The following is a 56,269-nucleotide window of genomic DNA, read 5'->3' on the forward strand; positions in this document are numbered from 1 at the left end:
CACTGCCGGGACCTGAGCAAGTACGGGCACGACGGTGAGCAGTTCCGGAACACTCCCGACTACGTGGCGTTCCAGAAGGAAATGCGGACCGTGGCCGAGGAGATCGCGTCGCTCATCGACTGCGCGCCGGAGTGGCAGGCCGGCTGGCCGGTCGACCGTCCGGAGGCCTACCGGAAGATTCCCCAGAGCCGTCTGCCGAGGTTGTGATGAACAAACTCGACGGCAAGGTCGTGACGTTCTACTCGTACAAGGGCGGGGTGGGCCGCAGCTTTCTGCTCTCCAACACCGCCACGCTGCTCGCCCAGTGGGGATACAAGGTCCTCTGCATCGACTGGGATCTGGAGGCCCCCGGCCTTCACTACTACTTCCGCCCGCATATGGAGAGCCCGGAAACCGGCCTGGTGGAGATGGTGCTGGGCGCTCGCGACGGGCAGCAGGTGGACCCACTGGGGCACATCACGCCGGTGACCTTTCCCGACGGCTCCCGACTCGATCTCATCGCCGCGGGCGGGGTCGGGGCCGACTACATCCCCAACGTGCAGGGCATCGACTGGGACGCGCTGTACGAGGACCAGGACTTCGGCAACGTGCTGGAGGACTGGCGGCGGCGCTGGATCGAGTCGTACGACGTCATCTTCGTTGACAGCAGGACCGGGATCTCGGACTCGGGCGGTATCTGCACGGCTCAGCTGCCGCACATCCTGGCGTACGCCTTCACCGCGAACCAGCAGAACGTGGACGGCGTACTGGAGGTGGTCACCAGGGCGGCGAAGGCACGCAACGGGCTGCCGTACGACCGCTCCCGTCTCCTCACGCTCCCTCTGCTCTGCCGGTTCGACATGAGCGAGGAGTACGAGCGGGCGGCGGACTGGCGCCGAAAGCTCCAGCCCGCGCTCAAGTCCAGCTACAACGCCTGGGTTCCGGAGGGGGCGGCGGTCGAGCGGGTGCTGGATCACTGCACTGTTCCGTACTCGGCGTACTGGTCCTTCGGTGAGGAACTCCCGGTCCTGACAGAGGACTTCAGGAACCCTCAGCTCATCAGCTACAGCCTCGCTTCGGTCGCGGGGTTGATCGCTCGGAACCTGTCGGATGTGCGGCTGTTCACCGAGAGCCGGGACTCGTATGTGGATGCCGCGATCAGGACGGGCCGGCGAGGGGGCGACTACGCGTACGACTTCTTCATCAGCAGTGCGTCGAACTCGGACGATGACGCCAGGAAGCTGGCCGCTCTGCTGGCGGCCGAGGGGTTCACGAGCCACCCGCACTTCCCGCAGGACGACCTGCGCCCGGCCATCGACTCCTGTCGGCACTTCATCCTGCTCGCCCGGGACACGGTGAACTCACAGCAGCGCGTCGATGTGAACTACTTCCTGCGGCAGACTCTCGACGAACAGACCGACCGCACCCTGTTCCCCGTGATCACACCCCGGCACGTGCTGCGCGATCTGCCGTCCATCGCCCAGTCGATCCCGCCCTATGTGCTGTCCGAGGACGCGCTGCCGAGTGTCGCGAGGGCGATCAGTGGTCGGATTCGGGGCGAGAACGCATTGAGCGCGCCTCCGGAGAGCGGTTACGTCGCCGCCGACGACCACCTGTTCATCTCGTACGCCGGTGCGGACCGGGCGTGGGCGGAGTGGGTGGCCTGGCAATTGCACAGCGCCGGGTACACGGTCGAGTTGGACGTGTGGGACTGGCGTGCGGGCGACGACTTCGTGCAGCGCATGGACCGGGCCCTGGAGCGGGGGCGGCTTGTGGCGCTGTTCTCAAAGGCGTACTTCGAGCCCGGCCGGTACACGACGGAGGAGGCCTCCGTGGTGCTGGCCGCCCGGGGCAGGCTTGTCCCGGTGCGCCTCGACGATGCCGACGCGCCGGAGATTCTGGGTGGCCTCCTGGCACCGAGCCTGGCCGGGCTGGACGAGGAGGAGGCGCGGGCCACGTTGCTGCGGGCGGTGTCCGGTCCGCTCGGCACCCCGGACACCTCGCCCGGCTTCCCTGGGCGCACCGGGTCGGGGCCCCGGCTGCCGGGGAGCCTGCCGCAGGTGTGGAATCTGCCTCCACGCAGGGCCAACTTCGTCGGCCGGGAAGACCTGTTGATGGAGATGCGCACCCGGCTGACGGAATCGCGAACGGCACCGGTGCTGGCCCTCAGCGGCCGGATCGGGGTGGGCAAGACCCAGCTGGCCATGGAGTACGCGCAACGGTTCAGCGGGGAGTACGAGCTGGTGTGGTGGGTGCGGGCCGACCTGCCGATTCCCGATCAGTTGGCCCAGCTCGCCTTGAGCATCGACGGTGTCCGCGCGGGTCCTGTGGAAGAGCTGGTGCGGACACTCCGCCAATACCTGCGAACCCATTCGCGCTGGCTGCTCGTCTTCGACAACGCCCAAGACCCCGCTGAACTCACCCAGCATCTGCCAAGCGGCGAGGGACATGTACTGATCGCCTCCCGCAACCCGCTCTGGCACCAGGTCGCCTCGTCGATCGAGGTCGACGTCCTGAAGCGCGACGAGGCGGTCGAGCTGCTGCGCTCCCGCAGCCCGCAGCTGACCGAGGAGGACGCGAGTCGGCTGGCCACCGCCCTCGACGGACTGCCGCTCGCGCTGGCGCAGGCCGGGGAGTCCCTGTACCACTTCACTGCGGACCGGTACCTGCGACAGCTGGAGGAGCACGCCTTCGCGGCGGTCTGCGATGGCACCCCGTTCGACTATCCGGGATCTCTGGCCGACCAGCTCGACGTCGGCATGACCCGACTGCGCGAACAGGACCCGATGGCGGTCGACCTGTTGCAGGCGTGCACTCTGCTGGCGCCGGAGCCCTTCCCCCTGCACGCCTGTGACCCCGACAAAGCCGAAGCCGAGGGCGATGACAGGGGTAGCGTGCTGGTGCGGGCGCTGGTCAACCCCCGTAGCTTTCGGCGAGCCCTGACGGCATTGGAACGGCTCGGGTTGGCCCGGGCAGCCGGCGGCAGCATCCAGGTGGACCGCCTCACCCAGGCCGTCCTACGTGATCAGCTGAACACCGAGAGCCACGCGCTGGCCGCGCGCCAAGCCAGCGCCCTGCTGGCCGCCGCCTACCCTGGCCAGGCCGCCGACCCGACGACTTGGCCGCGCTGGCCCGCCCTGCTGCCCCACCTCCTCGCCATCAGCCCCGCCGACCTCACCACATCGCTCGCCCGGTTCGCGGCGTGCGAGGCCTGCTGGTACCTGCTGGACCGCGGGGACGCCCCCACTGCGCGGGCCCGGCTGGAGGATCTGTACCGGGACTGGGAGCGGCGGTTGGGTGCCGAGGTCGAGGACACCATGTGGGCAGCGGCCTATCTGGCGCGGGCGTACGCCGATACGGGCAAGTCCGCGGCGGCCCGTGGGATGGAGGACAACATTCTGCGCTGGAAGGAGTCGCGGCTGGGCACTGGTCACCCCCGCACCCTCCGCACCGCCAGCAACCTTTCTCTGCGAATGGCGGACACGGGTGGCACAGGACAGGCTCACGATCTGGCTGTGAAGACCCTCGACGAGCAGCGCGCCCTACTGGACGAGGACTATCCCGACACCCTGGTCACCGTCGGCAACCTCGCCATCCTGAAGGCCGGACTGGACCGGCTCGAAGAGGCCTTCACCCTGACCCAGGAAACCCTGGCCGACCAGCGCCGCGTGCTCGGCGAGAACCACCCCCACACCCTGATCACCGCAGGCAACCTCGCCATCCACCTCATCGCACGGGGTGAGCCGGAACGGGCCCATGAGCTCGCCGTCGACACCTTCGCCCGCCAACGCAACGTGCTCGGCAACACCCACCCGGACACCCTGCACACCGCGGCCACCGTCAACGGCACCCCCCGAGCCCCCCGCCCGATCCAACAACCGAACACCCCGTACCAGCCCCCACAACAGGAGTAATCGGCAGATCTGAGCCAGATCCGCCAATCCCTCCCTCTTCCTCCGCCGCCCTACTTCAACCCGATCTCCGCGCAGTCCGCCGCATACTCCCCCGTACAGATCTCCTTCACCGTGTACACCCCATCCCGGATCACCGTGTCCTTGATGTTGAACTTCGTGAGCGCCACCACCGGCACCAGCATCGACGGGATGTCCTGGGCCGTCGGGCTGTCGACGGTGTCCGTGGCGAGGGAGTCGAACTCGATGGAGCGGCCCTGGACCTTGGCGACGGCCATCTCCGCGGCGCCGTTGGCCTCCTCCAGGAAGGACTTGTAGACGGTCATGTACTGCTCACCGGAGACGATCCGCTGGACGGCCGCGAGGTCGGCGTCCTGACCGGTGACCGGTGGGATCTTGGTGGCGCCGGCGGCTTTCAGCGCGTCGATGACCGCGCCCGCCATGCCGTCGTTCGCCGAGTAGACCGCGGAGATGTTGTTCAGCCCGATCGCCTGGATGGCCTTGTTCATGTTGGCCTTGGCGATCTCGGGCTTCCACTCCTCGGTGTCGTAGGACTTGGCGATGACCACGTGGTTGTCGAGCACGCTGAGCGCGCCCTCCTTGAAACGGGCCGTGTTGGGGTCGGCGGGTGAGCCGTTCATCATGACGATCTTGCTGGACGCGGCGTTGTCGCCGAGCGCCTCCAGGATGGAGCGGCCCTGCACCTCGCCGACGAGTTCGTTGTCGTGGGATATGTACGCGTCGATCGGGCCCTGGGCGAGGCGGTCGTAGGCGATGACGGGGATGCCCGCGTCCTTCGCCTTCTGGACGTCCGGCGCGATGGCCTTGGCGTCGACGGCGTCCACCAGGACGACGTCCACCTTGGCCGCGATCATCTGCTCGAACTGCCGGCTCTGCTTGTCCGCGCTCGCCAGGGCGTTGGCGTAGCGGACCGTGCCCTTGCCGTGGGTGAGGTCGGCGACCCGCGCCTTGATGAGGGGGTAGTCGAACTTCTCGAAGCGCTTGGTCTCCTTGTCGGGCAGGAGCAGACCCACCGTGATGTCGTCGCCCTTCTTCGGACTCGCGGAGCTCTCGCTTCCGCTGACGGCGTCGACGACACCGCAGGAGGTGATCAGCAGCGTCGAGGCGACGGCGAGGAGGGCGGTTCGGTGGGGGGCGGTACGAACGTTCACTGACGTGCCTTCCGAGCTGTGGAGCGGCAGAGCGCTTCGAGCGTCTCGCGCCGAAACCGCTCACAGGAGACCCGTACCGAATCTCCCCCACCCACCACGCCTTGTTTCACATTTGACCAGTCGGTGGCCAGGGGCCCTGCCACACGCCTCGCGCCTCGGCCGTTCGGCCGATCCCGGCGCCGGACCGGCGCGCATACGGTGATCCCCATGAAGTCCGCTTCCCCCCGGGGCTGCGCCCGCGGTGCCGTCGTGGGCGCGCTGATCGCGCTGTGCCTCGTCGACGTGCTGAGCGCGCAGGACTCGGGGTACAGCGCCTGGCGCCCGGTGGCCGTCCTCGCGGTCGGCCTGACCGCGCTGCTGTGGCCGGCCGCGCGGCGCCCCGGCTGGCTCACCCCGCAGCTGCGCACCGCCGTACCCGCCCTGGTCTCCCTCCTGTACACGGCGTCGGCGCTCGTTTCCGACCGGGCCGCCCCGTTCGGTCCGGGCGAGGTCGCCGTCCTGCTGTCCCTGCTGTTCGTCGCGGTACGGCACTGCCCGCCGCGCTGGGCCGTGGTGTGCGGTCTGCTGGACCTGGCCGCCGTCCTCACCCAGCCCGCCCGCGACTTCCGGCAGCTGAGCAACGGCGAGGGGCCTGCCTATGTCCTGGTCAGCCTGGTGCTGGCCGGTCTCGTCGCCTCCCTCGCGGCCTATCTGCGCTCCCTGGACTACCGCCGTACCGTCGCCGTCGCCGACACCCGCCGCGAGGAACGCCTCGCCATCGCCGCCGACCTGCACGACTTCGTGGCGCATCACGTGACCGGCATCCTCGTCCAGACCCAGATGGCCCGCATGATGGCCACCACCCAGCCCGAGGACCTCGACCCGGTCCTCGCGGGCATCGAGGGCGCCGCGACCGAGGCGCTGGCGTCCATGCGCCGCACGGTCGGAGTGCTGCGAGACTCGGACGGGGCCGAGGCCGACCGGCGCCCGGTGGGCGACCTCGCGGGCATCGAGGAGCTGACGGAACGCTTCGCGAGCCCGGTCCAGAAGGTCGCCCTGGACCGCGCGGGCGTCCCGGACGACCTGCCGCACGAGGTGCAGGCGGCGGCCTTCCGGGTCGTACAGGAGGCGCTGACGAACGTACGGCGGCACGCGGCCGACGCGACCGAGGTCACCGTACGGCTGGCCCTCGACGGCGACCGTCTGACCGTGTCCGTAACCGACGACGGGCGGGGCGGCACCCAGCTCCCGGACGCGGCGCACGGCGGCGGCTTCGGGCTGGTCGGGCTGAAGGAGCGGGTGACCGCGCTGGGCGGCGAGCTGACGGCCGGACCGCGCGCGGGGTCCGGCTGGGAGATCAGGGCCGCGTTCCCGCTGCCGGCCGGATGACCGAGGCGGCGGGGCCGGGCGCGGGTGTCCGTGCGTGCCCGCGAGAGGCACCGAGCGACACCCGCGCCCGCGACGAACCGTTCGGTTACGGCGCGTTGATCAGGTCGTGCGGCGGTACCTGGACCGTGCGCTTGCCCGGTTCACCGCTCAGGATCACCTTGCGCAGCGCGACGTTGTTGTTCAGGTTCGTCTCCTGGAGGCGCTTCTCCGGGTTGGCGATGACCTGGATGTAGTACGTGCCGTTCGGCAGGTCCGTGATGTCGAAGGACTGGCCGGGGCGGTACTGGGTGTAGGTGTCGCCGGAGCCGACGTCGAGGACCTCACGCACCGAGATGGAGTTCTGCTGACCGCACGCGGTCGACAGGTCGGTGTTGTACGGCTTCCAGTTGGCGTTCTTCACCGTGTAGTCCACGGCGTCGGTGTTGGCGAGGCAGAACGCCTCCTTGCCGCTGCGCACCTCCCTCGTCTGGTCCGCGCTCAGCAGCCGGTAGCTGGCGAAGTCGGTGAAGTGCCAGTGCTCGTGGCCGATGCGCGGGTCCCACTCCATGGTGCCGGTGGGCGTGTAGCCGACCTGCTTGCCGTTCGCGTCGTAGAAGTACTGGTAGGCGTCCATCAGATCGGCGCCCGGCTTGCGGAAGCCGTCGACGACCAGGGGCGCGGGACCGGCGTTCCAGACGTTGGCGCTGAAGGCCAGGTAGTCCTTGCCGGGTACGTCGCCGTCCTCGCCGTCGGTGATGGCGATGTCCCACGCCGGGAGGGAACGCAGGTCCGGCTTGGGCACGTTGGCCGGGACCCCGGCCCGTCCGGTGGGCCGCTTGCTGTTGGGCCGCAGCGCGGCCGCGATGCGCGAGCCGTCGGTGTGGCCGGCGCCGTCGCCCAGGTGGTGGGCGAGGCCACGGTCCTCCAGGGCGTGGGAGAGGGCTCCCGGGGTGGGCTCGTCGGCACCGCGCGGGCCGTAGTGGTGGCCCGCCCCCTGGGCCGAACCGTGCGCCGCGCCGTGGGCCGAGCCGTGCGCCCCGCTCCGGTGGGCGGTCAGGCCCTGGCCGCCGCCACCGCCGTCGCTGATCTGCCGGACGGTCACCTTGATCGTCGGCGAGTCGTTCGGGATCCCGAAGAGGTCCCGGTACTTCTTCGCGACGGACACCTTCGCGGTGTACTCACCCGCCGGCAGGTCCACGGGCTTGTCGTAGTCGACGGTGCTGGAGTTGGACGCCCAGCCCTTCTCGACACCCCACACCGACCCGAGGGTGAACGGGTTGGTGGGGCAGCTCTCCGGATAGTGCGAGGTGGCGGGCGCGTCCGGGCGCAGCCGGCCCGAGGCGTTGTTGGGGCAGAAGCTCCCCTTGCTCTGGGCGACCTCCTGTCCGTTGGCGTCCTTGACGGACACCTCCAGGAAGCCGGGCAGCCCGGAGAAGTCCTTCACGAGCCCGGCGGGAAGCGCCTTGGTGGTCGTTCTGCCGTCGTGGCGGAAGACCTGCTTGGCGACGACGGGGTCCTTGTACGACTTGCGCGTCACCTTGAACTCCAGGGGCGCGTTGTCGACGGTGACGTACGTGCCGAGGTCCAGGTAGACCCCGGGTTCCCCCTCCCACCGGTCGAGCGTCACGGAGTTCGACGCGGCGATGAGCTTGAGCTTCGGCTTGCCGGGTGTGGCGGCCTGCGCGGCTCCGGCGCCGGGTGCGGCTCCGGCGCCGGTGACGACGACGGTGAGCGCGGCGCCGGCGGCGAGCGCGGGGCGCTTCCAGCGGCCTCTGTTGCGGTGTTGCTGACTGGTCATCGGTTCCTCGTCTGCGAGTGCCCTGGTCAGGGGCATCGGACTGGACAACCCACGGGCGGCCGGCGATGGGGACGCACCCCCGCGCGGCCCCATGTGCACACCGGCCCGCCTGTGAGCAACCTGTGAGACCTGTAAAAAGGGTGTCCAGGTTGCCTGTTGAGAAGGAAATCAATCGATCGGGCGGCGCCCGCCCGTGGACCTCACGCCCCGGTTACTTTTCCCTCAACCTCTGGTTGCGCGGGGGTGAGCAGGCGACGATGGGCTCATGACTCTCGCCGAGCGCGCCTTCGAGCGCCTGCAAGCCTGGCCCGACCTCCGCGCGGGGCACCCCAGCTGCGGTACCGGGCAGGCCCTGCGCTCCTCCCACGGCGAGATCGTGCACTTCCACTCCGACCGGGACGTGGACCTGCATCTGACCGGGCACGCGATCGAGCGGTTCGCGAGGGACCTCCAGGGGTCCACCGCCATCCACCTCGTCCCCGGCTCCCGCTGGGTCACCGTCCACCTGGACTGCGACACCGACGTCGACCTGCTGCTGAGCCTGGTCAGCATGGCGCTCAAGGCGTACCAGGGACAGGCGGGCGAGTCGGCGGCCGTGTGCAACTTCCGCCGGGTGACGGTCGTACCGCGGGACGTCCCCCTCGCGGGGCGCGGTCACTGCGCCGGTTCCCGCCAAGCGCGGTAGTGGTCCAGGACCGTCTCCTCGATCGGGCGGTAGGTGAGGCCCAGTTCGTCGACGCTGCGGCTGTTGTCGACCTCGAAGCGGATGCCGAGGTGCTTGCGGATGTAGTCCTGGGTGAGGCCGAACGCCGGGCCGAGGACACGGACCGGCCAGTGCGGCAGCCGGGTCCGGGGCAGCCGGAGATCCCTGGGGTACTCGGCGCGCAGGATGCGGGACATGTCGTGGAAGGACGTCATGGTGGGCGCCGCGAGGATGTAGCGGCCGTGCGCGTCCGGGTTCTCGGCGGCGGCGATGTGCGCGTCGGCGACGTCCCGCACGTCGACCGTGGTGAAGCTGAAGTCCGGGGCGCCGTAGAAGAAGTAGCCCTTGAAGAGCTCCTCCAGGAGGAAGAGGCTGCCGGACTCCGAGGCCGGGGTGAGCGAAGGGCCCAGGATCAGGCCGGGGTTGACCGCCACCATGCTCCAGCGGTCCTGCGCCTTCGCCGCGTCCCAGGCCGCCTGCTCGGCGACCGTCTTGGCGTAGTGGTACGGGTTGTTCTCCACCGTGCTGGTGGTGTTGACGTACTCCTCGGTGAGGATCCCGTCCTTCATCTCCCGTACGTCGGCGTAGTCGCCGAAGATCGCCCCGACGGTCGAGGTGAAGACGAGCCGGCGGACGGCCGGGGTGCGCTCGATGGTGCCGAGCACATTGCGGGTCCCGTGCAGCGCGGGCTCCACGACGTCCCGCCGGCCGTCCTTGATCCTCTCCGGTACGAGGAACGGGGAGGCGACGTGGAAGACGGTCCCGCAGCCCTCGGCGGCCTCGTCGAAGGAGCCCTCGGTGAGCAGGTCGGCCTCGAACAGGTCGAGCCTGTCCGGGAATTCGGCCTGCATCGCCCGTAGCGGCCTGGTCTTCGGCGAGTCGGCGGTGCTGCGGACCGTCGCATGGACCCGATGGCCGCGTTCCAGGAGCCGTTTCACCAGATGGCTGCCCACGAAGCCGCTGCCGCCGGTCACCAGGACCGGGGTCCTCTCCACGTCGTCCACCCGCGCTCCTCGAACAGAACAGGTCAGAGCCCGTAGCGGCTCTTCAGATGACGCCAGAAGTCACGCGCCATCCATTGGTCGAACTCGGTTATCTGCGCGGCCGATCCGGCCTTCATGAGGAAACAGCACTGGCCGGTCGGCGTCCAGTCGTAGAAGTCGTCGAGCCCGAAGGTGTGGCCGACTTCGTGGAGATAGATATGGATGTTCTCCTGACCGAGGGCCCCGGTGAAGTACTCCTGGCCGACCCGCTGGCCCCAGTCCCCGCCCGCGCCGCCCTGGAAGCCCTTGGTGAGCCACAGAGACTGGTCGTAGTGGCGGGCGACGCCGCCGGGGCACCTGGAGTAGTTGCCGTCCTGGTGGAAGAAGCGGCCGCAGTCGGGCGCGCACTGCGGGGCGCCGCCGCCGTCCAGGTTGTTGACGTAGATGTCGACCGAGTTGTCGCTCCACTGGAGCGTAGAGCGGTTCTTCACCGCCCAGCCGACGATGTTGACGGGCACATGGGTGTACGGCCAGGCGTTGGTGCCCGTGCCGTTGTCGACCATGGCCGCCATCCATTTGCCGAACTGCTTCTTCAGCTGGGCGTGGATCTGGTCGCGCAGGGCGGTGCTGACGGGGGCGTCGGACTCCCAGCGGACGCAGTAGTTGATGCTCCCCCGGTTGGCCATGACCTGGTCCCAGCCGTAGTTGCGGAAGCCGTAGAGGTTCGGATAGGTCGACTCGACGTGGTTCCAGACCTCGTTCAGCGGTTGGACGAGGTGGGAGGGCGGGCTCCAGTTGTCGGCCGACCGGGCGGGTGCCGCCGTGGTGAAGGCCGCCGCCAGCAGGGCGGTGAGGAGGGTGAGGAGACGCGCGATGCGGGTGCGCATGGAGGTGAACTCCCTTCGTGGGGTTGGGACTTCACCTCCAGGTCGCCGCCGGGCGCCGGGCGGGTTGCCGACGCGTTGTTCACACCCTGTGGATTCTGTCCACAAGGATGTCGATGACCAACGGCGTGCGCGGTCCGAAGCTCAGCAGCACGCCGTCCTCCAGGGTCACGACACGGCGGTCCGCGCCCGCCGGGGTCTCGCGGATGCCCGGGATGTCGACGAGGCCGTCGATGCCGCCGACAGACTCCAGACCCTTGTCCATCATCAGGATCACGTCCGGCTCGGCGGCGATGAGGGCCTCGCTGGTGAGGGGGGTGAAGGGCTTGTCCAGGCCCATCTCCACGCCCGCGTCGACCGCGCCCGCGGCCTCGATCAGCGAGTCGGCGCCGGAGCCCTTGCCGCCCATCAGATAGACGGCCGCGCTGCCGCGCATGTAGAGGAAGGCGACCTTGGGCTTGCTGCCCCGGGGGACCGCTGCCTTGGCCGCCGAAAGGTCCTTGGCGATACGGGAGTTGAGGGCCTTGCCCGCCTCCGGGACGCCCAGCGCCTGGGCGACGCGGGTCGTGCGGGTCGAGACGTCGGACAGTTTCGTCGCCGGGTCCAGGACCACGACCGGGACGCCCGCGTCGCGGATCTGCTCGACGGCCTCGCTCGGGCCGGTGTCGGTGTCGGCGAGCACGACCGTCGGGCGCAGCGACAGCACGCTCTCGGCGCTCACGTCGTGCGCCTTGGTGACCTGGGGGAGCTTCTCGGCCTCCGCGAAGGTGGCGGTGATGTCCCGGCCGACGACCTTGTCGCCGAGGCCGAGCGTGAAGACGGTCTCCGCGATGCCGCCGTTGAGGGGCAGGATGCGCGACGCGTCCCGCACTCTGACCTTGCGCCCGTCGGAGGAGTCGACCGTCACCGGCAGCTTCGGTGTGGGCGCCTCGCCCGCCAGCGGTACGAGGGTGTTCTTCGCCAGCTGCTTCTCGGCGGCCGCCGCCCGTGCGCTCGCGGAGAGCGGTGTGGTCTCGGTGGACGCCGTGTCCGAGCCGCCGCCCGCACAGCCTCCCGTCAGCAGCGCGAGGGCCAGGGCCCACGGCGCCAGTCCGATCCGTCTTCCTGACCTACGCATCGCCGAAGTTCCTCCGAGTCTCCCGGGCCCCACACAGTTGAGAATAGATTAGGTTAGGTTTACCTTATTACCTCATGGTGGGGGTGCCGCCTTGCTGTCCTCAAGTGCCCTACGCGGCCGAGGAGTTGTCCGGTTCGCCGGGGTTGCCGCCTCGGCCGGACTGGTGTTGACCGTGGTTTCACCAGCCGTCGCGGCCGATACGGCGACCGGTCCCGAGGGGCAGAAACTCACCGTCTCCAAGAGCTCGGGCCTGGCCGCGGCGGGCGAGACGGTCACCGTCTCCGGCACCGGCTACAACACGGAGAAGGGCATCTACGTCGCCTTCTGCGTGGACAACGGGGCGGGCAGGACCCCGACCCCCTGTGTCGGCGGCGTCGACATGTCCGGCGAGTCCGGGGCCTCCGTGTGGGTCTCCTCCGACCCGCCCTCCTACGGCGAGGGTCTCGCCGAGCCGTACAAGGGCAGCGGGCACGACGGCTCCTTCTCCGTGCGGCTCAAGGTGCGCGCCAAGGACGCCAACACCGACTGCACCAAGCCGGGCGTCACCTGCGCGGTCATCACGCGCAACGACCACACCCGGGGCGGGGACCAGAGCCAGACGGTGCGCATCCCGGTGACGTTCGGCGGGGCCGGTTCGTCCACCGCCACGTCGACGCCGGGCGCGACCGCCTCGACGGCCACGACGACGGGCGGCTCCGGCGCCACCGGCGGTTCCGGCACCACGGGTTCGCAGAGCACCGGTGACGGCCCCCTCGCCTCCACCGGCTCCACCGCGCTGACCGCGGGCCTCACCGCGGCCGGCCTGGTCGCCGCCGGCACCGGCACCTGGCTGTGGGCGCGCAGGCGCCGGTCGGCCACGCGCGCCGGCTGACTCCAACCCCACTTCCCCCAGGGAGACTCGAAGATGGCGAACAGACCCGGCGCCGCCGCCGTCACGGGCGGCGCGCTGCTCGCGCTGCTGTGTCCGGGCGCCGCGGTGGCGCAGGACGCGGACGCGTATCCGCGCGAGGTGTCCGGCGGTTACGCGGCCCTGACCCTCGCGGACCAGGACGTCTCGCTCGACGTCGCCGCGCCCGCCGTACGAGGATCGGGGGACCGTGCCTGGTTCCCGGCGGCCGGTGGTGGCGCGGACCCCGAGGCGGGGGACGCGGACGTGGAGCTGGGCGGTACCGCCCTGCTGACCTCCGCCGCCGGAGAACGACTGCCCCTGAGCGGGCTGCGGCTGCGTCTCGACGGCGACGGCGGCACCCTGCTCGCCCGCACGGCCGTGGCCGGACAGGCACGCGAACTCGACCTGGCCGAGGTGACGTCCGGCGCCGAACCCGTCGTACGGACAAGTGGGGTGACCTGGAGAGGACTTCGGGCGTCGCTCACCGCGGACGGTGCGGCGCTGCTGTCCGAGTGGAGCGGGACGCGGTACGCGGCCGGGGACGCGTTCGGGGTGCTGGACGTGACGGTGGGCACGGGGAGCGAGGACGTCCGGGAGACGCCGGAGCCGACGCCCACGCCGCCGCGTACGCCCACGGAGACGGAACAGGCCGGGCCCGAACCGGCCCCTCCCGGCGCCTCGGTCGCCCACTCCGCCCTGGCCCCGGGTTCCCGGCAGCAGGTCTCCGGTGCGGGATTCGCCCCCGGCGAGGTCGTCCTGGTCGCGATCGACGGGGACACCCGTTACCAGGCCACGGCGGACGAACAGGGCCGTGTCTCCCGGACGTTCCCGGTGTACGACAACGCCGTCGAGGGCGAGCACGTGGTGCGGCTGCACTCGGCCGACGGCTCAACTCCTGCCGCCTTCAAGGCCGTTGAAGTCACCTTTGCCGTCCATTGACAATCCCGAGAGGTTGAACTTAGGTAAGCCTTACCTAAGTTCAACCTCTTCAGAAAGGTGCCTCTCCCCATGAGAGCCAACCTCGCCGCCCGTGCCGGTCTCGCCGTCGCCGCCGCCTCCGCCCTCACCCTGGGCCTGGCGACCTCCGCGTCCGCCGCCACGTCGACGCGCACGATCGTCGACGGCACCACCACGTACAACCTGTCGGTGACCGCGCCGGGCACCGCCTCCGCGGCCGGCCAGGTCGTCAACGTCACCGGCTCCGGCTTCAACACCGGCCAGGGCATCTACGTCGGTCTGTGTGTGGTCGACGGAGCGGCCGGAGTGAACAAGCCGACTCCGTGCCTGGGCGGCCAGGACCAGACCGGCGCGACCGGCGCCTCGCACTGGGTCAACAACACCTTCGGCGGCATGTTCGCCAACAGCTCCAGGTTCGGCACCGGCGGCACCTTCAACGTGAACATCTACGTCAACCCCGACCTCGGCGACGGCAACGTCTGCGGCGAGACCGTCGACTGCGCGATCGTCACCCGCGCCGACCACTTCGACACCAACGACCGCAAGTACGACGTCCACGTCCCGGTCACCTTCCAGTAGCCCTCCCGGCAGCCCGGGCCCTCACCCACCCGGGGGCCCGGCCCCGGGCCGCCCGAAGTGCCGGGCGCGCGCACCCGACGAAGGAGTGAGGAACTCCCATGCCTCTCAGACGCCCGGCGGCGCTGCTCGGCACCGCCGCGCTCGTGACCGCCTCCGTGGCCCTCGGCCCGGCCGCGCAGGCCGCCGACACCCCGAGGACCGGTATCGGCGCGGGCGGCCAGAAGCTGTCCGTCTCCGCCACCGCGAACCTGGACCCCGACGGCGAGACGCTCCGCGTCACCGGCGAGGGTTACGACGCGACCAAGGCGATCTACGTCGCCCTGTGCCGGGACAACGGCGACGGCAAGGTCCCGAGCCCCTGCATCGGCGGCGCCGACGAGAACGGCCAGGGCAGTTCCTCGCACTGGATCGTCCCCGAGGGCGACGAGTACGCGGGCGACCTCGCCCTCAACTGGGGCGCGGGCGGCACCTTCGACGTCGAGATCAAGGCGCAGGCCAAGGATGCGAGCGTCGACTGCCTGCGGTACGCCTGCTCGGTCGTCACCCGCGTCGACCACCGCAACCCCGGCGACCGCTCCCAGGACGTACGGGTGCCCGTCACCTGGGAGGGGCAGGACACCGGTGGCGACGACGGCGACGGCGTGGAGGTGCCGCCCGGCACGATCAGCTATGTCCGGTCGGCCGTGTTCGAGAACGTCGGCCGCCCCCTGGACCTGCTGCTGCACCCCGACTCCGGGAAGCTGTACGTCGGTTCGGACAACGTCGTCGACACCGCCGACGTCAACGAGCAGGGCCTGTACGTCCTCGATCCCGCGGACGGCAAGGTCCTCGGCCACATCGCCCAGGCCCCCGGTCTCAATGGCGTGATGGCCGGGCGTACCGTCCGCCGGATCATCGGCCCGCTCGCCGGTGACGGCGTCGCGTTCCACTACCCGCTGCGCGGCATCGGCCTCGCCAAGGACGGCGACACGGCCGCACAGGGCCACTGGTACAACGGCACCGCCTTCAGCGGCGTCGGCCAGGACGCCGACACCTCCTCCGTGCTGATCGCCGCGGGCCCCGAGCTGCGCCGCGTCGACCTCGCCACCGGCACCGTGAGGAACACGGTCACCCTCGAGGGCGGAAGCGCGCTCGGGGTGGACGCCGCCCGGGGCGTGGCCTGGTCCATCGGCACCGCCGAGGACAAGCGGGTGCTGCGCCGGGTGGACACCGCCGGCTTCCAGGTCACCGCCACGACCGAACTGCCCGCCGACAACTCCGTCTACTTCGTCGAGACGGACCCGGCGACCGGCAACGTCTGGGTGGGCGGCGGCACTTCGGTGCTCGTGCTCGACAAGGACGGCAAGCCGCTGACCACCCTGACCGGTGCGGACCGGCCCACGGCGGCCGCTTTCGACAAGGCCACCGGGCGGGCCTTCGTGCTGCGCGAGGACCTCTCCGACGAGACCGGGGACGACGACGGCTCCCTGGAGATCCTGGACAGCGCGACCTTCCGGCAGGCGGCCGCCCCGGTCACCCTGGCGGGCAGCGAGTCGACCGTCTACGCGGGCCTCGCCGTCACGCCCGGCGCCACGTCCGTGTACGTCACCAAGGGCACGGCGAACCAGGTCGTCAAGCTCGACCTGCGGATGTCCCCCAAGGTCACCCAGTCCCCCACCGACCGGACCGTGTCCCCCGGCGCCGAGGTCGCCCTCGTCGCCGCCGCCGAGGGCACCCCGGAGCCCACGGTGGCCTGGAGCGTCAGCCCCGACGGCGGCCAGACCTGGTCGAGGATCGAGGGGGCGACGAAGAACGCGTACACCTTCACCGCGAAGGCCGCGCAGGACGGCTACGAGTACCGCGCCGAGTTCACCAACCCGGTGGGTACGACCCGCACTTCGTCGATCACCCTGACGGTCGAGGAGGCGGACGACGGTGAGCAGCCGCCCGCGGACGACGACGAGCCCTCCGGCTCCAGGACCGGCACCGGCGCCGAGGGCCAGAAGCTGACCGTCACCCCGGTCAACAACCTCGCCACCGAGAACCAGACCCTGAAGATCACCGGTTCCGGCTACGACGAGGACAAGGGCGTCTACGTCGCCCTGTGCGTCGACAACGGCGACGGCGAACTGCCCACCCCGTGCGTCGGCGGCGTCGACATGACCGGCGCGTCCCACTCCTCGGCGTGGATCTCCTCCAACCCGCCGGACTACGGCGAGGACCTGGCGACCCCGTACGAGGACGGCGGCTCCTTCGAGGTCGAGCTCACCGTGGACGCCAAGGACGAGTTCACCGACTGCTTCGAGGCGAAGTGCGTCCTGGCCACCCGCGCCGACCACACCCTCTCCGGCGACCGCTCCCAGGACGTGAAGGTCCCGGTCAGCTTCGTCGGCCAGGACCCGGTCGACACGGACCCGGGCACGGACGACGGCACGGACACCCCGGACGACCCGGACTCCGGCTCCGACGGCTCCGGCGGCTCCGGTTCGGGCGGCACCACCGGCGGCTCGGCCGGAGGCACCGTAGCCACCGGCTCCACCGGTGGCAGCCTCGCCTCCACCGGCGTGACCGTCCTGTCCGTCGCCGTCCTCGCGGCCGCCCTGACGGGCGCCGGCTGGGTGGCGTACCGACGCGGCCGCAGCGTCAACTGACGCCCGGCGCGAGGACGTTCGCCCCCTCCGGCGCGGCCGGAGGGGGCGGACTCATGCCCGGGGTGGTGTCACAGGGACACGGCGACGGCGTTGTACGTCGTCTCCGGTGTCGGCGGGGTCGTGAAGCGGGCGTTGACCAGGTACAGCCGGTCCCCGAAGCGGGCGGCGGTGGTCGGCACGTCGAAGCGGGGGTCGGTGATCGTGGCGCTCAGGGTCGCGGTGGTGGCCCCGGCGTCCAGGTCCCAGACGCTCACCTTGTTGAGGCGGTTCTGGACGACGTACAGCGTGCGACCGATCCGCCACAGACCGTCGCCGTTGACGACGTCCGCCTGGCCGACCAGCGTGATCTTCGTGGCGGCCCCGGTCCTCGGGCTGACGTGGTAGAGCTCGCCGGGGGTGGACTTGACGACGATCAGGCCGCGGCCGTCGGGGGTGCCCACGATGCCGTTGGCGTTGTTGACGTCGGGGAGCTGCACCCAGTCGCCGGTGAGCGGGAGGGTGCGGACGGCGCCGCCGCGGCCGCGGGGGACGCTGTAGAGCTGGGCGGCGCGGGAGTCGGTGAACCAGGCGCGGTCCCCGAGCAGGGTGACGTCGTTGATGAAGTGGCCGGTGGCCTCGCTCAGTTGGAAGGAGCGGACGACCTCGCCGGTGCGCGAGTCGTGGACGCGGGCGACGCCGGTGTTGCCCGCGACGTACAGCAGGCCGTCGCGGTCGATCTTCAGGCCGACGGCTATCTGGCCGGTGGCTCCGGCGTAGAGGATCGTGCCCTCGCCGGTGCGCAGGTCGACGCGGTAGATGCCGCCGTTGGCGCGGGAGCCGAAGTACGCGTACGGCTTCGAGCCGATCGCGATGCCCTCGGGCAGCCAGCCGTTCGGCAGCGGGAACTCGGCGGGCCAGGTGGCGGCCTGCGCGGTGGCGGGGGCGGCCGTCACCGCCAGTGCGGCCAGTGCCGCGGCGCCGCCGAGGACGGCTCTGCGGCTCGGGTTCTGGACCATGGTGGGGACCTCCGTGAATCCAACTCCGTTTACTGTTCCTTTAGTTGGCAACGGCACGGCCTAAAGCCGAGTTCCCGGAAATCACCACGACAGCACATGGACAGGTTCCCCGAATTCGGGACTGCCCTTTTGAGGCATTTCGGTGATACTTGCAATATGAGTACGGCAGCGTTTGTAGTAGCGGCCGCGGGGAGCGATGTGCTCAACGTGATCGCCGCTTTCGTCGGTGGCGCGGTCATCGCCGGTGCACTGATCTGGGCCGTACAGTTCGGCATGCGCGTGCAGGACCGGGAACTCCTGCGGCCGCGCCCGGACGAGCAGCCCCACCTTCCCAGCACCGGCGCGATCCGCGAGGTCAGAGAGATGCGGGAGCCGAACGTGGTCCCGCTCGCGGAGCGGGAGCGGCTCATGCCGTATCAGCTCAATCACAGCAGTAAACGGGGCAAGGACCAGCGGCGAAAGCGCTGGCTGCCCGGGTCCAGCGGATCCTTCGGCAGCGGCGGTCTGGGACACGTGTGACGGTGTGAGGCCGGGGCTGCCCCGCCGACCAGGGGCAGCCCCTCTTCACCGTGCCGTCCGAAGGGCGCTCGGCATCGGGCGCCCCGCCATGACAGCGTGCGGTTTCGCTGCCGGGCACCTGAGCGAGGCCCGGCCGCCGGCGCCCCGGTCCGCGAACGCGGGGACACCGGTGTTACGGCGTCTTGGGCCGGGCGGTGTCGGGGGCCGTCGCCAGGGCCCAGATCACGAAGAAGTCGACGCCGGCCAAGATCACGGACCAGACGGGGGCGTACGGCAGGAACAGGAAGTGCAGGACCATGCTCATCGACGCCAGGAAGATGCCGGTCATCCGGGCCCACCAGGCGCCCTTGAGGACGCCGTAGCCCACGGCCAGGAGGACGACGCCGAGGACGAGCATGATGACGCCCCAGCCGGTGAGGCTGATCTTGTAGACGTAGTCGCCGACCCGGTTGTAGACATCGTCCGTGGCGAGCGCGGAGATGCCCTGGAGGATCGCCATCACCCCGTTCACCAGCATCAGGACACCGGCGAAGACGACCCCTCCGCTCGCGAACCCGCTGCCCGCCGGCATGTCGGCCGGGGTGGGCGCGGTCCGCTGATGGTCCTTGTCCCATACGGGCGGGGTCGCGGAGGACGGGGCCGCCGAGGGCTGGTTCGCGGAGGGCGGGGTCGCGTGCGGTTGCTGAGTCATGGTTCGACGATCCGCCCGGGCCCCGGCCGCCACCACGGGGGCAGGGCCGTACGGGTGACGGCCCGGGTGCGGCCGCGGGCGGACCGATCTTCACTGGAGGGACCCCCGCAGCACCCTGGAGGCGATATGAACGGCTACCGCCGGGCCCTGGCGGCGACCGTCGCGGCCGCGGCACTCACCGGGCTCGCCGGACTCACCGGCTGCTCCGACGACGACACCCCCGCGTCGGTGGCGAGCAGGGCCGCCTCCCTCGCGTCCCAGGGCGCGGACGCGTTCGCGTCGGCGACGGCACAGGTCGGCGAGAAGTTCGACGACATCAAGGGCGGTGTCGACGTCAAGGGCGACGTGCGGCTCGGCCAGGTCACGGCCTCCGGCGGGCGCTCCGAGGTCTGGGTGACCGCGACGAACACCGGTGGCTCGCAGCGGTCCTTCCTGGTGCAGGTGAACTTCACCGACGCCGGCGGCAACGTCCTCGACGCGGTCGCGGTGACCGTCTCCGACGTCGCGGCGGGCGGATCCGGCAAGGCGACGGCCCGCAGCAACCGCGAACTGTCCGGTGCGGTGAAGGCGGAGGTGGACAGGGCGGTCCGCTACTGACGCCGCCGCCGGCTCCCGCGCCGGCGTCTCACGCCATCCAGAAGAAGACCGCCGTCATCCGCTTCTCCTCCAGGGTGGTGCCGCAGTACCCGGTCGCGCTGTGCACCAGGTTGGCGCTGTAGAGCAGCAGCCGGTTGTACCGGTGCGGCACGCGTACGTCCTCCTCGAAGGCGTCCGGTGCCACGAACCGGGTGCCGAGCGCGTCGACGAGGTTGTTGTGCGGGGCCTGGACGACGTTGCCGCCGAGGCGGCCGCCGGGCAGGGACTGGCGGTAGAAGCTGGTCCCGCAGTCCTTGGGGACACCGGGGTTGAGATAGAGCACGGCCGCGTACCGGCACAGGGTGCGCGAGTCGGTGTGCGGGCGGGGCGTGCTCTCGCCCTCGCCGACGACCTGGACGCAGTTGTGGTTGAGGGTGCCGCCGCCGGGGGTGCGCTGGACCCACAGCTCCTTGGCGCCGGTGGCCTGCCGCACCAGCCGCTCGACCCGGGCCAGTTCGTCCGGCGCGAGTCCCGGCATGGCCCGCAGCCCCGGCCAGGCCTCCGGCTTGTGCGGATGTCCCTCGACCCAGTCGTCCTTGGCCAGACACCGCTCCCGTACGGCGTCCGCGTCGGGCAGGACGTCGTCCAGGACCCAGTAGTCACGGCCCTTGGTGGGCTTGCGGTAGGGGAGCACGGGAAGGGTGGCAGGGGGGTGTGGGGGCATGCGCCGAATCTAGGGCCGGGCCTTCTTTCGACTCTCCCGCGAAGTGGTCAACCCCATCTCAAGCATCGGTAATTCACCAGTAACGCCCGCTGCCTAAAGTCATTCACATCGGCCCTGTTCCGACACATTGGCCACGAGCAGGGCCGAGTCATGCCCCTCGGGACGGGAGCCGCCGTATCCCTCCTGTGGGGGGTAGGGATACACGCCGGGAGCCCCGTGAGACCGATGAGGTCAAAAACCGCGGGGCCTCCGGTCGTTCGTGCGCGCGCTTCACATGTCCGTACATTTTATTTGTCCGGTCATATTCCGGTCAAAACAGGAAACCGGGCTAGAGTGCGGCCCTCATGAGCAGCAGAAACGCAGAAACGGCGGACGGTGCCGTGCGCCGTCCGGCGCCGCCCGTTCTGCGGCTGTATCTGCTCGGCGGCTTCCGCGCGCAACGGACGCACGGGGCCCCCGTCGCCGACCGCTGGCCGCGCCCCAGCTCCCGTCGCCTCGTCGAACTGCTGGCCGTCTCCCCGGGCCGGGTCCGGCACCGCGAGGAGATCATCGAGATGTGCTGGCCCGACACGGCCGGCACCCCCGCCGCCCTCGGCAGCCTCCGCGTCGCCCTGCACGCCGCCCGCCGCGCCCTGGAACCGGAGCTCACGGCCCGCACCCCCTCCTCGTACCTGGTCGGCGAGGGCGCACTGCTCCGGCTGGCGCCCGACACGGTGTGGATCGACGCCGACGAGGCCGAGACCCTCGCCGAACGCGCCCTGCGCACCGGGACCACCGCCGCCCTGGCCACGGCCCTGGAGGCCTTCACCGGCGAGCTGCTCCCCGAGCACCGCTACACCCCGTGGGTGGAGGCCCGCCGCGAGCGGCTCGACGCGCTGCGCGACTCCGTACGGCTCACCCTCGCCGAGGCGTACCTGGCCGACGGCGAGACGGAACGCGCCGCGGCCACCGCCCGCCGGATCCTCGCCGACAGCGCCGCCGAGGAGCGCGCCCACCGGGTCCTGATCGGCGCCTACCTCCGCGAGGGCATGCGGCGCCGCGCCCTGGCCCAGTACCACCAGTGCCGGCGCGCGCTGGACGCCGAGTGGGGCATCCGGCCCGGGCCCGAGACGGAGGCGCTGCACCGCGCGGCCCTGGCCACCTCCGAGACGGTCCTACGACGTCCCGCTCCCGCCGCCCCGACACCGCCGCCGGCCGTCGTCGACACCCTCGCCGCCTCGCCGTTCGTCGGCCGGCGGACCGAACTGGAACACCTTCTCGACCCCGCCCGCCCCGCGCTGTCCGTGGTCGGCGGCGAGGCCGGCATCGGCAAGACCCGGCTGGCCGCGGAGACGGCACGGCGGGCCGCGGCGGACGGGGCCGCCGTCCTGTGGGGCGCGGGCCACGACACAGCCGAGCAGGCGCCGTACGGCCTGTTCGTGGAGGCCCTGGAGGGCTGGCTGACCGAGCGCCCGGCGGCCGAGCGGGCCCGGGTGGGCGCGGAGCACCCCGAGCTGGCGGCGCTGCTGCCGTCGCTGGGCCAGATCGGCCCGGCGCCCGGGCACGGCGGCGGCCCCGAGTACGAACGCGAGCGGATCTTCGCCGCCGTCTCCGCGCTGCTCGCCTCGGCGGCGGCGCCCGGCGGTGTGCTGGTGGTGCTGGACGACGTCCACACGGCCGACACGGCGTCGCTGCACCTGCTGAGCCGTCTGGCCCGCCGCACCCAGGGGCCCGCGAAGGTGCGCTTCCTGGCCACCTACCGCCCCGAGGACCTTCCCGAGCCGGACCCGCGCCGCACCCTCCTCGACACCCTCGTCCGCCAGGGGGCGGCCCACCGCATCCGCCTCCCCCGGCTGGACCGCGCGGACTGCCTGAGGCTGGCGGCGGACGCGATGAGCGGCGGAGGGCCGTCGGCCCTGGAACGCGTCTGGGAACTCTCCCTGGGACACCCCCTGTTCGCCCTGGAACTGGCCAAGGCCACATCCGGCATGTCGGCGTACGAGGCCCTGCCCCCTCCGGAAGGCATCCGCCTCCTGGTCACCGACCGTCTCTCCCGCCTGAGCCCGGCCGCCCGCCGGGTGGTCGAGGTGGTGGCGGTGGCGTGCGGCGGGGCCGCGGCGCTGTCGGAGGTGGAGGAGATCGCGGGCTCCGAAGCCCTCGTCGACGGCATCGACGCCGCGCTCGCCGCCGCCGTACTGGAGGAACGGACCGTCCCCGCGGACGGGCGGACCGTGGCCGGACTGGGGTTCCGGCATCCGCTCATCCGGCTGGTGTGCCGGGAACTCCTCTCGACCGCCCGGCGCCGCCAACTGCACACCGCGTACGCCGAGTTGCTGCTACGACAACGCCCCTCGGCCGTGGACGCCGTCGCCGCGCATCTCACCGGGGCCGACGATCCGCGCGCCGCCGACCATCTGCACATGGCGGCACGCCGGGCCGCCGCCGTCGGCGCCGACGACACCGCCGACCACTACTACGGCGCCCTGACCGCCCGCCTCGACGCGGTGACCGCCGAGGCCGCCCGCATCCGCCTCGACCACGCCGCGGTGCTGCGCCGCATGGCCCGCCACGAGGACGCGGCGCGGGTACTGCGGGAGGCACTGACGGATCTGCGCAGGCACGGGAGCGCGGAGGAACAGGTGCGGGTGGCCGCGGAGTTGGCGGAGACGCTGGCCAAGACGGGGTCGGCGGCGGAGGGGTTCCGTCTGCTGGACGCGTACCGCCCGAGCGAGGGGATGCCGTCGGAGTCGGTCGCGGCGCACTGGATGGCCCGGGGAGTCCTGTGCTTTGTGACGGGCGACTACGAGGGCTCGTTGGGGGCAGCACGCACAGCGGAACAAAGCGCAGGTGAGCGTGACGTCCTCAGGGGCGCGGGGCTGCATCGATTTGCGGCTCCGCCGCGGGGCGCGACCAGCCACAACGCACCCGCACACGCCCTCCTCGCCCGGGCCCTCGCCCAACAATCCACCGCCCTCGCCCTCACCGGCCGCCTGCCGCAGGCACAGGCCACCGCAGACGCCGCCCTCCTCCACGCCGAGGCACACGGCGACCCCCGACTGCTGGCAAGGGTCCTGTCGATCCTGCGCGAGCACGCGAGACGCTCGGGCCGGCTACGCGAAGCCGCCGCGCTCGGCACCCGCGCCCTCGACCTCGCCGACCGCTGCGGAGACCCGGAGGCCGCCGCATTCGAACGCGCCAACCTCGCCGAAGTACACCTCCTGCTCGGCGAGTTCGAGAAGGCCACGGAACTCGCCGCCGTCGCGGTGGACGAGGCCCAGGCGCACTCCGGCTGGTGCCTGCCGTACGCCCTCACCGCCCTCGCCCGCGTCCAGCTGCGCGGCGGCCCCCGCCCCGCCCTGCCCGACCCCCGGGAACTGCTGACCCGCGCGGCCCACTGTGTGGTCCGCCGCCCCGACCACCAGGCCGAGTACGAAGTACGCACCGCACAGGCCGAGTTGGCGCTCCGCGACGTCCGTCCCGACCGTGCCCTCGCCCTGCTGGCCACCGTGTCCGGCACCGGCGTCCCCGTCATCGCCGCCTGGGCCCACCTCACGGCCGGCGACCCCGCGCGCGCCGTCCGGCTCGCCGCGGAGGAGGCGGTGCGGGCCGCCTCGTCGGGCGAGGCGGTCACCGAGTGCGAGGCCCGCACCGCGCAGGCGACGGCGCTGGCGGTGCTGGGCCGCACGGACGAGGCCGGGCAGTGCGCGGCCCGGGCGCGCGAACTGGCCACGGCGCTGCCCTACCCGACGGTGCTGCGCAGGGTGTCCCACGCGAACCCGTCGTGACCCGTCACCGCGAGGCGGGCCCCACGGTGACGTTCTTCTGCTCGCTCAGCGCGCTGACTCCGTTGAGGGAGGCGGTCGCCTGGAGCCGTCCCGGACCGGCGGGCAGCGCCACAGCGGGCCGGCAGGACCACGTTCCGCCGGTGCCGGCCGTCGCGGTGCACACCTCGGTCCCCGGCTCCGGTCCCTGCCCGGTCACCCCCTCGTCCTGCGCGTCCTCGTGCCGCACGGTCACCTGCGCCCCCGGATACGCGGTCCCGGCCATCTCCGGCCGCGCGGTGAGCGGTACCCCGGACTCGGGGCTGGTCAGCGTCGGTTCGGGCAGGCCCACGGTCACCACGCAGGTGCCGTGGTCCTTGCGGGTGCCGTGCGCGTCCGTGAGCCGCATCACGCAGCCGGTCAGGCGGGTGCCGGGCACCGCGTCGGCCGGGACGGCGAGGACGAAGGGGAAGGTCTGCGCCTGCCAGGCGCCGCCGTTCGCGGTGCCCGTGTAGGTGTACGTGGCGCTGTCGCCGTCGGTGTCGACCGCGCCGCGGTAGCCGTGGGTGTCGAGGGGGGTGCCGGTGACCTCGGTGCCCTCGGGGGCGGTGAGTGTCAGGCGTGACCCGGCGCCGAGGGCGGGGCCGGTGTATCCGGCGGCCTCCACGATGCCCTCGCGGCCGGGCACGATGGTGACGGTGGCCCAGAGGTCGCGGCCGCCGTGCGCGTGGGCGGGCGTCCAGGCCGATGTGATCAGGGTGAGTGCGGTGATACCCAGGGCGGCTGTCTTCCGGCTCATTCCTCGATTCTGACGGGGCGTCGGGGCCGGGGCCCGCGCTGCGCGTCCGTACGGGTTGCCTGTCCACCGGAGGGTGCGGGTTCGTTCGGGTGACCGGCGAAGTGACGTACGCATCATGAACACCGGTGGCTCCCCGTGCGTACTACAGGTCCGAACAACCCCCGATCGGACAGGAGCCACGGTGCGCTTTTCGCGGAATGCCACGGGCACGCTCTTCGTGGGCGGTGCGCTCAGCCTGACCCTGGTCGCGCTCGCCTACCCCGCGATGCTCGGCTTCGACAAGGTGTCCACCGCACAGGACCGCGTGATCGCCCAGACCCAGTGGGGCCCGCTGACCGAGCAGGACCGCGACTTCGTGGTCAAGGTGCGGGCGGCCGGTCTGTGGGAGTACCCCCTGGGCAAGATCGGCATGGAGAAGGGGACGACCAAGGAGGTCAAGGTCGCGGGCGAGCATCTTGTCGACGGTCACGCCGCGCTGGACACCACCTGCCGCAAGATCGCCCCGATGCTCAACATCACCCTGCCGAACGTGGCGAGCCCGCAGCAGGTGGCGTTCGTGAACCAGATCAACTCCAGCACCGGCCGGGAGTTCGACTCGAACTTCGCCAACATCCTGCGCATCACCCACGGCTCGATCTTCAACACGGTGGCGAAGATCCGCTCCACCACCAAGAACTCGCTGGTGCGGGCGCTCGCGGACCAGGCCAACGACACGGTCCTGGACCACATCACGGTCATGGAGAAGACCGGCTTCGTCAACTTCGACCAGGCCCTCTTCCAGCAGACCACCCCGCCGAAGCTGCCCAACTCCGACCTGACCCCGCCGCCCCCGCAGCCCGGCGAGCCGATGGTCGTCCTCACCCCGCCGGCGACCGCGACCTCCACCCCGGTCGCGCTCCCCGGCGAGGCCGCGGGCGCCACCCCGGCCGCGGGCGCCAGCCCGAGCCCGACCATCGGCTGATCGGTCTAGGCCAGCCAGACCGTGGTGTCCGGTCCCAGCAGCCCGTCCTCCAGCGGGCCGCTGGCGATCAGGACCTCGCCCGGCGGCAGCTCCACCGCCGCCGGGGACAGGTTGGCGACACACCGCCACCCGTCGTGGCGTACGAAGTCCAGCACTCCGTCGGCAGCCCCGTCCGCCCAGGTCAGCGTCTCCCCCTCCAGCAGCTTGCGGCGCAGCTTCAGGGCCGTGCGGTACAGCTCCAGGGTCGAGCCCTCGATGCCGTCCTGGGCCTCGACGGCGTACTGGGCGAAGCTCTCCGGCTGCGGCAGCCAGGCCCCGCCCGCGCCGAAGCCGTACGAGGGCCCGGTCCGCGTCCACGGCAGCGGCACCCGGCAGCCGTCGCGGCCCTTGCGCACCCGTCCCGTCTGCTCCCAGATCGGGTCCTGGAGCACCTCCACGGGCAGGTCGGCGACCTCGGGCAGCCCGAGTTCCTCGCCCTGGTAGACGTACGAGCATCCGGGCAGCGCCAGCATGAGGAGCGTGGCGGCGCGAGCGCGGCGCAGCCCCTTGGCGGCATCGACCTCCGGGGCGTGGCCGCCGGAGAGCAGCCAGGCGTTCTCGTCCGTTCCCGGCGGGAGCATCAGGCGGGAGGTGTGGCGTACGACGTCGTGGTTGGAGAGCACCCAGGTGGCCGACGCCCCGGCCTCGCGGGCGCCGGCGAGGGAGTCGGCGATGACCTCGCGGAGTTCCGCCGCGTCCCAGCCCGCGAGCAGATAGGCGAAGTTGAAGGCCTGGCCGAGTTCCTCGGGGCGGGCGTACTGCGCGCGGCGGGCCGCGCTCGGGACCCAGGCCTCGGCGACCGCCATGCGGGGCGGGCGGTAGGAGTCGAAGACCTTGCGCCAGTCGCGGTAGATCTCGTGGACCTCGTCGCGGTCGAAGAAGGGGTGGGCGCCGGGCGCGAACTCGGTCAGCGCCTGCTCGCCGCTGAGTTCGGGCGCCCCGAGGTCGCGCAGCGGCTCGGCGAGGTCCTTGGCGAGGGCGTGGGCCACGTCGACGCGGAAGCCGTCGACGCCCCGGTCGGACCAGAACCGCAGGGTGGTGCGGAAGTCGGCGCGGACCTCGTCGTGGTCCCAGTTGAAGTCGGGCTGCTCGGGCGTGAACAGGTGCAGGTACCACTGCCCGTCCGGCACCCGCTGCCACGCGCTGCCGCCGAACACGGACTGCCAGTCGGTGGGCGGCAGTTCCCCGTGCGCACCCCGTCCGTCCCGGAAGACGTACCGCTCGCGGGCGGCGAGCCGGGCCCGGCGGCCAGGGCCTCCTGGAACCACACGTGCCGGTGGGAGCTGTGGTTGGGGACGAGGTCGACGATGACCTTCAGACCGAGCCGGTGGGCCTCGGCGATCATGGAGTCGAAGTCGTCGAGGGTGCCCAGGCGTGGGTCGACGTCCCGGTAGTCGGCGACGTCGTAGCCGCCGTCGGCCAGCTCGGACGGGTAGAAGGGGCTCAGCCACAGGGCGTCGACGCCCAGGCCGCTCAGATGCGTGAGCCGCTCGGTGACGCCTCTGATGTCACCGAGCCCGTCGCCGTCGGCGTCGCCGAAGCTTCGGGGGTAGACCTGGTAGACGACGGCCTGCCGCCACCAGTTCGGGTCCCTGGACGAGAGGTCGGGGGTCACACGATCTCCTGGGTGCTCTGTGCGTACGGCAAAGACGAACAAAGGGGAATCTGTCCACAGCTGTGGAGGGGCGAACCTCCCCACTTTGCGGAGCACTCTGTTCCTCGTGTGGCGGAATTGTGATGGCCGGTGAACAGACCTTGCATTCCCGCAGGTTGACACTGTTCGGCGGCGAGATCCACGATGTGCGCAGCTGTGGCGCATGTGACCAATGAGCCCAGTGTTGCCGAGTGCTTTTCTGTGCCCTCGGCGTTTTCGGATCACTCCACCCTGATGGGATACGCATGTCCATAGCGAGACGTGTCACCGTGCGGCGCCTGCTGGGGACGGGCGCCGCGACGCTCGCCCTCTGCGCCTCTGGCGCATCCGCCGCCTGGGCCACCGGGCCCGGCGGCGACGGCTGGAACCACGGCGGTACCTACAAGCCCGGCACGGGCGCGGGTACGGAGACCGGGACCGACCGCTGCCAGTTCTCCCTCGACGGGGTCAGCTTCTTCGACTCCGTCAAGGTCGACGACCAGAACCTGAAGCCGACCGAGGACGGCAAGGTCCACATCAAGGTGCGCGCCGCCCAGGACGCGGCGACCTGCACGGCCTCGCTGGCCTCCTACATCGCCCACGGTCCGACCTTCGCGACCTCCGGCGAGCAGATCTTCGTCGACTTCGACACGGTGACCGTCAAGCCGGGTCAGACCGACTCCCTCGACATCGCGGTGCCGGACGCCGGCTGCTACGCGCAGATCGACCTGTACCGGGGTGCCACGAAGTTCGACGGCGACCTCGACGCCAACGACGGCTTCACCCACGGTGAGCTGCCCAAGGGTCCGGACCGTCCGGTCATCAAGGACAAGCTGATCGCGGCCTGGAACGGCGGCACGAAGGACTGCTCGACGACGCAGACCACGCCTCCGGCGACCCCGCCCGCCGAGTCGACGCCCCCGGCGTCCGAGTCCACCCCGCCGGCCTCCGAGTCGACCCCGCCGGCGTCCGAGTCCACGCCTCCGGCCTCCGAGACCCCGTCGACGGACTCCCCGACCCCGTCCGCCTCGGAGTCCACCACGGCCCCCGCCGCCACCCCGAACGGCGGCGGCGACGACCTCGCCGAGACCGGCGGCTCCAGCGCGACCGGCCCGATCGCCATCGGCGCGGCCGTCCTCCTGGCCGGCGGCGCGGGCATCGTCCTGGCGACCCGCCGTCGCAAGGCGACGCGCGCGTAGTTCGTACGACGCGTGGAACGCCGGGTGACCCGAGTACTCGGTCACCCGGCGTTCTGCTGCGGGTTCCTCTCCAGCGCTCCCCCGCCGATGGCCTCACAACGGGCGCGGGCATCACGCCGACGCCGGGGACGAAAAAGTCTTCGCCGCCTCCCCCCACCCCCTGTTACGGTCCCCCCATGAAGCGCGCCAACCCGTCTCTGACGACGACGCCGGACCACGTCCCGGCGCGCTGACCCACGAACTGACGCGAACCCCGGGGCGAGTGCCCCGGGGTTCTTCGCTGTCCGGCGGCTCTCGCCCTCTCACCGAGAGGAAACCGCCGTGTCCGACCACCGCCGCCTCGGCCGAGAGCTCGACCTGTTCGACACCGACCCGCTGATGGGCGCGGGACTGCCGTACTGGCTCCCGGACGGGGCCGTCGTACGGCACACCCTGGAGGAGTACGTCCGGGAGGCCGAGCGGGCCGCCGGATACCGGCATGTGTACTCGCCCGTGCTCGGCAAACGGGAGCTGTACGAGATCTCCGGGCACTGGGACCACTACAGCGAGGACATGTTCCCGCCCATGGAGCTGGGCAGCGAGCAGGTCGTGCTGCGGCCCAGCCTCTGTCCCCACCACGCCCTCATCTACCGCTCCCGCTCGCACAGTTACCGCGAACTCCCGCTGCGCATGGCTGAGTTGGGCGGCATGTACCGCTCCGAGCTGTCCGGTGTGCTCGGCGGGCTGACCCGGGTCCGGGCCATCCAGCTCAACGACGCCCATATCTTCTGCACCCTGGAGCAGGCCGTGGACGAGGCCCGCGCCGCCCTCGACCTGATCCGCCGCGCCTACGCCGACCTCGGCATCCGGGCCGCCCGCTACCGGCTGTCGCTGCCCGGGGAGGGCGACAAGTACGTGGCGGATCCGGAACTGTGGCAGCGCGCCACCGCCCTGCTGGAACAGGTCCTCGACGGCGTCGAGTACGAGGCGGTGAAGGGCGAGGCGGCCTTCTACGGCCCGAAGATCGACGTACAGATCACCGACCGCGCGGGCCGTGAGTCCACCCTGTCCACCGTGCAGATCGACTTCCACCAGCCCGAACGCTTCGACCTGCACTACATCGGCGCCGACGGTGCCAAGCACCGGCCGGTCATGGTGCACCGCAGCGTCATCGGCAGTGTGGAACGAGCGGTCGCGCATCTCATCGAGGAGCACGACGGGGCGTTCCCGGCGTGGCTGGCACCGGTGCAGCTGGTCGTGCTGCCGGTCTCCGAGGAGCAGTACGAACAGGCGGAGAAGGTGGTCCGCCGCGCCCTCGGCCTCGGTCTGCGCGCCGAACTCGCCGGCCCCGACCACGGCACCCTCGGCGCCCGCATCCGCGAGGCCCGTCTCGTGCCGTACGTCGCGGTGATCGGCGCCCGCGAGGCCCACGCCGACCTGACCGCCGTACGACTGCGCGACGGACGCAAACCGGGAGCCGTACCGGCGGAGGAACTGCTGCACCGCGTCCGTTCGGTCGTGGAGGCCCGCGGGGCCGAACTGTGGGCGGCTGCGTAAGGTCGGTCCCGACGGAAGGAGTCCCTTGTGACCGCCCAGCCCATTCCCGTGATCATCGACTGCGACACCGGTGTCGACGACGCCCTGGCCCTGCTGTTCGCCGTACGTCATCCGGGCCTCGACGTACGGGCGATCACCTGCGTGGCCGGGAACACCGACGTCGACGGTGTCGTACGCAACACCCTGACCGTCCTGGAGCAGTCAGGGGCCGGTGACATTCCCGTCGCGCGGGGCGCCGAGCGGCCGTTGGTCGAGCCGGCCCGGTCGGCGAAGCATGTGCACGGGCAGGACGGGATGGGCGACCTCGGGCTGCCCGCGCCGACCCGGCGGGCGGTGGACGTGGACGCGGTGACGCTGCTGCGGCGGGAGATCCTCGCGTCGCCGCGGCCGGTGACGCTGATTCCCACGGCACCGCTGACGAACATCGCGCTGCTGCTGCGGACGCATCCCGAGGTGGTGCGGAACATCGAGCGGATCGTGTTCATGGGCGGCGCGGTGACCACGGGGAACGCGACGCCGGTCGCCGAGTTCAACGTGTGGCACGACCCGGAGGCGGCGGCGGTGCTGCTGACCGCGGGGGTGCCGATCACCATGTACGGGCTCGATGTGTTCAAGCGGGTGCTGGTGCCGGCGGCGGATGTGCAGCGGTTGCGGTCGAGTTCGGAGCCGCGGCTGCGGATGGCGGGGGAACTGCTGGCCCACCGCGATCCGGCGACGTCCGGGGATCCCACGCCCACGGGCGGGCTGGGAGACGCGGGGGCGGTGTGTGCGGTGGTGGATCCGGGCGGGCTGACCACCGAGTCGCTGCCGGTCGAGGTGAGCCTTGCGCCGGGAGCGACTCGGGGGCAGACGATCGTGGACCGTCGGCCGCGGCCCGGGGAGGCCGAGATCCACGAGGGTGAGCGGGAACTGGCCCTGGTGGATGTGGGGTTGGACGTGGATGTGGAGCGGTACGTGAAGTTGTGGCTGGCGACCGTCGAGGGCGTGTGAGCGCGACCTGGACCGAGGCGCCGGTCCCCCGAACGGACCGCCGCGCTGGTGGCCCCCCACCCGCGGTGCTCCCGTGGACACATGAGCCGCCCTCTCCTCGCCCTCCCGCTGGCCGCCCTCCTCGCCACGACCGCCTGCTCCGCCATCGCCACGGACAAGGCGCTCCCCGCCAAGAAGGCCCCCGCCTCCCCCACCACGGCCTCGGCCGCCCCCACCACCGCGCCCCCGTCCCCCGCCACTGCGCCCGCCCTCACCCCGGCCCAGGCCCAGGCCGCCCTGATCACCGACGCCGACCTCGGTGAGCCCTGGACCATGACCGAGGGCGCCGCGACCTGGCGGGACGGGCTCCTGAAGGCCACCGCGAACGCACCCGACTGCCAGCGGCTGCTGGACACCCTCTACACCGAGGAGTTCTTCGGCGCGGACGCCCAGGTGCGGGCGAGGACGGGCCTGGACGACACCTGGAACGACGCCCAGCTGCACCACCAGGTCGTCGCCGACCGGCCCGCGGACGTGGACCGGACGCTGGCCTGGCTGAAGACCCTGCCCAAGAAGTGCGGGCGGTTCACGGCCGCCACCGTCACCGGCACCGTCCAGAACGCCGAGGTCACCGAGGCGCCGCTGCCGGAGATCGGGGATGCCCGCCAGGCCCTGCGGCTCACCCTGAGCGGCGCGAGCACGGACGGCGAGGAGACCACGCTCACCCTTGACCTCGCCGCCGTCCGCGTCGGCGACGACACCATCGTCCTCACCAACGGCGGCCTCGGCGACGTGTACGCCGAGATCACCCAGGGGGTCGCGGAACTGGGCGCCAAGCGTCTGACGGACGTACGGAGACAGGCCCGCGCGGAGGTCTAGCACCCGCGGGTGCGCTCAGTCGACGTCGAACCTCATGCGGTGCGCGGCCACGTCGCGCGCCACCTCGAGGACGGTGTGGTCGCCCGCGAAGGCGTGGGCGCGCAGCCGGGCCAGGGCCTCGTCCGCGCCGATGCCGAGCTGCGCCATGATCATGCCGATGGCCTGGTAGACCTCGTCGTGGTCGGTGGCCAGACCGCTCAACCAGGGTTCGTCGCCTCCGGGTCCGTCGTCCTCGCCGTGGGGCAGCGCCATGAGGGCGACGGTCATCACGCCGGCCACCAGTTGCGCGGTGCGCAGTTCGCGGTCGCTGAGCTCTCCGGGGGTGTCGCGGTAGAGGTCGAGGGTGCCCACGCACACGGTGTCGTTGCCCAGCGGCACGGAGTACACCGCCCGCACCCCGGCGGCCGTCGCCTGCTGGGCGAACACCGGCCAGCGGCCCGCGTCCCGGCCGTCGGTGAGGTCCGCGGCGAGCACGGGGGCGCCGAGCCGGGCGGCATGGAGACAGGGCCCGTCGCCCAGGGTGGCCTGGATCTCCCCGACATGGGCCGCCTGTTCACTGCTCGCGCTCAGCTGGACGGGCATGCCGTCCGCGCGCAGCGACACGCTCGCGCCGGTCACCGGCAGCAGCTCGACCGCCACCACGCACAGCCGGTGCGGCATCTCCCGGGGTTCCGCACCCCGGACCCCCTCGGCGATCACGTCGGTGACGCGCACCCGGTCCCGCTCGCGCTGCGCGTCGCGCCCGGACCGCCCGGGGTCACCGCCTGAGGCACCCGGCAGACCGGGTTCGTCACCGGGGCCGCCGTAACGGTCGTCCCTGGGCCGCACGGCCACCGCCTCCTTCGAAAGGGGCGCACCCCGACTACCCGTCGCCCGCGGGGCGAAACGCGCCGCGCGGCCTCGGCGCACGGGGAGGAGCGGGCGGCCGGCCGGTGACGTTCACGACGATGTCGCGGGCCAGGTCGCGCAGCTTCACGTTGCGGTTCTGCGAGGCCCGGCTGAGGATCTCGAAGGCCCGCTCGGCGGAGCAGCGCTGCTGGGCCATGAGGATGCCGAGGGCCTGGTCGATGTCGGCGCGCGAGGCGATGGCGTGCTGGAGGTCGAGGCCGAACTGCCGATGCCGGGCGATCTTCAGGGCGACGCCCAGCGCGCCGGAGGCGTGCTCCGCGAAGAGGGCGGCCTCCTCGCGTACCGGGCGGGTGAAGCTGCGCGGCTCGGTGGAGTAGAGGTTCATGACTCCGGCGAGCTGCCGGCGGGGCGGCACCAGCGGCAGCGCGAGCACACTGCGCAGCCCGCTCTCGCGGGCGAGGTCGGGGAAGGCACCGAAGCGGTCCTCCCGGTCGATGTCGTCGACGTGGTGCGGGCCGCCCGTCCGCAGCGTCGCCAGACAGGGCCCGTCGCCCACCTCGTACTGCCGCTGGTCGAGACGGTCCACCAGCGCGTCGCTGGCTGCCGCCGTGTACGGCCGGGTACGGCCCTCGGCGCCGAGCGTGATCGAGCACCGGACCGGTTCGGGGAGCGAGTCCGCGGCGAGGCCGACGAGTCTGTGCAGGAACTCCTCCAGCCGGTCGGCCTCCAGCAGGAGCGTCTGCAACCGGGACAGGATCCGCTCCCCGCGCGCCGGTCCGACGAGTGGTGTGTCCGTCACGACGATTCCTCCACCGTGCGCGGGAGATCTGGTCCACCCGACGGGTACCCCGCTGCGGCGGTGCAAGGCGGATTCCGGCCGGCGGGTACTCCGCTGCGGCGGTGCAGGCGGATTTCCGACGATGCGGTGACCTCGCGCCAGAGCCGCTCACGCGCCCGCCCGGGCTTCCCCCGGCGACCCCTCTGAGCGGTGGCCGCCCCTCACCTCTCCTCGTACGGATCCGCCGGCTGCCTCGTCCGCTTCACCGACGCCGTGTCCAGCACCGGCGGCCACGCGGCGTCCGTGCCGAGTTTGCCCTCGGGGTGCCAGGTGCCGGTGACGGTGACCCAGGTGTCGGCGGGCAGCGGGTCGGCGCCGCGGAGTTCGACCTTGCTGGTGGTGGCGTCGGCGGCGCAGCAGGAGACGAGGAGCCGGGTGACGTACCAGGTCCCGTCGTCGCCGTGGGTCACGAATCCGGTCATCCGCACGGTACGGCCCGTCAGGGACCGCCCGCTGTCGTAGATCGCCCGCGAGGCGAACTCCCCCACGCCGAGTTCCACCGGGTCCCCGGCGGGCAGTGCCGGGAAGGTCCCGACGCCCTGTGCCGCCCGCTGGGCCGCCTCACGCTCGGCGCTGTAGGAGCCGAGGGCGGGGGGCGGGAAGAGCAGCAGGGCGAGGGCGGGGAGGGTGAGGAGCCAGGCGACCCGGGGGCCGTGGTGGGCGTGGTCGTGGTGCTCGCCGTCGTCGTCGTGGTCGTCGTCCGCGGAGTGTCGTACGACCGCCATGGCGATGCCCAGCAGCACGAGCGCCGCGCCCGAGACCACCAGATACGGCCTCAGCCCCGCCTGCACATACCGCAGATACAGCTGGCTGAAGGCCGAGATCCGCAGGATCGCCGCCCCGACGAGCACCAGCAGCAGGGCGGGCCCGTACCGCCTCACAGCAACCACCACCCCACGAGCACACTGCTCACCACGGCCACCACCCACGTCACGGCGGAGAACCGGACCGCGAAGGCCCGCCCGAACGTGCCCGCCTGCAAGGCGATCAGCTTCAGGTCGACCATCGGCCCCACCACCATGAACGCGAGCCGCGCGGTGGGCGAGAACCCGCTCAGCGAGGCGGCGACGAACGCGTCGGCCTCGCTGCACACGCACAGCACGACCGCGAGGACGGCCAGCAGCAGCACCGACAGCCAGACGGAACCGGTGAAGACGTCCAGCACGGAGCGGGGCACGACGATGTTGAAGGTGGCGGCGGCCGCCGCGCCGAGCACGAGGAACCCGCCCGCGTGCAGGAAGTCGTGCTGGAGCCCGGCGCCGAAGGCCTTGAGCCCCCGGGACTCGGGAGCGTGCCGCTGGGGCAGCCGCAGCCACTCCTCCTTCCCGAACCGTGCCCACAGCCACCCCATCACCACGGCCGTCGCCAGCGAGGCGACGAGCCGGCCCAGCACCATCTCGGGCTGGGCGGGGAAGGCGATCGACGTGGCCACCAGCACGACGGGGTTGATCGCGGGCGCGGAGAGCAGGAAGGCGAGGGCGGCGGCGGGCGCGACCCCGCGCCGCATCAGGCTCCCGGCCACCGGCACGGAGGCGCACTCGCAGCCCGGCAGGACGACTCCGGCGGCGCCGGCGACCGGCACGGCGAGGGCCTGGTTGCGGGGCAGCAGCCGGGTGAAGACCCGCTGCGGCACGAACGCGCCGATCGCCGCCGATACGACGGTGCCCAGCAGCAGGAACGGCACCCCCTGGACGGTGATCGCCGTGAAGACGGTCCACCAGGCGGCGACGGGCGGGGTGTAGAGGTCGAGGGCCAGGGGGGCCCGAGCACGGAGGCGACGGTCGCGATGGCGAGCAGCGCGGACCCGCCGAGCACGGCGTACACGAGCGCGCGCACGACGAGCCGCAGCCCGTCGGCCGCACTCCGCTGGTTCTCCACATCCGCCCTCTCGTCCCCGCGCAGGCTAACCGGTGAGTCCTGTGCGCAGGATCGGGACGGTCACAGAGGAGGCTGTGCGGGTGCGGGCCCCAGCGTGGTGGTGCCGGGGGCCGTACGGTGGCCGAGGCCCGTCCGGTAGGCGTCCAGGGCCGCCTCCACCCGGCCCTCCCGCCGCAACAGGTCCCCGAGCAGCCGGCACAGGTCGGCCAGGTCGCCGGCGGCCCCCGCCCGTTCCAGCAGGCTCAGCGCCCGTACGTAGTGCTCCTCGGCGGCCTCCGGGTCCCGGGCGTCCTCGGCGATGATGCCGAGCAGCCGGTGCGCGGCGGCGGAGTGGACGGCGCCGCGCTCCGAGGACAGGTCCCCGAGCACGTCCTGGAGCAGGGCGGCGGCCTCGTCGGACTTGCCGCGCCGGTGCAGTACGTCGGCGAGCTCGACGGCGGCCTGGCTGCTGTAGAGGGCGGCGCGGGAGGCGGAGAGCATGGTGAGGGCCTGCCTCAACTCGTCCTCGGCGCGCTCCAGTTCGTTGTTCTGCGCGTACACGTAGCCGCGCATCCAGTGGCAGTTGGCCAGTTCGGTGCGCAGCTGGAGCTGCCGGTACAGCTCGGCCGCCTTCGCGAGGGAGGCGTCGGCCTCGGCGACCCGTCCCTCGGCGATGAGGGTGCGGGCCACGGACCGGTGCATCCGGGCCACCAGGGCGGGGTCGCCGGCCTGCGGGGCGAGGGCGAGGGCGAACTCGGCGGCCTGGGCGGCCCGGGCGTGGGCGCCCATGTCCATGTAGGGGCCGATGATGCTGGCGTACAGGAGGAGCAGCGCGTCGGGGTCGTGCAGTCCGCCGCGGTTGAGCTCGTCGAGGGTGGACTCCAGGAGGTAGACGGCGTAGCGGAGTTCACCGGCGAGGTAGTGGGCCAGGGCACGGCCGCGCAGGGCGGGGACGCGGGCGGGCAGGGGGGCGCCGGCCAGGGTCCGCTCGGCCCGCTCGAAGTACTCCCGTCCCTCGACGAGTTCACCGGTCTCCACGGCGCACTCCCCGAGTCCGAGCAGGGCGGCGGCCCGCACCTCGACGAGCCGCAGGTCGTCCGCCTCCGCCAGCAGCGCGGCGTACTGCCGGCCGGCCTCCTCGGCCTCGCCGGTGGCGAGGGTGCGCTGGGCCTCGACGATCCGCAGCCGCAGATCGGTGACGAGATGGGCGGGCCGGCCGGTGGCGAGCTCGTCGAGCTCGACGCCGAGCCGTTCGGCGAGGTGCCGCAGGGCCTGGTCGGAGGGTCTGACGCGGCCCGCCTCCAGGGTGGAGATGTAGGCGGCGGTGTAGGCGGGCTCGGCGACCTGCCGCTGGGTGAGGCCGCGTTCGACGCGCAGTTGCTGGACTCTTCGCCCGATGGTCTCCGGATCGTCACGTTCCACCATGAGCCAACTCCCCCTGCGCCTCTTGCCGTTGGGCAACGCCGGGCTCTAGGTTAAACGGCGTATTAACCCCGCTTAATACGTTGCTGCTGTTGTTGCTGTTGCATCTGTCGTCACTGCGAGGTCGTCGTGTTCGAACGCACCAGCACCACCGAGCGTTTCGCGAGAAGCGTCATCGCCGCCGTGGTCGCGGTGGCGACCCTGGTCCTGGCGGCCAACGCGGGCCCGGCACGGGCGGACGGCCGGCAAACCGACCAGGTGACCCAGGTGAAGCAGGTCGGCCGGGGCTAGGGACGCGCCCGCCGCTCAGCACACCTCCAGCTGGAGGCCGCCCGCGTTCTCCTGACGCGGGGCCCCGAAGCGCGGCCGTCGACGCTCACTCCCCCCTTTTTTGCGTCGGCGGCCGCTTCTCCATGGGAGCCGTGAGAGCTGTCAGAGCTGGAACTCCGCCGGGTTCAGCCCCAGCGTCGCGCAGGCCTCCTGGAGGACCATCTGCTCCGCCTGGGAGAAGTGCCCGTCGGCGCCGGCGATGACGATGCCGGTCTGGATCACCGCCCGGGCCTCGGTCGGCTTCTTGGCGGCCTTGGCGATGTCCTGCATCGCCTCCGCCTTGCCCTGCGGGAAGTTACGGGTGAGCTGGTCCACATGCTTGTGGAAACGCGTGCGCAGCTGCTCCGGCGGGAAGTTCTGCAACACCTCGTTGCTGAGGATCAGCTGCTCCATCTGCTGCATCTCGGTCGCGTCCACATGACCGTCGGCGGCCGCGACCAGCGCGCACATCGCCATGCTCGCGTCCCGGTACGCGCCGCTCTTCAGCTCGGTCTTGATCGAGCCGAGCTGGTTCTTCAGCAGGCCGACGAGCTGGGCCCGGGAGCCACCGTGCGAACCCGAGCGCGAACCGCCCTGCGCACCATGCCCGCCGGTCGCGCTCCGCCCGCCCTGCGCCTGCTGCTGCAGGCTCTTCGCCTGGTCCTTGAGCCGGTCGAACAGTGCCATTGCCGTCACCTCGGTACTCGTCTGATCGATCTCCCCCCGGGAAACGGCCCCGCCCCGCAAAAGGTTCCACGGCGATTGCGCGGCATACGCTGCCGTCCATGACCTCCGCCGCCGCCCGTACCGCGCTGGACCTCACCGCCGACCTGCCGGTCCCCGACCTGGAGGACCTCTACCGGGACCTGCACCGCCACCCCGAGCTCTCCGGCCGGGAGCACCGCACGGCCGCGCGGTTCGCCGAGCGGCTGAGGAAGGCGGGGTACGACACCATCGAGGGCATCGGCGGCACCGGAGTCGCCGGGGTGCTGCGGGGCGGGGACGGGCCCGTGGTCCTGCTGCGCGCCGACATGGACGCCCTGCCGGTCCAGGAGCTGACCGGACTGCCGTACGCCTCCGGGACCCCCGGTGTGATGCACGCCTGCGGGCACGACCTGCACATGACCTGGCTGACCGGCGCCGCCGACGCGCTGGCGGCGGGGCGGGACGCCTGGTCCGGGACGTTGGTGGTGGTCGGGCAGCCCGCCGAGGAGAGCGGCGGCGGGGCGGCGGCGATGGTCGCGGACGGGCTGTACGCGCGCGTGCCGCGCCCCGACGTGCTGCTCGGGCAGCACGCGGTGCCGGGGCCGGTGGGCCTGTATCCGCATGTTCCCGGACTGATCATGTCGGCCACCACCGACGTCGACATCGTGGTGCACGGCCGGGGCGGGCACGGGTCGCGGCCGGAGACGACCGTGGACCCGGTGGTGACGGCGGCGTACCTCGTCACCCGGCTCCAGACCGTGGTGAGCCGGGAGGTGGCGCCCCGCGAGTCCGCGGTGCTGACGGTCGGACGGATCGAGGCGGGCACGGCGGCCAATGTCATCCCGTCCACCGCCCGGATCTCCCTCAACCTGCGCACCCAGTCGGAGGCGGTACGCGACCGGATGGTCGCCGCGATCCGCCGGATCGCCGAGGGCGAGTGCCTGGCCGCGGGGTGCCCGCGCGAGCCGGAGGTGACGCTGGGCGGGTCCTACCCCCTGACCGTGAACGACGCGGAGACCGACCGCCGGGTCGCCGACGTGCACCGCGAGGTGTTCGGCGAGGCCACGGTGATCGATCCCGGCCCGGCGATGGGCAGCGAGGACTTCTCCCGGCTGGCGGCGGACGGACAGCCGTACGCCTACTGGTTCGTGACGACCACCCCGGCCGAGATCTGGGACGCGGCGCCGGGCGGCGACGACCTGCTGGCCCGCCTGGACGCGCTGCCCAGCAACCACAGCCCGCACTTCGCGCCGGACCTGTCGGTGGTGGGACCGGGCGTGCGCACCCTGGTGTCGGGAGCCCTCAGCCACCTAGTCCGGTAGGGCCTTCTTCAGGGCGGCGTCCAGCGCGGCCGCCAACTCCGCGTCCCCCGGCGGGCTGTCGCCGAGCAGCGGGCCCAGCTGTGCCGTGAAGGTCTGGGTGAAGGCTCCGTACAGAGGGGTACGAGGACGCTGGACCGCGTCCTGGAGGGCGGGGAGCAGGATGTCGCGGGCGTAGTGGGGGCGGCCCTCGTCGTCGCGGGGCATGCGGTCGGCCCGCTCACCGGTGGGGGAGGCCGAGGGTGCCGTCGGGTCCAGGGGGCAGCGGACGTCCTCGGTGTAGGCCGAGGTACGGGTCGCCGCGAACCCCGCGTCCAGCAGACAGCGTTCGCTCTCCGGGCCGGTGAGGTACTTGATCAGCGCGGTCGCCTTCCCGGCCCGTTGCGAGCCCTCGGTCACCGCGAGGTTCTGGCCGCCGAGCACCGCCCTGCCGGGCAGCGGGGCGACGCCCAACTGCTTCTCGGAGAAGGACTGGTGGAGGGTGCGGTAGGCGTACGGCCAGTGCCGCAGGAAGGCGGTGCGGCCGTCGGCGAAGTCGCTCAGCGTGGCGGCCTCGTCGGAGTGGACGGCGTCCTGGAGGGTGTACGGGGACTCGGTACGGCGGCGCAGTTCGGCGACCCCGGCGGTCAACCGGTCGAGGTCGGCGTCGTAGTGGCCGTCGGCGCCGGTGAAGTGGAAGTCCTCCGTCGCCGACGCGAACGCCTCGACCGCGTTGACCGTACGGCCCTCGTAGGGGGCGAGCTGGGTGGTCCAGCCCTTCTCGTAGGCGCCCACGGCCGGGTGCTCGTCGATCTCCTCGATCAGGTCCTCCAGCTGCCCCCAGTCGAGGCCGGCGCTCAGGTCGGTCTGCTGGACGCCGGCCGCCTCCAGCAGATCGCGGCGGTAGTAGAGGAGCCCGACGTCGCTGTTGAACGGCACCGCGTACACCTCGTCGCCCCACCGGGCGGTCGCCGCGACGGACGTGATGTGGTCGCTGTCGAGCACGTTCCGGTGCAGCGGGCGGATGAGCCCGGCCGCGGCGAACTCCGGCACCCACGTCACATCGAGGTTGACGACGTCGTAGACCGCGCTGCCGGACTGGAGGGCGCCGAGCAGCTGACTGCGCTGCTCGTCGGCGCTGCCGGGCAGCTCGACGAGCCGGGCACGGTACCCGGAGTTCGCCTTCTTCTCCCGCGCGTTCCAGTCGTCGATCAGCTGCTGGCGAATCCCGTTCTGCCCGGTCACATCCCGCCCCCCGGCGACCACGATGTCCCCGGCCACGTCGGGAGAGGGCGCGGCGGGGGTGCCGGAGTCACCGGTGCAGGCGGTGACGGCCAGCAACAGGGAAGCGATCAGCAGTCGGCATCCTCGCCCCATCAGTCCTCTCCCGTTCCCGTGCGGGCCACCTCGTCCGTCAGCGCCGCGCCCAGGTCGTCGCCGGCGTCCAGGCAGCGGCCGCCGCTCGCGGTGGCGATGCGGGCCGCCGGCTCGGTGCGGTCGCAGCCGGCGGAGTCCAGGGAGACCGTGGCGACCGGGATCCGCGCCGAGCGGGCGCGGGTCAGGACGTCGTCGAGGGCGCCGGCGGTCAGTGCGGTGTCGTCCTCGCCGTCGGTGATGTGGACGACGAGCTGGGGGCGGTCGTCGGCGGTGCCGCGGTCGGCCATCTCGTCGAGCGCGGCGAGCAGCGCGGCGTGCGGGTCGGCCTGGGCGTCGCGGACCCGGGCGCGGGTGTCGACGGCGCGCTCGGCCTCCTTGCGGGTGTGCGGGCCGAAGGGGAGCACGGTCTCGTACGGGCGGTCGCCGGAGGTTCCCGAGACGCCCCACACGGCGTACTCGTCCTGCTCGCCGAGCCCGCCCAGGGACTGCTTCAGCAGACCGGGCCCGCCGCTCGGCCCCTTCCACAGGCCGGCCATCGAACCGGAGCTGTCGAGGAGGTAGAGGACCCGGCCGGGGCCGTGCGCGGCGCGGTACCGGTCGAGGGCGGCCGTCATCTCGTCGCGGCCCGCGGACTCGTCGAGCGGTTCCGGATCGGGCATCACCCCGTCGGCGAGCGGCCCTCGCAGTTCGCCGCCCGTGGAGCGGAAGCCGTGCCCCGCGAACACCGCCCGCCCCGCTTCCCCGGTCAGCCATGCCCGGAAGTCCCCGGCGGCCCGGTCGCGCGCGGACTCGTCGCGGTCGGCGCCCTCCCAGCGCACCCGGACGTAGACGGGCTGCACACCGGGCACGTCGTTCGGGTACTGGGCGGTGCGCGGGGTGCGGGTCGTGCGCTCGCAGGCGACGCCGCTGCGCAGCAGGAACTCCGGTACGAGGGCGGCCGTGCGGTTGTCCACGGCGTCGTCGGCCGGCAGCGTGCACAGCAGGTCGGCGGCGGTCGGGGAGGGCGGTCCCGGCTGGGCGACCTTCTGCTCGGCACCGGCCGCGTCCGTGATCGCGGTGTCGTAGAGGCCGACGGTGGCGAGGAGTGCCGCGTCGGCGAACTCCGGGTCGGGACGGCGTACCGCCGCGTTCGCGTCCCGCACCTTCAGATGGTCGATCATCCGGGTCAGGGGGAGGCCGGCCCGGTCCCCCAGGGACTTCGCGGCGATCCGCTCCGGTACCGCGAGGACGACCGGCGAGTGCGCGAAGGGCTCCTCGTCCGGCTCCAGTTCGGCCACGGCGTCGGTGTCCTGGAGTGCGGTGACCCGGGCGGCGTCGGCGGGGGAGGCCGGGATCCACACGTCCGGCTGCGGGCCGACGTCGCGCTGCGGGTTGGACTCCTCGTCGCGCGGCTCCTGCCAGGCCACCGAGTCCTGGCCGAGCGCGGCGATGGTGTCGGCGGACCCGGCGCTGTAGACGGTGATCCCGCTGCGCCGGCAGCCGTCGCCGGTGGTGTTGGCGTCGGAGGTCAGATACGCGTCGGCGGCCGCGGTGACCGTCGGCGCGAGGTCGGGGTCGGTCAGGACGCGCAGTTCCAGGGGCGGGGCGCAGGGGTCGCTGTCGGAGGTCAGGGCGACGATGCCGTAGGAGCCGAGACCGACGGCGGCGACGGCGAGCAGGGCGGTGAGTCGGGTGGGGCCCACCGCGCGCAGCAGGCCGGGGAGTCGGGAGCGGCGCAGCCGGGCGGTGACGGTGTCGGCCCAGGTGCCGAGAAGCGCGAGGAGGGCGGTCAGGGCGGGCCGGGGCGGAACGGGGGGCGGGGGCGGCGCGGGTGGCCGCGGCGGCTTCGCGCCGGGCGCCGACAGCAGGACGTCCTCGTCCGGCTCGGACCGGCTCTGCGGCTCCCACGGGTCGCCGCGCACGGTCTCGTACCCGCCGGCGGCCATCCGGGCCCGTAACGCGTCCGACAGCTCCCGGAACCCCAGCTCGCCGCCCTCGTCCAGGAGCTGGACGAGCTCGCCGGTGAACGGCGTCGGGGTGCCCGGATCGCCCGCGTCGACCCGGTGGTTGGCCTGCACGCTCATCAGCAGCAGCACCCGGCGCTTGCTCTCGAACCGCTCCCACAGCCAGGCCGCGTTGCCCGCGAAGCAGCAGTCGAGGATCACCACGACCCGCTCGGCCGGGCTGCCCGCGAGCACCGTCAGCACGGTGGTGAACATCTCCGCGCCCGGGAACACCGCGTGCCGCCCGGGGACCACGCGCGCGTTGTGCATCTGGAGGAACAGCTCGTCGCCCGCGCTCGGGATGGCCCCGTGTCCGGCGAAGTACAGCAGGAGCAGGCCCTCGGCCTCGCCCGCGGCGGTGTGCAGGGCCCGGTTGAACTCGTCCTGGGACGGCGAGCGGGAGACGGTGATGGCGTGCTCGTCGAACACCCGGCCCCGCACCAGCGCGTCCCGCAGCCGGTTCACGTCGTGCTTGACGGCCGGCAGGTCGCCGGGCACCCCGTGCGGCGGCTCCGTGAACTCGTACTCGGAGACACCCACCAGCAGCGCGCGGTTGCCCCGTCCACGCGGATCGAAGCGGGCCATCGGCCTACCTGTCGTCGTGGAGGTCCACGATGTCGATGCGGCCCGTGGGCGGATCCCCGTCCTCCACGCCGCGGCGGACGTCCCGCCACTCCTCCACGGACCGTTTGACGTACTCCAGCAGCTCCTTGAAGAGCGCGGCCCCGGCGCCGCCCGCCATCGCCACGACGATGTCCATGCCGATGCCCATCGGGGCGCCGGACTCGTCGGTGCGCGGCCGTTCCAGGATCTGGAGCTCGCCGGCGCGCACCCGCTCGTCGAGCCGCTGCTCCCGCTCCAGCCACTTGCGCAGCGCGCCGATGTCGCTCTCGCTCGCGGTCCCGTCCAGCCGTATGCGTATGCCTTGGTCGGCCACTCCATCCCCCTCCGCGACAACTCACCATCATGACAGCGGAGTTGTGCGTACGGGAGGGTTCGTACGGGACCCCTGTGCCGACGTTGTCAGTGCCATGACTTACTCTTCGCTCACTCGTCACACGCGCCCCACAGGTTCCACACATGGCTGTGCGCGTGGGCTTCCACTTTCGTTCCGGGGGGTTCGAACCAGAAGTGCGTATGCGCTCCCTCACGGCCGCCACCACACTGGCGGTCCTCTTCAGCTCGGCGGTCCTGACCGCCACGCCGGCGTCCGCGGACGCCACCAGGTCCCTGCCGGTCAAGGCCACCGGGGACATCGTGGTGGACGGCGTCCACCAGCGGGTCTTCGTCAGCGACCCGTCCAACGGCAAGATCGTCGTGACCGACTACGCCGGGACCGTCGTCAAGCAGCTGACCTCACTGCCCGGCGTCACCGGACTCGAACTGTCCGCGGACTCCGCCACCCTCTACGCCGCGGTGCGCGGCGCCGACGCGATCGCCGCGATCGACACCGCCACCCAGACCGAGACCGCCCGTTACGCGGTGACCGACCAGCCGCAGAGCCTTGCCCTGGCCGGCGGCCGCCTGTGGTTCTCCTACGGCTCCAACGGCGACGGCAACCTCGGCTCGGTCGACCTCTCGGGCACCGAGCCCGTGGTCACCACCGGCCTGGCCGACTTCTACGAGGCCCCGTTCCTCGACGCGGCCCCGGGCGCCACCACCCTGCTGGCGGGCGAGCCCGGCAGCAGCTCCGCCCTCGTGGCCGCCTACGACGTCTCGACCGGCACCCCGACCCGGACCGCCGCCGTCAGCGCCGGCTCGTACCTGAGCGACCTCGCGGTCACCCCGGACGGCGAGCACGTCGTCACGGCCAGCGGATCGCCGTACGAGCACCCGGTGTTCAAGACGTCCGACCTGAGCCAGTCCGGCACCTACCCCAGCAACACCTACCCGAACGCCGTGGCCATCGCCCCGGACGGCTCGGTCGCGGCCGGCGTCGACGGCTGGTACAACCCGGACGTCTACGTCTACAAGCCGGGCGGCACCACCTCGGTCCGCGAGTACGACTTCCCGAACACCGGCAACACCAGCGCCTCGGACGAGCTCGCCAACTCCGGCCTGGCCTGGGCGCCCGACGGCTCCCGGCTGTTCGCGGTGACGTACAACAGCGACGGCGTCTACTCGCTGCGCCGCCTCGACGCCCCCACCAAGGCCGCGACCACCATCACGGTCACCGCCCCCACCACCGCCCCCCGCGCCAAGAAGCTCACCGTCAAGGGCAAGGTGACCTCCAAGGTCGCGCTGCCCGCCGGCGTCAAGCTGACCGCGACCCGCACCGACCTGGAGAACACCTCCGGCAAGGCGCTCCCCGCGGTGACGGTGAAGTCCGACGGCACGTACTCCTTCACCGACACCCCGACCGTCGGCGGCAAGGTCAAGTACACGCTGAAGTACGCCGGTGACGCCGACCACGCGGCCGGCACCGGCTCCGACACCGTCGACGTCTCCCGCGCCAAGACGACCCTGACGCTGAACAACAACGGCAAGGTCTACGCGTACGGCAAGGACGTCAAGTTCACCGCGCACCTCGGTACGACGTACAAGAACCGCAAGGTGGAGATCTGGGCCGACCCGTTCGGCGGGGACAAGGCCAACAAGCTGGTGAAGTCCGGCACGGTCAACTCCAGCGGCAACCTGTCCGTCACCCTCGACCTCAAGCGGGACACCAAGGTCACGGCGAAGTTCCTGGGCGACGCCCGGTACGCGCCGAAGACGGCGTCGAGCACGGTCGGCGCCCAGGTGAAGGTGTCGACGGCCGTCAGCAGGCACTACAAGACGAAGTACACGTGGGGTCACACCTACCACTACTTCAAGAAGTCCACGAACCCGGTGTTCACGACCACGATGACGGCGTACCCGGGCCGCAAGCAGCGCCTGGAGTTCGAGTTCTACTACGACGGCACGTGGTACGACCTCGGCTCGCAGTACTTCGCGCTGGGCTCCGCCGGCATCTCCAAGGTGGAGCTCACCGGTGAGCACGAGACGGGCTACCGGATGCGCGTCCGCTCCTCGTACATCAACTCCTCGTCGGGCGACACCGTGAACTCGACGACGCACGGCGCGTGGAAGTACTTCATCTTCACGAGCTGATCGTCTGGAGGCGGCCCAGCTGCCTCTGCACATGGTCCAGGGCGCCCTCGCGGCGCCCCGGCACCCGCGCCCGCAAGTCGGCCAGCGCGGGCCCGAGTTCCCGGGCCCGCGCCGGGTCGTCGATCCGCCCCCACTGATGGTGGGCCCGGTCGGCGGCGGCCTCCACGGCGGGCGCGTCCGGGGCCTGTCCGGCGGCCAGCCGCGTGGTGGCCACGGACAGCCAGGCCCGGCAGCTGCGCGCCGGGTCCCCGGCGAACATCGCCAGGTCCGCCCGCACCTCGCTCCAGTGCAGCGCCTCCTCGGAGGCCGGCCCGTGCGCGCGTACGGCGTTCAGCTCGTGGTGCGCGGCCAGCGAGTCGGCGTCCCCGTGCCGCCGGGCCGCGACGGCGGCCGAGATCAGCACGTGCGGGTCGCCCGCGGCGGGCCCCTGCGCGGTCAGGACGTACCCCACGCTCTCCTGCGGGATCCGGCTCAGCGCCTGCTGGTGCAACTGCTCCAGCGGGGGCCGGTGTCCACTGCGCAGGATCGTCGCCACGGCCTTCATGTACGCGGGAGTCGACACCGTACGCCGGGACGGCGGCGGCGCGATCCGGCCGTGGACGGCGTTGTTGCGGCCCGTGTCCAGGGGGTTGGTCCGCAGCCACTCCCAGGTCTCCGGGTCGGCGTGCAGATCCAGGACGAAGCTCGTCGCGCCGGCCGGGCGCAGCCGCAGCTCGTCCCGGAACCAGTGCCAGGGGAAGCCGGTGTAGCGGACGTTCGCGGGCGTGGTGCGGGCCAGCGCGAGGTGGGGCAGGTGCTGGCGGCGGTCCAACTGGAGCTGGCCGGTGAGGAACACGGTGAGCGGACCGGGGGCCGCCGCGGCGGCTCGCAGCCGGGTGAGGACCGCCTGCGGCTCCAACGGGTCCGCCAGCTCGACCACGTTGGCCGTGTCCGTGCCGGACAGGACCGCGGGCGGTACGGCCGCGAGGACGGGGAGCACGGAGGCCGCGTCGACCAAACACCCCCTGCCCGCCGGTGCGGCGGCCAGCAGCAGCACGGTTCCGGGCATCGGTCCCTCCCCATCCCCCGTCGATCACGTACGGCAGCACCGTAACCGCTGCGGCTGCAAAGGTGGACCTCAGGACGGCGAACGTCCCTTTCCTGACGGACTGCCCGCCGGTCGCCGTACCGCGAACACCGTGGTGTCGTCGGCCAGCCGTCCTTTGCAGTGCCGCAGGGTGCCGTCGCGGACGAAGGCGACCAGCCGGTGCGGTTCGGCGACGCGCGGATCGGCGGCGACCGCGTCGGTGACCTCGGCGGCCAGCGGGTAGAACAGGCCGTCGGAGTCACGGGCCTCGGTCACCCCGTCCGTCGTGAGCAGCAGCGTCTCGCCGGCGGCCAGGGACACCCGGGTGACCGGCGGCGGTCCGTCGGCGGCGAGTTCGCCGAGGCCGATCGGCAGTCCCTCGCCGGGCGGCAGATGCCGTACGCCGCCGGGGCCGACGGCCAGCGGGGGCTCGTGGCCGAACACGATGACGTCCACCACGCCCGGGTCGTCGTCGGGGAAGCCGAGCAGCACGGCGGTGGCGAACCGGTCGCCGTCCGCGCGGCCGAGCGCCCTGATGTGCCGCCGGTGCCGCGCCAGCCGTACTTCGAGCCGGTCGGCGACGGTGGTGAGGTCCGCCTCGTGGTACGCCGCCTCACGGAACGTACCGAGCAGCGCGGCCGCGGCCTCCACCGCGGCGAGGCCCTTGCCCTGGACGTCGCCGACGAGGACGCGGGTGCCGTGCGGGCCGGGCTGGATGTCGTAGAAGTCGCCGCCGACCCGGGCTTCCACGTCGGAGGCGAGATAGACCCCCGCGTGCTCCAGGCCGCCCCAGTCCGGGGGCAGCGGACGCAGCACGGTGCGCCGGGTGGTGTCGGCGACGTCCCGCATGTGGAGCATCTGCCGCTCCGTCCTGACCCGGACGACGCAGGCCAGGACGGCGAGGACACCGCCGATGCCGACGAGGATGAAGTCGGGCAGTCCGCTCTGGTACCGGTTCGGGTACGAGGCGTCGGCGAGGAGATAGGTCAGCAGCGCGAGCACCGCGAAGGCCGCCGTGCCCCACACCCCGCAGATGGCGGCGGCGATGCCGGGCACCAGGACGACCCAGGTGATCATCTGGAACTCGCCGGCCGTGTTGAAGTCGATCAGCGTGATCCCGACGAGCATCAGCAGCGGCGGCACCCAGGCGACACTGCGGCCGCGGATCCGCAGCAGCTCACTGCGGCTGCGGACGTCGCGCTCCCGGGCGGGCCGGAGCGACCGGACGGGCCGGGTGAGCCGGGCGAGCCGCCCCTGCCGGACCGGGCGCCCGCTGACCGGGCGCAGCGCGCGCCGGCCGACGTCGTCGCCGCGCTTCATGGGGTTCAGCGAAGCACGGGGTACCGGGGGTCGCCATCCGGCACCGGGTCACGGGAGGCCCGCGGTCGCCGCCCGGCTCCGAATGCCCGCTTCCGCCGACTTGCCAGGGGCCCCGCGCAGGTGTGCCCTGGAAACCGGGGGCGAGGAGAGAGAGGAGTCCTCTCATGGCTCATGCGGCACCCGCGTCCGGCGGAATGACCCGCGGTACACCCGATGTCTTCAGCCCACGGGTCCACAAGGCGGCGCGGTACGGCATCCCCGTCGTCCTCGGCCTGGTCTACGGCTACTGGGCCGCGGCCAACCGGCGCGGCGGCGGCGAGATCACCGGCTGGAACATCCTGTTCGGCTTCGTGACCACGCTCGCGTTCATCGTGCTGTGCATCGCGGTGGCGACGTTCGCCCCGCTGCTCAAGCGCGAACTGCACTCGCTGGTGAAGTCCGGCTTCGCGGGCGCCGCGATCGGCTTCCTGTACAGCCAGACCGGCGAGAGCGTGCTGCGGTCCGCGGTCCTGGGACTGGTGGTCACGGCGGCCGTCTTCGGCGTGTTCTTCTACCGCTACTACACGCGCGAGGACGGCGCCGGAAACCGTCTGCGCTGACCCCGAGTGACGTGGGCAAAGGGGCCCGGCAGCCGCTGCCGGGCCCCTTCGTCTCCCTCTCTCACCCACCGCCCGGGAAAATGTCCCAGGCGTCCGCCGAGGACCCGGTGACGCTCCAGCTCCACGAGCCGGAGACAGTCCAGGATCCGGACCCCGACGCGCTCCATGAATCGTTCTCGTACGGGTCGTCCCAGTTGGTCCAGGAGCCGTCCTTCCACTCGGGACAGGGATCGGCGCAGTTCGGCACCGAGTGACGGCCCGTGTCGACGAAGGCGGCGCTCGCCCAGCCCTGGGCGCCTTCGAGCCAGTACCAGTACGGGTTGCCGTTGACTCTCTGCCCCTGGACCTTGCAGTCCACGCGGTCCTGGCTCCACGGCGAGAGCTGGGCGACGACGGGCGAGTGCGTGGTGGGCGCGGCTCTCACATTGAGATCTACGCCGGAGACGATGGTGCCCCAGATCGGACCGCCGGATCCGCCGCCTCCATGACCGTCGGCATAGGTCGGCGGGGTGGCGGCTGCGGCCGGGGTGCCCACTGTCGCGACGGCGAGGGTGCCGCCGGTGAGCAGGGCCGCGGCCAGGGTCCGCAGGGCCGGAGTGGTGCGCATGGATCGGCCTCCTTCTCCCCAGATCCAGGAAACACCCGTTCGGGTGAACCCTCCACCGGAGAGCTCGGCCGGGGGTGCCGTCATGCGCCCGAATGCAGTCACCCCGGTCGCGCACCCGCCCCCGGCCCCCTTGCCTGGAACCGTGCGCCCACCCCTTCGCAACGCCCTGTCGGCCGCCCTGATCGCCCTGGCCTGTCTGCTCGTGCCGTTCGGGGTGCTCGCGGCCTGGGCGACCTACGGCAGGAACGTCGAGCTCCCCCGGCTCAGGCGTCAACTCACCGACCCCTACGTGCCGTTCGAGGTCGCCGGATTCTGGCTCCCCGTCATCGCGCTGGTCCTCGCCGCCGTCGGTATCGCGGTCGCCGCCTGCCGCCGCCGCGCGGTCACGGCGACCTCGCTGGGCACGGCGCTGGGCGGCGCGTTCCTGGGCCTGGCGGTGGCGCTCGGCCGCCATCTGACCCTGACCGACCTGCACGAGCGGCACCGCCCCGCCGCCGGCGCCATCTACGACGCCCTGACCGCCACCCTGCGCACGGTCTCCTGGCTGCTGGTCGCCCTCGGCCTCACCGTGGCCTGCGCCACCTGGCTCACGGCCGCTTACGGACGACGCCGGCAAGCGTCCGCAGCGCCCGTCGCAGATCCCGCGGTGCGGCCGACGCGAGCCCGAGCCTGACCGCGTCCGGCGTCCGGTTCGGATCGACGGCGAAGGCGGGCCCCGGCGTCACGGCGATCCCGAGCGCGGCCGCAGCGGCCGTGAAGGTGTCGGCGCGCCACGGCGCGGGCAGCTCCCACCAGGCGTAATAGACCTGCGGATGAGCCCGTACGACGAACCCGTCGAGCTCCCGGGCCACGAGCCGCTGCCGCTCGGCCGCGTCCGCCCGCTTGGCCTCCACCAGCCGCCGCGCGACGCCCGCCCCGACGACCCGCACGGCCGCCTCCAGCGCGAACCGTCCCGCGCTCCACCCGCCGGAGCGGATCGCGGCGGCCACGGCGTGACGGCGCTCGCGCGGGGCGACGACGAAGCCGACGGTGAGCCCCGGCGCGACCCGCTTGGACAGGCTGTCGACGACGTGGGTGAGCCCGGGCGCGTGGGCGGCGAGGGGGTCGGGGGCGTGCGGGTGGAGGAAGGACCAGATGCGGTCCTCGACGACGGGCAGGTTCAGGTCGGCCACGGTGAGCGCGATCTCGCGGCGCCGGTCCCAACTCATCGTCAGGGAGGTGGGGTTGTGCAGCGTCGGCTGGAGGTAGAGCGCGGACAGCGGGGCGGTGCGATGGGCGGCGGCGACGGCCTGCGGCAGCGGGCCGTCCTCGTCCCCGGCCAGCGGCACCAGGGTGATGCCCAGCCGGGCGGCGATCTCCTTGACCAGGGGATACGTCAGCGACTCCACCCCCACCCGGCCGCCCGGCCTGACCAGGGAGGCGAGGGTGGCGGCGATGGCCTGACGGGCGTTGCCGGTGAACAGCACCTGAGCGGGGTCGGGTTGCCAGCCGGGGGTCGCCAGGAGCGCGGCCGCCGCCTCGCGCGCCGCCGCGGTGCCGGTGGCGGCGGCCGGGAGGAGCGCCTCGGCGAGGACGTCGGGGCGCAGCAGCGGTTCGAGGACGGGCGCGAGGAGCTCCGACTGGCCCGGCGCGGAAGGGTAGTTGAGCTCCATGTTCACGGGCGCCCGCGTCGCGTGCTCGGTCAGCGCCCGCCCGGCGGGACCGGCCGGGGCGGCCCGTACGAAGGTGCCGCGTCCGACCTCCCCCACCACCAGTCCCCGCCGTACGAGTTCGCCGTACACCCGCCCCGCCGTCGACCCGGCGATCCCGCGCCGCCGCGCGAACTGCCGTTGCGGCGGCAGCCGTTCGCCGGGTTTGAGCCGTCCGGCGGCGATGTCGTCGGCGAGCCGGTCGGCGATGCGCCGGTAGTCGTCCACAGGTCCCCCTACGTGCCACGGCGCACGATTGCACCGAGGGCAAAGATCTTATTGCACCGAGGAGTTGGGGCGATCTAGGGTCGGCGACATGGCAACCGTCCCTTTGGTCCTGGTCCATGGCCACCCCTTCGACCACACGATGTGGAACCCGCAGCGCGCGGCCTTCTCCGCCGGCCGCCAGGTGATCACCCCCGACCTGCGCGGCTACGGCACTTCACCACGAGTCCCCGAGGTCACGCGCTTCGAACAGTTCGCCCAGGACATCCGGGAGCTGCTGGACGAACTGGACGTGCGGGCGTGCGTGCTGGCCGGTCTCTCCATGGGCGGCCAGATCGTCATGGACTGCTACCGGCAGTTCCCCGAACGCGTCCGGGGCCTGGTCCTCGCCGACACGTTCCCGGCGGCGGAGACCCCCGAGGGCGTCGCGGTCCGGCACGCCATGGCGGACCGTGTGCTGCGCGAGGGCATGCGGGGCTACGCCGACGAGGTGCTGGAGAAGATGGTCGCCCCGTACGCCTCCGCCGAGGTGAAGGCCCACGTCCATCGCATGATGACGGCCACCTCCGCGCGGGGCGCCGCGGCGGCCCTGCGCGCCCGCGCCGCCCGTCCCGACTACCGCGATCTGCTCACCCGGGTCACGGTCCCCGCCCTGGTCGTCGTGGGTACGGACGACGAGTACACCCCCGTCGCCGACGCGGAGGCGATGCACGCGGCGCTGCCCTCCTCGGAGCTGGTGGTGATCGAGGGCGCCGCCCATATGCCGAATCTGGAGCGGCCGGCGGAGTTCAACGAGGCGCTCGGGGCGTTCCTGACAAAGGTCGACGCGTCCTCCTAGGCTCGGAGCGGTGAGCAGCCCCGCGAAACGGCCCGTACGGCGAAGAGCCGGCATCTGGATCGCCGCCGTGCTCTTCGCCGTCGTCAGTGTCGTCATGGGGTGCCGGCTCGCCGATGTCGACGGGATCACACCCGTCCCCCAGTTCCTCGCCTTCCTGCCCTGGCTGGTCGCGCCCACCGGGGTCGGCCTGGTCCTCGGCCTGTTCGCCCGCTGGTGGCCCGGCGTGGTGTGGAGCGTCGTCCTGCTCGGGCTGCTGGCCTGGTTCATCGAGCCGTACGGGAAGAGCGGTGAGCCCGGCGGGCCCGCGGTCGCCTCCTTGCGGGTGCTGACCTCGAACGTGGAGTTCGGGCAGGCCACCGGGGCGCTGATCGACACCGTGCGGCGGGAGAGGCCGGACCTGGTGTTCGTGCAGGAGTGCGAGTACACCTGCGACGCCGAGCTGAAGCGGACCCTCGGCGGCACCCATCCGCACCGGCGGGCCGTCGAGGGCGGCGGCTCGGCGGGGTCCGTCATCCTCAGCCGGTTCCCGCTGAGGGCGGCCGATCCGATCCCCGGCACGATGGGAATGCCCGGGGCCGTCGCCGATGTGCGCGGCCACGCCGTACGGCTCCAGCTCGCGCACCCGATGCCGCCACTGCCGGGGCAGGTGGACGTGTGGCGGCGTGAACTGGGCGCGCTGCGGGACTTCGCCGCGGAGCAGGCGGGCGGCACGACCCTGCTGGCGGGCGACTTCAACGCCTCCCAGGACCACGCCGCCTTCCGCCGCATCCTCGACACCGGCCTGCGCGACGCCGCCCGCCTCGCCGGCGACGACCGCACACCGACCTGGCCCGCCCGCACCGCGCCGACGCTCGGCGCGCAGATCGACCACGTCCTGCTGTCCTCGGACTTCTCCGCGCAGACGGCCCGCTTCCTGGATCTGGCCGACACCGACCACCGGGCCCTGCTGGTGCGGATCACCCTCCATGTACGGCCATGACATGCGGGAATGACGTGTAATAGGCGCATGTCCCGCATCGGCCTCACACCCCCCGACTGGCTGGTCCGGAACCTCCAGCCCCAGCAGGCGCCGCCCGTCAACTGGGCTGCCGTGGCCCGCGCCGCGATCGCCATGGCCCTGCCGCTGGCCGTCGGGCTGGCGGCCGGCGAAGCGGCCTACGGCGCCCTCGCCTCCATGGGCGCCCTGTCCGGCGTCATCGGCGACACCGCCGACGCGTACCGCATGCGGATCCTCAACATCGCGATCCCGCAGCTGTTCGGCGCGGTGGGGGTGACCCTGGGTTCGCTGGTGTACGGCCATGGATGGCTGGCCGTCGCGGTGGTCACGGGCGTGGCCCTCGTGTCCGGGATGATCTCGACGATCGGCGCGGTCGCCTCGGTGTCGGGTCTGCTGCTGTTGCTGAACTCCGTGGTGGGCGCGGGCCTTCCGATGCCGGGCGAGTGGTGGCTGGCGCCGGTGCTGATGACGGGCGGCGGCCTGCTGGTGCTCGTCCTCGCCCTGCTGGCCTGGCCGTTGCGCTCCGGAGTGCCGGAACGGGCGGCGGTGGCGGGGACCTACCGGACGGTGGCCGATCTGCTGACGGCGTGCGGCACCCCGGACTACGCCGAGGCCCGCCAGGCCGTCACCCAGTCCCTGAACCAGTCCTACGACCTCATCCTCGCCCGTCGCGCCCGCCACCACGGCCGCAGCCCCGAACTCACCCGTCTGCTCGCCCAGTTGAACGCGATCACCCCGGTGGTGGAGGCGGCCCCCGCGGCCCATCTGACGGGAAAGCCGCTGCCGGAGGAGGTCCCGCAGGCGGTACGCCACCTCGCCCAGGCGGTGGAGACGGGCTACACCGGGCCCATAGGGCTTCAGCTGCCGGTGGCCGTGAACGAGACGACCCGCGCCGTCGGCCACGCCCTGCGCCACGCGGCCGAGGTCGTCGCGGCCCCCGACGTGGACCCCCGGGCCATCGCCGACCGCCTCGGCCGTCCGGCCGCGCTGCGCACCCGCGCCGCACGCGCCGCACGCAACGTGGCCCTCTCGGCGGCCTCCTGGCGCTACGGACTGCGCCTGGCGCTGTGCATCGGCGTGGCCCAGACACTGGTCTCGATCGTGCCGGTGCCCCGCTCGTACTGGGTGGCGCTGACCATCACCTTCGTCCTCAAGCCGGACTTCGGCTCGGTCTTCTCACGGGCGCTGCTGCGGGCGCTGGGCACGGTGGCGGGCCTGGTGGTCGCCGCGGCGGTGCTGTCGCAGGTGCCGCGGGGCTGGTGGGACGTCCCGGTCATGCTGGTCCTGGCCCCGCTGATCCCGGCGCTGACGCCTCGCGGGTACGGCTACCAGACGGCGGCGATCACCCCCGTGATCCTGCTGCTCTCGGACGTGCTGAACCACCAGGGCACCGGGCTGCTCGTGCCGCGCCTGGTGGACTCGCTGATGGGCTGCGGGATCGCCCTGGTCGCGGGCTATCTGCTCTGGCCGGAGAGCTGGCACACCAGGGTCGGCGACCGGCTGGCGGACGCGGTCGCGGACACCGCGCGCTACGTGGAGTGCGCCTTCGCTGCCGGTGCCGTGGACCCGCCGGCCCGCGCCCGTATGCGCCGCGGCCTCTACCGCGACCTCTCGGTCATCCGCACCGAGTTCCAGCGCGCCCTGACCGAGCCCCCGCCGACCGGACGCCGGGCGGCGGCCTGGTGGCCCCTGGTCGTCGCCGTGGAACGGATCGTCGACGCGACGACGGCCGCGAGGGTACGCACCAAGCACGGGGCGCCGGTGCCTTCGGAAGCCGAGGTGGCCCAAGTGGCCCTTCAGCTCCGGGAGTTGGCGGAGGGCCTACGGGAGGCCGAGACGCTGTACTCGGTGCGCACGGATCTCACCGGGCCGTCGGGGAGCGTGCTGGAGCCGCTGCGCCAGGAGGTGGCGGCGGCTCGGGCGATCGCCTCGCCGCACTGAGCCGGCCGGCGGAGCGGCCCGAGCGGCTGGAAAGCATGCCCCTCGGGCCGAGGTCCGCAAGGAGGCGGCGCGTATCAGGAAGAGGGACGCCCCAGCGGGAGTCTCAGTAGGACGCGGTGCGGTCCTCGTAGATGCGGGCGCCGCTGTCCCACATCCCCTTCGCGTACGACGTGACATTGGCGTCGTTGACCATGCGGGTGTAGCAGCCCGTCCCATCGGTGGCCACAGAGCAGGAGTACTCGCGCCCGTCGCTGTTGCGGTGGACGGTGGCGTACGGGGTGAACTGGTCCCGCGTGTCATAGCCCGCGTTGGAGATCCGGCCCCAGGCGGCCCGACAGCTGGGGCTGTAGCGGAGTTCGAGCAGCGCCTGCCCGAGCCGCACGCTCTCCACGGTCCGCGCGTCGCCCTGGCAGTAGACAGCGGGGTCCTTGCCGTCGCAGGCCGACCCCGAGCACGTGCTGGCCGCGTGGGCCGGGGTCGCCGCGAGCAGACCGCCGCCCGCCAGCAGGATCGCGGCGGCGGTGCGCGCCCAGGTCTTGGCATTTCTCATCTGTTCTCCCGATGTCGCGTGGTCGAGCTCGTCGGCGTCACGCTGACGGGCCCCGCCGCAACAGACAAGCGGAACGGGTCCACTTGGGACGCTGACACCCTGACATGGCCCCTGAGCTGCGTGTTCGTCGAGCCACTGGGAGGAGGGTGGGAGACGGGCGGAGCGAGCGCCGGCCCCCGGAACGGCCAACTCCCTTCTCCGCCCGGCGACTTCTGGCACATTGGACCGCCGGGATCGTGACCACATCCCGAGCCGACGGAACATCGGGCCGCCGGCACCCGCCGACACGCGCCTGCACACAGCCGGGCCGGGCCAGCGCGCGCGAACATCAGGGGAGTTCATCGTGAACCAATACGAAGAGGCCGAGCGGTTCGCCGCTCAGCTGCGCGCGCTGAGAAAGAGATCCGGGCTCAGCTACGACGCTCTCGCTCAGAAGGCCGGCATCAGCCGTTCCAGCCTGCATCGTTACTGTGCGGGCACGTCCGTCCCGCAGGACTACGGC

46 protein-coding genes and 3 pseudogenes (2 of these 49 running past the window's edge) are annotated in these 56,269 nt (G+C 72.3%); 25 read left to right on the forward strand and 24 right to left on the reverse strand.

The genetic code is table 11. From position 1 onward, the window contains the following. Together ACFY0U_RS10780 and fxsT are read left to right on the forward strand one after the other, a co-directional pair. Positions 1–207, forward strand: partial view of a toll/interleukin-1 receptor domain-containing protein gene (locus ACFY0U_RS10780; RefSeq protein WP_388633321.1) — the final stretch only. The gene continues 381 nt to the left of window position 1, outside the view; the window shows 207 of its 588 coding nt (coding positions 382–588); its start codon lies beyond the left edge, outside the window; its stop codon occupies positions 205–207. Continuing rightward, the gene (fxsT, locus tag ACFY0U_RS10785) at positions 207–3,893 is read left to right on the forward strand and encodes an FxSxx-COOH system tetratricopeptide repeat protein (RefSeq protein WP_388633324.1); all 3,687 of its coding nucleotides are present in this window, start codon (positions 207–209) and stop codon (positions 3,891–3,893) included. The genes ACFY0U_RS10780 and fxsT overlap by 1 nt, the downstream gene beginning before the upstream one ends. Positions 3,894–3,943: 50 nt before the next feature. Here fxsT and ACFY0U_RS10790 read toward each other — a convergent pair whose 3' ends face one another. Next, positions 3,944–5,062, reverse strand: a complete 1,119-nt coding sequence (locus tag ACFY0U_RS10790; RefSeq protein ID WP_388633326.1) for a sugar ABC transporter substrate-binding protein — start codon at positions 5,060–5,062, stop codon at positions 3,944–3,946. Positions 5,063–5,269: 207 nt separating this feature from the next. On the opposite strand from ACFY0U_RS10790, the gene ACFY0U_RS10795 reads away from it, so the two are divergent. Next, the gene (locus ACFY0U_RS10795) at positions 5,270–6,430 is read left to right on the forward strand and encodes a sensor histidine kinase (protein WP_388633329.1); all 1,161 of its coding nucleotides are present in this window, start codon (positions 5,270–5,272) and stop codon (positions 6,428–6,430) included. Between the two features lie 85 nt (positions 6,431–6,515). Here the strand turns inward: ACFY0U_RS10795 and ACFY0U_RS10800 are convergent, their stop codons facing one another. Continuing rightward, positions 6,516–8,207, reverse strand: coding sequence for a lysyl oxidase family protein (locus ACFY0U_RS10800; protein ID WP_388633332.1), 1,692 nt, complete (start codon positions 8,205–8,207; stop codon positions 6,516–6,518). A gap of 265 nt (positions 8,208–8,472) precedes the next feature. On the opposite strand from ACFY0U_RS10800, the gene ACFY0U_RS10805 reads away from it, so the two are divergent. Further along, positions 8,473–8,892, forward strand: a complete 420-nt coding sequence (locus tag ACFY0U_RS10805; RefSeq protein ID WP_388633335.1) for a luciferase family protein — start codon at positions 8,473–8,475, stop codon at positions 8,890–8,892. On the opposite strand, the gene ACFY0U_RS10810 is transcribed toward ACFY0U_RS10805, so the two are convergent. From ACFY0U_RS10810 to ACFY0U_RS10820, 3 genes are all read right to left on the reverse strand, one after another. Then, positions 8,862–9,914 carry an NAD-dependent epimerase/dehydratase family protein gene (locus ACFY0U_RS10810; RefSeq protein ID WP_388633337.1) on the reverse strand — a complete coding sequence of 351 codons (1,053 nt, stop codon included), beginning with the start codon at positions 9,912–9,914 and terminating at the stop codon, positions 8,862–8,864. The genes ACFY0U_RS10805 and ACFY0U_RS10810 overlap by 31 nt on opposite strands. A 23-nt stretch (positions 9,915–9,937) precedes the next feature. Next, complete coding sequence (locus tag ACFY0U_RS10815) at positions 9,938–10,780, reverse strand: hypothetical protein (protein WP_388633340.1); 843 nt, start codon at positions 10,778–10,780, stop codon at positions 9,938–9,940. Positions 10,781–10,859: 79 nt separating this feature from the next. Further along, positions 10,860–11,894, reverse strand: coding sequence for a hemin ABC transporter substrate-binding protein (locus ACFY0U_RS10820; RefSeq protein WP_388633342.1), 1,035 nt, complete (start codon positions 11,892–11,894; stop codon positions 10,860–10,862). A gap of 172 nt (positions 11,895–12,066) precedes the next feature. On the opposite strand from ACFY0U_RS10820, the gene ACFY0U_RS10825 reads away from it, so the two are divergent. The 4 genes from ACFY0U_RS10825 to ACFY0U_RS10840 all read left to right on the forward strand — a co-directional run bounded on the left by ACFY0U_RS10825 (position 12,067) and on the right by ACFY0U_RS10840 (position 16,949). Further along, complete coding sequence (locus tag ACFY0U_RS10825) at positions 12,067–12,765, forward strand: LPXTG cell wall anchor domain-containing protein (RefSeq protein ID WP_388633345.1); 699 nt, start codon at positions 12,067–12,069, stop codon at positions 12,763–12,765. 33 nt (positions 12,766–12,798) lie between these two features. Further along, on the forward strand, positions 12,799–13,722 hold the full coding sequence (locus ACFY0U_RS10830; protein ID WP_388633348.1) for an HtaA domain-containing protein: 924 nt from the start codon (positions 12,799–12,801) through the stop codon (positions 13,720–13,722). Positions 13,723–13,791: 69 nt separating this feature from the next. Continuing rightward, a complete protein-coding gene (locus ACFY0U_RS10835; RefSeq protein WP_388633351.1) occupies positions 13,792–14,319 on the forward strand; it encodes a hypothetical protein in 528 nt (175 codons plus the stop codon). 98 nt (positions 14,320–14,417) lie between these two features. Then, positions 14,418–16,949 carry an immunoglobulin I-set domain protein gene (locus ACFY0U_RS10840; RefSeq protein ID WP_388633353.1) on the forward strand — a complete coding sequence of 844 codons (2,532 nt, stop codon included), beginning with the start codon at positions 14,418–14,420 and terminating at the stop codon, positions 16,947–16,949. Between the two features lie 68 nt (positions 16,950–17,017). Here ACFY0U_RS10840 and ACFY0U_RS10845 read toward each other — a convergent pair whose 3' ends face one another. Continuing rightward, a complete protein-coding gene (locus ACFY0U_RS10845; protein ID WP_388633356.1) occupies positions 17,018–17,944 on the reverse strand; it encodes an SMP-30/gluconolactonase/LRE family protein in 927 nt (308 codons plus the stop codon). Between the two features lie 156 nt (positions 17,945–18,100). Here ACFY0U_RS10845 and ACFY0U_RS10850 point away from each other — a divergent pair, with 156 nt between their 5' ends. Continuing rightward, positions 18,101–18,463 (forward strand): DUF6479 family protein, encoded by a 363-nt coding sequence (locus ACFY0U_RS10850; RefSeq protein ID WP_388633359.1) that lies wholly within the window; start codon positions 18,101–18,103, stop codon positions 18,461–18,463. 172 nt (positions 18,464–18,635) lie between these two features. Here the strand turns inward: ACFY0U_RS10850 and ACFY0U_RS10855 are convergent, their stop codons facing one another. Then, entirely contained in the window at positions 18,636–19,154 is a 519-nt protein-coding gene (locus ACFY0U_RS10855; RefSeq protein WP_388633362.1) for a hypothetical protein, read from the reverse strand. A 126-nt stretch (positions 19,155–19,280) separates the two neighbouring features. Here ACFY0U_RS10855 and ACFY0U_RS10860 point away from each other — a divergent pair, with 126 nt between their 5' ends. Continuing rightward, the gene (locus tag ACFY0U_RS10860; protein ID WP_388633365.1) at positions 19,281–19,751 is read left to right on the forward strand and encodes an FxLYD domain-containing protein; all 471 of its coding nucleotides are present in this window, start codon (positions 19,281–19,283) and stop codon (positions 19,749–19,751) included. 28 nt (positions 19,752–19,779) lie between these two features. Here ACFY0U_RS10860 and ACFY0U_RS10865 read toward each other — a convergent pair whose 3' ends face one another. After that, the gene (locus ACFY0U_RS10865) at positions 19,780–20,454 is read right to left on the reverse strand and encodes a DUF6445 family protein (protein ID WP_388633368.1); all 675 of its coding nucleotides are present in this window, start codon (positions 20,452–20,454) and stop codon (positions 19,780–19,782) included. Between the two features lie 344 nt (positions 20,455–20,798). Between ACFY0U_RS10865 and ACFY0U_RS10870 the strand changes: the two genes are divergently transcribed. Further along, on the forward strand, positions 20,799–24,218 hold the full coding sequence (locus tag ACFY0U_RS10870; RefSeq protein ID WP_388633370.1) for an AAA family ATPase: 3,420 nt from the start codon (positions 20,799–20,801) through the stop codon (positions 24,216–24,218). 4 nt (positions 24,219–24,222) lie between these two features. On the opposite strand, the gene ACFY0U_RS10875 is transcribed toward ACFY0U_RS10870, so the two are convergent. Further along, on the reverse strand, positions 24,223–24,993 hold the full coding sequence (locus ACFY0U_RS10875) for a carboxypeptidase regulatory-like domain-containing protein (protein ID WP_388633373.1): 771 nt from the start codon (positions 24,991–24,993) through the stop codon (positions 24,223–24,225). A 217-nt stretch (positions 24,994–25,210) separates the two neighbouring features. Between ACFY0U_RS10875 and ACFY0U_RS10880 the strand changes: the two genes are divergently transcribed. Next, entirely contained in the window at positions 25,211–25,954 is a 744-nt protein-coding gene (locus ACFY0U_RS10880; RefSeq protein WP_388634308.1) for a DUF4142 domain-containing protein, read from the forward strand. A gap of 5 nt (positions 25,955–25,959) precedes the next feature. On the opposite strand, the pseudogene ACFY0U_RS10885 reads toward ACFY0U_RS10880, so the two are convergent. Beyond that, positions 25,960–27,650 (reverse strand): annotated as a pseudogene (locus tag ACFY0U_RS10885) (glycoside hydrolase family 13 protein). A 242-nt stretch (positions 27,651–27,892) separates the two neighbouring features. Between ACFY0U_RS10885 and ACFY0U_RS10890 the strand changes: the two are divergent. The 4 genes and pseudogenes from ACFY0U_RS10890 (at position 27,893) to ACFY0U_RS10905 (ending at position 32,209) form a co-directional block, all read left to right on the forward strand. Further along, the gene (locus ACFY0U_RS10890; protein ID WP_388633375.1) at positions 27,893–28,825 is read left to right on the forward strand and encodes an LAETG motif-containing sortase-dependent surface protein; all 933 of its coding nucleotides are present in this window, start codon (positions 27,893–27,895) and stop codon (positions 28,823–28,825) included. A 318-nt stretch (positions 28,826–29,143) separates the two neighbouring features. Then, positions 29,144–30,361: pseudogene (gene thrS, locus ACFY0U_RS10895) on the forward strand (threonine--tRNA ligase); the annotation flags it as partial. Positions 30,362–30,388: 27 nt separating this feature from the next. After that, a complete protein-coding gene (locus ACFY0U_RS10900) occupies positions 30,389–31,351 on the forward strand; it encodes a nucleoside hydrolase (protein WP_388633378.1) in 963 nt (320 codons plus the stop codon). 81 nt (positions 31,352–31,432) lie between these two features. Beyond that, entirely contained in the window at positions 31,433–32,209 is a 777-nt protein-coding gene (locus ACFY0U_RS10905) for a hypothetical protein (RefSeq protein WP_388633380.1), read from the forward strand. A gap of 15 nt (positions 32,210–32,224) precedes the next feature. Here ACFY0U_RS10905 and ACFY0U_RS10910 read toward each other — a convergent pair whose 3' ends face one another. The 5 genes and pseudogenes from ACFY0U_RS10910 to ACFY0U_RS10930 form a co-directional block, all read right to left on the reverse strand. Further along, the gene (locus ACFY0U_RS10910; RefSeq protein ID WP_388633383.1) at positions 32,225–33,043 is read right to left on the reverse strand and encodes a GAF and ANTAR domain-containing protein; all 819 of its coding nucleotides are present in this window, start codon (positions 33,041–33,043) and stop codon (positions 32,225–32,227) included. A gap of 28 nt (positions 33,044–33,071) precedes the next feature. Then, the gene (locus tag ACFY0U_RS10915; protein WP_388633386.1) at positions 33,072–33,857 is read right to left on the reverse strand and encodes an ANTAR domain-containing protein; all 786 of its coding nucleotides are present in this window, start codon (positions 33,855–33,857) and stop codon (positions 33,072–33,074) included. 200 nt (positions 33,858–34,057) lie between these two features. After that, positions 34,058–34,777, reverse strand: coding sequence for a TIGR03943 family putative permease subunit (locus tag ACFY0U_RS10920; RefSeq protein ID WP_388633389.1), 720 nt, complete (start codon positions 34,775–34,777; stop codon positions 34,058–34,060). Further along, positions 34,774–35,798, reverse strand: a pseudogene (locus ACFY0U_RS10925) (permease). The gene ACFY0U_RS10920 and the pseudogene ACFY0U_RS10925 overlap by 4 nt, the downstream one beginning before the upstream one ends. Positions 35,799–35,834: 36 nt before the next feature. Further along, positions 35,835–37,178: a tetratricopeptide repeat protein gene (locus tag ACFY0U_RS10930; protein WP_388633392.1), complete on the reverse strand. Its 1,344-nt coding sequence runs from the start codon at positions 37,176–37,178 to the stop codon at positions 35,835–35,837. Positions 37,179–37,304: 126 nt separating this feature from the next. Between ACFY0U_RS10930 and ACFY0U_RS10935 the strand changes: the two genes are divergently transcribed. Further along, positions 37,305–37,466: a hypothetical protein gene (locus ACFY0U_RS10935; RefSeq protein WP_388633395.1), complete on the forward strand. Its 162-nt coding sequence runs from the start codon at positions 37,305–37,307 to the stop codon at positions 37,464–37,466. Positions 37,467–37,607: 141 nt separating this feature from the next. Here ACFY0U_RS10935 and ACFY0U_RS10940 read toward each other — a convergent pair whose 3' ends face one another. Then, positions 37,608–38,171, reverse strand: coding sequence for a tellurite resistance TerB family protein (locus tag ACFY0U_RS10940; protein ID WP_388633397.1), 564 nt, complete (start codon positions 38,169–38,171; stop codon positions 37,608–37,610). Positions 38,172–38,269: 98 nt separating this feature from the next. On the opposite strand from ACFY0U_RS10940, the gene ACFY0U_RS10945 reads away from it, so the two are divergent. Then, positions 38,270–39,511, forward strand: coding sequence for an amidohydrolase (locus ACFY0U_RS10945; RefSeq protein ID WP_388633400.1), 1,242 nt, complete (start codon positions 38,270–38,272; stop codon positions 39,509–39,511). On the opposite strand, the gene ACFY0U_RS10950 is transcribed toward ACFY0U_RS10945, so the two are convergent. From ACFY0U_RS10950 to ACFY0U_RS10960, 3 genes are read right to left on the reverse strand one after another with little or no spacing between them, the layout of a single operon-like run. After that, positions 39,500–40,864 (reverse strand): extracellular solute-binding protein, encoded by a 1,365-nt coding sequence (locus ACFY0U_RS10950; RefSeq protein ID WP_388633402.1) that lies wholly within the window; start codon positions 40,862–40,864, stop codon positions 39,500–39,502. The genes ACFY0U_RS10945 and ACFY0U_RS10950 overlap by 12 nt on opposite strands. Continuing rightward, positions 40,864–43,431: a caspase family protein gene (locus ACFY0U_RS10955; RefSeq protein WP_388633405.1), complete on the reverse strand. Its 2,568-nt coding sequence runs from the start codon at positions 43,429–43,431 to the stop codon at positions 40,864–40,866. Before ACFY0U_RS10955 ends, ACFY0U_RS10950 begins: the two co-directional genes overlap by 1 nt. Positions 43,432–43,435: 4 nt before the next feature. Next, positions 43,436–43,783 carry a hypothetical protein gene (locus ACFY0U_RS10960; RefSeq protein WP_388633407.1) on the reverse strand — a complete coding sequence of 116 codons (348 nt, stop codon included), beginning with the start codon at positions 43,781–43,783 and terminating at the stop codon, positions 43,436–43,438. Positions 43,784–43,983: 200 nt separating this feature from the next. On the opposite strand from ACFY0U_RS10960, the gene ACFY0U_RS10965 reads away from it, so the two are divergent. After that, positions 43,984–45,936 (forward strand): YncE family protein, encoded by a 1,953-nt coding sequence (locus ACFY0U_RS10965; RefSeq protein ID WP_388633410.1) that lies wholly within the window; start codon positions 43,984–43,986, stop codon positions 45,934–45,936. Here the strand turns inward: ACFY0U_RS10965 and ACFY0U_RS10970 are convergent. Beyond that, complete coding sequence (locus tag ACFY0U_RS10970) at positions 45,926–46,984, reverse strand: hypothetical protein (protein ID WP_388633413.1); 1,059 nt, start codon at positions 46,982–46,984, stop codon at positions 45,926–45,928. The genes ACFY0U_RS10965 and ACFY0U_RS10970 overlap by 11 nt on opposite strands. Positions 46,985–47,053: 69 nt before the next feature. Continuing rightward, on the reverse strand, positions 47,054–48,322 hold the full coding sequence (locus ACFY0U_RS10975; RefSeq protein WP_388633416.1) for a PP2C family protein-serine/threonine phosphatase: 1,269 nt from the start codon (positions 48,320–48,322) through the stop codon (positions 47,054–47,056). Between the two features lie 164 nt (positions 48,323–48,486). Here ACFY0U_RS10975 and ACFY0U_RS10980 point away from each other — a divergent pair, with 164 nt between their 5' ends. Continuing rightward, positions 48,487–48,921 (forward strand): hypothetical protein, encoded by a 435-nt coding sequence (locus ACFY0U_RS10980; RefSeq protein WP_388633419.1) that lies wholly within the window; start codon positions 48,487–48,489, stop codon positions 48,919–48,921. Between the two features lie 61 nt (positions 48,922–48,982). Here ACFY0U_RS10980 and ACFY0U_RS10985 read toward each other — a convergent pair whose 3' ends face one another. Beyond that, a complete protein-coding gene (locus ACFY0U_RS10985; protein ID WP_388633422.1) occupies positions 48,983–49,528 on the reverse strand; it encodes an SH3 domain-containing protein in 546 nt (181 codons plus the stop codon). A 142-nt stretch (positions 49,529–49,670) separates the two neighbouring features. Here ACFY0U_RS10985 and ACFY0U_RS10990 point away from each other — a divergent pair, with 142 nt between their 5' ends. Next, positions 49,671–50,201: a hypothetical protein gene (locus ACFY0U_RS10990; protein ID WP_388633425.1), complete on the forward strand. Its 531-nt coding sequence runs from the start codon at positions 49,671–49,673 to the stop codon at positions 50,199–50,201. Here the strand turns inward: ACFY0U_RS10990 and ACFY0U_RS10995 are convergent. Further along, the gene (locus ACFY0U_RS10995) at positions 50,116–51,444 is read right to left on the reverse strand and encodes a PLP-dependent aminotransferase family protein (RefSeq protein ID WP_388633428.1); all 1,329 of its coding nucleotides are present in this window, start codon (positions 51,442–51,444) and stop codon (positions 50,116–50,118) included. The two genes, ACFY0U_RS10990 and ACFY0U_RS10995, sit on opposite strands and share 86 nt — an antisense overlap. An 88-nt stretch (positions 51,445–51,532) precedes the next feature. Here ACFY0U_RS10995 and ACFY0U_RS11000 point away from each other — a divergent pair, with 88 nt between their 5' ends. From ACFY0U_RS11000 to ACFY0U_RS11010, 3 genes are read left to right on the forward strand one after another with little or no spacing between them, the layout of a single operon-like run. Beyond that, positions 51,533–52,279, forward strand: a complete 747-nt coding sequence (locus ACFY0U_RS11000; protein ID WP_388633431.1) for an alpha/beta fold hydrolase — start codon at positions 51,533–51,535, stop codon at positions 52,277–52,279. A gap of 10 nt (positions 52,280–52,289) precedes the next feature. Then, positions 52,290–53,258: an endonuclease/exonuclease/phosphatase family protein gene (locus ACFY0U_RS11005; RefSeq protein ID WP_388633434.1), complete on the forward strand. Its 969-nt coding sequence runs from the start codon at positions 52,290–52,292 to the stop codon at positions 53,256–53,258. A gap of 27 nt (positions 53,259–53,285) precedes the next feature. Next, positions 53,286–55,217, forward strand: a complete 1,932-nt coding sequence (locus ACFY0U_RS11010) for an FUSC family protein (protein WP_388633437.1) — start codon at positions 53,286–53,288, stop codon at positions 55,215–55,217. 103 nt (positions 55,218–55,320) lie between these two features. Here the strand turns inward: ACFY0U_RS11010 and ACFY0U_RS11015 are convergent, their stop codons facing one another. Continuing rightward, a complete protein-coding gene (locus ACFY0U_RS11015) occupies positions 55,321–55,767 on the reverse strand; it encodes a DUF2690 domain-containing protein (RefSeq protein WP_388633440.1) in 447 nt (148 codons plus the stop codon). Between the two features lie 343 nt (positions 55,768–56,110). On the opposite strand from ACFY0U_RS11015, the gene ACFY0U_RS11020 reads away from it, so the two are divergent. Further along, positions 56,111–56,269 carry the 5' portion of a helix-turn-helix domain-containing protein gene (locus ACFY0U_RS11020; protein ID WP_388633443.1) on the forward strand. 999 nt of this gene lie beyond the right edge of the window, so 159 of the gene's 1,158 nt are visible here — the first part of the coding sequence; the start codon lies at positions 56,111–56,113; the stop codon falls past the right edge of the window.

Origin of the sequence: Streptomyces sp. NPDC001536 (genome assembly GCF_042894505.1) — a bacterium.
Classification (GTDB): domain Bacteria; phylum Actinomycetota; class Actinomycetes; order Streptomycetales; family Streptomycetaceae; genus Streptomyces.

What these genes read in the sequence shown, in the direction of transcription:
- fxsT (WP_388633324.1), top strand. Translation starts at nt 207, where the DNA reads ATGAACAAACTCGACGGCAAGGTCGTGACGTTCTACTCGTACAAGGGC.
- ACFY0U_RS10795 (WP_388633329.1), top strand. Translation starts at nt 5,270, where the DNA reads ATGAAGTCCGCTTCCCCCCGGGGCTGCGCCCGCGGTGCCGTCGTGGGC.
- ACFY0U_RS10800 (WP_388633332.1), bottom strand. Translation starts at nt 8,207, where the DNA reads ATGACCAGTCAGCAACACCGCAACAGAGGCCGCTGGAAGCGCCCCGCG.
- ACFY0U_RS10805 (WP_388633335.1), top strand. Translation starts at nt 8,473, where the DNA reads ATGACTCTCGCCGAGCGCGCCTTCGAGCGCCTGCAAGCCTGGCCCGAC.
- ACFY0U_RS10815 (WP_388633340.1), bottom strand. Translation starts at nt 10,780, where the DNA reads ATGCGCACCCGCATCGCGCGTCTCCTCACCCTCCTCACCGCCCTGCTG.
- ACFY0U_RS10820 (WP_388633342.1), bottom strand. Translation starts at nt 11,894, where the DNA reads ATGCGTAGGTCAGGAAGACGGATCGGACTGGCGCCGTGGGCCCTGGCC.
- ACFY0U_RS10830 (WP_388633348.1), top strand. Translation starts at nt 12,799, where the DNA reads ATGGCGAACAGACCCGGCGCCGCCGCCGTCACGGGCGGCGCGCTGCTC.
- ACFY0U_RS10835 (WP_388633351.1), top strand. Translation starts at nt 13,792, where the DNA reads ATGAGAGCCAACCTCGCCGCCCGTGCCGGTCTCGCCGTCGCCGCCGCC.
- ACFY0U_RS10840 (WP_388633353.1), top strand. Translation starts at nt 14,418, where the DNA reads ATGCCTCTCAGACGCCCGGCGGCGCTGCTCGGCACCGCCGCGCTCGTG.
- ACFY0U_RS10845 (WP_388633356.1), bottom strand. Translation starts at nt 17,944, where the DNA reads ATGGTCCAGAACCCGAGCCGCAGAGCCGTCCTCGGCGGCGCCGCGGCA.
- ACFY0U_RS10850 (WP_388633359.1), top strand. Translation starts at nt 18,101, where the DNA reads ATGAGTACGGCAGCGTTTGTAGTAGCGGCCGCGGGGAGCGATGTGCTC.
- ACFY0U_RS10855 (WP_388633362.1), bottom strand. Translation starts at nt 19,154, where the DNA reads ATGACTCAGCAACCGCACGCGACCCCGCCCTCCGCGAACCAGCCCTCG.
- ACFY0U_RS10860 (WP_388633365.1), top strand. Translation starts at nt 19,281, where the DNA reads ATGAACGGCTACCGCCGGGCCCTGGCGGCGACCGTCGCGGCCGCGGCA.
- ACFY0U_RS10865 (WP_388633368.1), bottom strand. Translation starts at nt 20,454, where the DNA reads ATGCCCCCACACCCCCCTGCCACCCTTCCCGTGCTCCCCTACCGCAAG.
- ACFY0U_RS10870 (WP_388633370.1), top strand. Translation starts at nt 20,799, where the DNA reads ATGAGCAGCAGAAACGCAGAAACGGCGGACGGTGCCGTGCGCCGTCCG.
- ACFY0U_RS10875 (WP_388633373.1), bottom strand. Translation starts at nt 24,993, where the DNA reads ATGAGCCGGAAGACAGCCGCCCTGGGTATCACCGCACTCACCCTGATC.
- ACFY0U_RS10890 (WP_388633375.1), top strand. Translation starts at nt 27,893, where the DNA reads ATGTCCATAGCGAGACGTGTCACCGTGCGGCGCCTGCTGGGGACGGGC.
- ACFY0U_RS10905 (WP_388633380.1), top strand. Translation starts at nt 31,433, where the DNA reads ATGAGCCGCCCTCTCCTCGCCCTCCCGCTGGCCGCCCTCCTCGCCACG.
- ACFY0U_RS10930 (WP_388633392.1), bottom strand. Translation starts at nt 37,178, where the DNA reads ATGGTGGAACGTGACGATCCGGAGACCATCGGGCGAAGAGTCCAGCAA.
- ACFY0U_RS10940 (WP_388633397.1), bottom strand. Translation starts at nt 38,171, where the DNA reads ATGGCACTGTTCGACCGGCTCAAGGACCAGGCGAAGAGCCTGCAGCAG.
- ACFY0U_RS10945 (WP_388633400.1), top strand. Translation starts at nt 38,270, where the DNA reads ATGACCTCCGCCGCCGCCCGTACCGCGCTGGACCTCACCGCCGACCTG.
- ACFY0U_RS10950 (WP_388633402.1), bottom strand. Translation starts at nt 40,864, where the DNA reads ATGGGGCGAGGATGCCGACTGCTGATCGCTTCCCTGTTGCTGGCCGTC.
- ACFY0U_RS10955 (WP_388633405.1), bottom strand. Translation starts at nt 43,431, where the DNA reads ATGGCCCGCTTCGATCCGCGTGGACGGGGCAACCGCGCGCTGCTGGTG.
- ACFY0U_RS10965 (WP_388633410.1), top strand. Translation starts at nt 43,984, where the DNA reads ATGCGCTCCCTCACGGCCGCCACCACACTGGCGGTCCTCTTCAGCTCG.
- ACFY0U_RS10970 (WP_388633413.1), bottom strand. Translation starts at nt 46,984, where the DNA reads ATGCCCGGAACCGTGCTGCTGCTGGCCGCCGCACCGGCGGGCAGGGGG.
- ACFY0U_RS10975 (WP_388633416.1), bottom strand. Translation starts at nt 48,322, where the DNA reads ATGAAGCGCGGCGACGACGTCGGCCGGCGCGCGCTGCGCCCGGTCAGC.
- ACFY0U_RS10980 (WP_388633419.1), top strand. Translation starts at nt 48,487, where the DNA reads ATGGCTCATGCGGCACCCGCGTCCGGCGGAATGACCCGCGGTACACCC.
- ACFY0U_RS10985 (WP_388633422.1), bottom strand. Translation starts at nt 49,528, where the DNA reads ATGCGCACCACTCCGGCCCTGCGGACCCTGGCCGCGGCCCTGCTCACC.
- ACFY0U_RS11000 (WP_388633431.1), top strand. Translation starts at nt 51,533, where the DNA reads ATGGCAACCGTCCCTTTGGTCCTGGTCCATGGCCACCCCTTCGACCAC.
- ACFY0U_RS11010 (WP_388633437.1), top strand. Translation starts at nt 53,286, where the DNA reads ATGTCCCGCATCGGCCTCACACCCCCCGACTGGCTGGTCCGGAACCTC.
- ACFY0U_RS11015 (WP_388633440.1), bottom strand. Translation starts at nt 55,767, where the DNA reads ATGAGAAATGCCAAGACCTGGGCGCGCACCGCCGCCGCGATCCTGCTG.